The sequence below is a fragment of the Shewanella sp. SR1 genome, assembly GCF_020447145.1.
Lineage (GTDB): Bacteria > Pseudomonadota > Gammaproteobacteria > Enterobacterales > Shewanellaceae > Shewanella > Shewanella baltica.
Genome location: NZ_JAJAEF010000018.1, coordinates 57,672 through 104,854 on the forward strand (window position 1 = coordinate 57,672; position 47,183 = coordinate 104,854).

A 47,183-nucleotide genomic window follows, 5' to 3' on the forward strand; every position below is an offset into this window, starting at 1 on the left:
GGGGGATATCGTCACTCATAGTTTTCTCATTAGCTTTTGATAGGGATTATCTTAGCTAACTATTGTTCCTTATATGGGTCAGTAAAGCCTAAGCCTTCAATGAGTTGGGTCTCTAACGACTCCATCTCTTCAGCTTCTTCATCTTCGATGTGATCATACCCTAGCAGATGCAAGCAACCATGTACAACCATGTGTGCCCAGTGCGCTTCTAAGGTTTTTTGTTGCTCACGGGCTTCATTTTCAACGACTGCCGCGCAAATGACAAGATCTCCTAGTAAAGGAAGTTCAATTTCTGGCGGTGCCTCAAAGGGAAATGACAACACATTGGTCGGTTTGTCTTTGCCGCGGTAGGTGCTATTGAGCATCTGACTCTCGCGGCTGTCGACTATACGTATAGTTAATTCAGCTTCATCCATGCTATTGCCAATCGCGGTTGTGACCCAAAGGGCGAATTGCTCGTCCGTTGGCAACCAGTCGCAGGTGGTGGCATGTTGAATATCTAAGGCTAAATCAAGACTCATGTGCTGCGGCTTCCTGTTGTTTCAGGTATTGGCTTTCTTTCTTGACCTTTAAGGTTTGCTCTTTTAAATCAAAGGCCTCATAGGCTTCGACGATGCGAGCAACCACAGGATGGCGCACGACGTCTTGGGAGACGAAAAAGTTAAAGCTGATTTCTTCTACTTGGCTTAACACTTCAATCGCGTGGCGTAGGCCGGACTTTTGATGTTTAGGCAAGTCGGTTTGGGTGATGTCGCCGGTGATCACGGCGCGGGAATTAAAGCCGATACGGGTAAGGAACATCTTCATTTGCTCGATTGTGGTGTTTTGGCTTTCATCGAGAATAATAAAGGCATCGTTCAAGGTGCGACCGCGCATATAGGCAAGCGGCGCCACTTCGATGACGTTTTTCTCAATTAGGCGTTCCACTTTTTCAAAGCCGAGCATTTCGAATAGTGCGTCATAAAGTGGACGTAAATAAGGATCGACCTTTTGACTCAAATCACCGGGTAAGAAACCGAGTTTTTCACCCGCTTCTACCGCTGGACGAGTCAGCAAAATACGGCGCACTTCTTGGCGTTCTAACGCATCTACTGCCGCTGCTACCGCAAGATAGGTTTTGCCGGTTCCCGCAGGACCAATACCAAAGGTAATGTCGTGGCGCACAATATTGGCCACATATAGGCTTTGGTTTGGATTGCGTGGCTTAATGACGCCGCGGCGGGTTTTGATATTAATGCTGCTGTCGTCGCTCGCGTCTTCTTGCTCTAGGGCGATGGCTTCTTGAATGGCGATATGGACTTGTTCAGGTTCAAGATCGGGCGTGCTGCCTTTGACCGTTTGGGTCTCGATATAGAGTTCTTTGAGTAAGTTGTTGGCGCTTAAACAATTGCGTGGCAGTCCGGTGATCTGGAAATGATTGTTTTTACGAACGATTTCAACGCCAACGCGACGTTCTATCTGCTTGATATTGTCATCGAATGGACCGCACAGTGAAGCCAAACGGCGTGTTTCTGCGGGTTCGAGATACAGATTCATGGTAGTTAATTTACTGGACAAATAGCACTCCCAATAGCGAATAAGAAAGCAAGGTACGAGGTTGGTTAACCATCGCAAGATAATTTTAGTTTACGAGCCATGGCCGATAATTGCTAACGGAAAATAGCAATTGCCTCGGTAGACTTAAACAAAAGTGCGTGAAAGCAAAAGGGCGACTAAGTCGCCCTTCTTTATATGTGTACTGATATGGGTACTGTTTAAGCCGATTTAAAGCTTATGGCTTAAATTGAGTCACACCCAGCTCATCATCTTGCTTGCGCTTGGCCAAAATTTCAGCTGGACGCAGGTTACGACGTAGATCCATTTCATCTTCGCCGCGGATAAAGACACCGCGCAGTGAGTTAGTGTAAACGTCGACGATTTCGACATCCACGAAAGTACCAATGTGTTTTGGCTGACCTTCGAAGTTCACCACTCGGTTGTTCTCAGTACGGCCGCGCAGTTCCATTGGATTTTTCACCGATGGACCTTCAACCAGAATACGTTGCACTGTGCCCATCATGTGGCGGCTGTAGCGCATGGCTTGCTGGGTGATGCGGTCTTGCAGAATCGCGAGACGTTGCTTTTTCTCTTCCATATCGACGTTATCGGGTAAATCCGCCGCTGGCGTGCCCGGACGTGCGCTATAGATAAAGCTAAAGCTGTGGTCGAAACCTATGTCTTCAATTAATTTCATGGTATCGGCAAAGTCTTCTTTGGTTTCGCCTGGGAAGCCAATGATAAAGTCTGAGCTGATTTGAATGCCTTCACGGGCTTTACGCAGGCGGCGGATGATTGACTTATATTCAATCGCCATGTGGCCACGCTTCATCGCCGTGAGAATACGGTCAGATCCCGATTGTACTGGCAAGTGTAAGAAGCTCACTAGCTCTGGGGTATCTTCGTAAACGTCGATAATATCTTGTGTAAATTCAATCGGGTGACTGGTCGTAAAGCGAATACGGTCAATACCGTCGATGGCTGCCACGAAACGCAGTAACTCAGCAAAGGTACAGATAGCGCCATCGTGAGTTGCGCCGCGATAGGCATTCACGTTTTGACCTAGCAGGTTGACTTCGCGCACACCTTGCTCCGCCAATTGGGCGATTTCAAGGATGATGTCGTCCGATGGACGGCTGACTTCTTCACCGCGAGTATAAGGTACCACACAGAACGAGCAGTACTTGCTGCAACCTTCCATGATAGATACAAACGCGGTTGGACCTTCGGCGCGGGGCTCTGGCAGACGGTCGAATTTTTCGATTTCAGGGAAGCTGATATCGATAACCGCTTTGTCACCACGGCGCACTTGCTCGATCATCTCGGGCAGACGGTGCAACGTTTGTGGGCCAAAAATAATGTCGACACATTGGGCTCTGTCTTTAATCGCTTTGCCTTCTTGTGAAGCAACGCAGCCGCCCACGCCAATAATCAAATTGGGATTTTTATCTTTAAGCGTCTTCCAGCGTCCTAGCTGATGGAACACTTTTTCCTGCGCTTTTTCACGGATTGAACAAGTGTTCAGCAGGAGAATGTCTGCCTCAGACGCTTCTTCAGTCAAGGTATAACCTTGGTATTCGCCTAACAGATCAGCCATCTTGGATGAGTCATACTCATTCATTTGACAGCCCCAAGTCTTGATATGGAGTTTCTTACTCATCAGTTGTGTCGCCCTAAGATGACCAATAAAAATAGCGCGACATTTTACCTGCTGTTATGGCTGCTGACCAGCTTTGTCCTCACTTTTACCTGTTGGCTTTTGCCGAGGGCGATACCCATACAAATGCTAGGTTTTTATTACTGGCTTGTACTTGGGTGAGGTTAAGACGGTTAACATGCTGAGCTTTGGCCATTTCCATCAAGCTATTGTGTGCTTGAATGCCTATGTCTTCACGAATTTCGAGTCGAAATGCGCTCAACATTTCCGTGGTATGTAGATATAAGGCATAATCGAGCGGGTCGCGATAGGTCACTGTGATGGTTTCAATGTTTGGGCTCGCGACTGAGTTAGCCGCTGAGCCAGCGGCGATGGCTTGACCTAGCGGTGCAATGCCTAATGTGAGTGCAGTGCCCAATGTAAATGCTGTGCCTTGTGTAAGTGCGCTGCAAATTAATAAGCGACTGGCTATGGGTAAAAGAGTCAGTGTTTTCATGACATCCTCGCTAATTTATACGGTGGATTCACTTATTAACTCGTCCAATACGGCTTAGGGCTGGGTGCTAGTTAAGTGAGAGTGTTCAGCACGGATAACGCTAGCCAAATCACAAAATCTCGATTAAGTGATATTGGCTATGATGCCTGTGCCACTTGAGTTTAGTCAGTGTTGAAACGGGTAAATCTTGTCTTTGTAAGCAACTGTGAGCAGACGGGGTGATAGCAACATTTGCTCACGTTTGAGTGCTAGGAGACATACTTTTGATACAAAGTTCGTGGCTTTCTCGTGCATCAGGTTTAGTCAATGCAGTCTGAGTAAAATAGCTGGCGCATAGACTTGCGCATAGATAGTGTAAAGACGTCGCTTGGGTCGCAATAAACAAGGCAATAAAGGTGGTAACTAAGGTGGTAAGTAAGATGAGCCAAATTGATGAAACAAGTGCACCGATGACATCCGATACAACACATTCTGACGTGACTCATGTTAAAGGCACTCATGTTGAAAGCTCTGAGTTCGATGTCATTCTCGTCGGCGGCGGTATGGTCGGTGCGGCGACAGCAATTGGATTAGCCCAGCAGGGCTTGCAAGTGGCGGTGATTGAATCATTTGCGCCAGAGGCTTATCAAGCCGAGCAGCCGTTAGATGTTCGAGTCTCGGCCATCAGTGTGGCCTCTGAAACGCTGCTTGAACGTCTTGGCGCCTTAGATTCACTGCTGAAGATGCGCAATGTGCCTTATCTTGGCTTAGAAACTTGGGAGCTCGATGGCTGCATCACCCAATTCCACAGCTCGCAAATTGGCGCCAGTCATTTAGGTCATATAGTTGAAAACCGTTTAATCCAACTTGCCCTGTGGCAACAAATGACGCAATTGACTGGCATCACTTTATATTGCCCCGATAAAGTGGTGGCATTTGCCCGTGATAGTGATGGCGTCAGTGTGCACTTACAATCGAATAGTAAACTTAACGCTAAGCTATTGGTCGGTGCCGATGGTGCACACTCGCAGGTACGCCAATGGGCGGGGATTGGTATTTCCGGTTGGGATTACGCTCAATCGGCGATGTTGATCAATATCAACACCGCACAGGGCCAGCAAGATGTCACTTGGCAACAGTTTACGCCTAAAGGACCGCGTTCATTATTACCTCTGCCCGGCAACAACGCGTCGCTGGTGTGGTACGACGATGCCAACCGAATAAAACAGTTAATGCAGCTTAACAACAAACAGTTGGCCGAACAGATACGTTTGCATTTCCCTGCGCGCTTAGATGCCGATTTCACCGTTGAGAATAAAGGCAGTTTTGGCCTCACTCGTCGCCATGCCCAGCGTTACTATAGTCAGAACGTGGTGATTTTAGGGGATGCCGCCCACACTATTAATCCGCTCGCTGGCCAAGGGGTGAACCTTGGGTTTAAGGATGTTGAAGCGTTTTTGGCGGTTATCAAGGATGCATTAGCCCAAGATAATATCTGGTGGTCGAGTGAAGTGCTGGCCCAATATCAGCGCAAGCGCTATCGCGATAACCAACTGATGATGACGGCGATGGATTTGTTTTATGCAGGTTTTAGTAACGATATCCTGCCGCTTAAGCTGCTGCGTAATGGCGCGTTAAAGTTGGCAAACATCAATTCTCCGATCAAAAAGACCGTTCTTAAATATGCAATGGGGCTTAATTAATCCTGTGTTGTTCTGCGTTCTGACTCAGTGCGATGACGTGGCATTTGTTGACTTGGGCTTTGAGTGCTAAAATGCCGCGTTTTTAGCAGCTATGGTCAGTTCAGTCGGCGCTCTGCGCGGCTGCCATCGACGAAATAACGATATTGAGTGTCATGAGCGAAATAAAATTAATAGTTGGTCTGGCTAACCCAGGTGCTGAATATGCGCACACTCGCCATAATGCGGGGGCTTGGTACGTATTAGAGTTGGCTCGAATTTGCGGCGTGACTTTAGTGGCTGACAGTAAGTATTTTGGCTTGACCGCCAGAGCCGTATTGCACGGTAAAGATGTCCGCTTATTGATCCCGACGACTTATATGAATTTAAGTGGTAAAGCCGTGGGTGCTTTGGCGAACTTTTTTCGTATCACACCGGAAGAGATACTGGTCGCTCACGATGAACTCGATTTGCCGCCCGGCGTGGCTAAGTTCAAGCTCGGTGGCGGCCATGGCGGCCACAATGGTTTGAAAGATATTATTGCTAAACTAGCTAACGATAAAAACTTCTACCGTTTACGCTTAGGTATCGGTCATCCCGGTGATAAAAACCAAGTGAGTGGTTACGTACTGGGAAAAGCACCTGCTAAAGAGCAAGAGCTTATCGATGCGGCGATAGATGAAGCCGTGCGTTCTACCGAGATTTTGTTCAAGCAAGACATGGTGAAAGCCATGAACAGATTACACTCCTTTAAAGCGGAGTAGGTTTTGCCTGTGGCGAGACTCAAGTTAATTAACTAATTAATTCAGTAATGTGCTGCCATAGGGCAGGACGACTAAACCTCGCTGATGAGTGTGACTTGTCAGCCAATAATCGAGAGAAAGGTAAGCATATGGGTTTTAAATGCGGCATTGTTGGTCTTCCTAACGTAGGTAAATCAACGCTTTTTAATGCGTTAACTAAGGCTGGCATCGAAGCGGCTAACTTCCCGTTTTGTACCATTGAACCTAACACAGGTGTTGTACCTGTGCCGGATCCACGTCTGGATGCGTTAGCTGCGATTGTGAATCCACAACGTGTGTTACCGACCACCATGGAATTCGTAGATATCGCAGGTCTCGTAGCTGGCGCATCTAAAGGTGAAGGCTTAGGTAACAAGTTCTTAGCTAACATCCGTGAGACCGATGCCATTGGTCACGTAGTGCGTTGTTTTGATGATGACAACATTGTTCACGTTGCTAACAAGGTTGATCCTGCTGGCGATATCGAAGTCATCAACACTGAATTAGCCTTAGCTGACTTAGACAGCTTAGAGCGAGCGGTTCAACGCCAGCAGAAACGTGCTAAAGGCGGCGATAAAGACGCTAAGTTTGAAGTGGAAGTATTAGAAAAAATGCGTCCAATTCTAGACGAAGCGAAAATGCTGCGCTCAATGGAATTATCTAAAGAAGAACTGGAAGCTGTTGCTTACCTTAACTTCTTAACCTTAAAACCGACCATGTATATTGCTAACGTGGCGGAAGATGGTTTTGAGAACAACCCACACTTAGACGCTGTTCGCGCTATTGCAGCCACAGAAAACGCTATCGTTGTTGCTGTGTGTGCTGCGATTGAATCTGAACTGGCTGAGATGGAAATCTCCGATCGCGATGAGTTTATGGCAGATCTGGGTATCGAAGAGCCAGGTTTAGATCGCGTTATTCGTGCTGGTTACCAATTACTGAATCTACAAACTTATTTCACCGCAGGCGTGAAAGAAGTGCGTGCTTGGACTGTGCCAGTAGGTGCAAGTGCTCCACAAGCGGCGGGTGTTATCCATACCGATTTTGAACGCGGCTTTATTCGTGCACAAGTCATGTCCTATGAAGATTTTATTGCCCACAAAGGTGAAGCTGGCGCGAAAGAAGCCGGTAAGTTACGTGTGGAAGGTAAAACCTATATCGTTAAAGATGGCGATGTGATGCATTTCTTGTTTAACGTATAACAAGGATTATCCAAGTAGTCAGTCTCGATAAATTAAGCTAAGTACGAGCAATAGTGTGTTATTTAGCACATCTGTTGCTCACTTTGGTGAAGTAATAGCCGAACAGCTTGGCCCAAGGGAAATAGCGAAAAAAAGCTGTTGACCTAGATACCTCGAATAAGCATAATACGCCCCGTTCCTCGCTGAGAGGGGCGCGTAATATTGAAGTGGCAATGTAGCTCAGCTGGTTAGAGCACAGCACTCATAATGCTGGGGTCGCAGGTTCAAGTCCCGCCATTGCTACCATTTTATTTAAGAAGCATATTCTTATATAAAATAGACGTCGACTTTACTCTAGCATTGATTGCTAGCATCTGTTCAAGATGTAAACATGAAGCAGTGCGGGAATGGTGAAATTGGTAGACACGCCAGATTTAGGTTCTGGTGCCGCAAGGTGTGAGAGTTCAAGTCTCTCTTCCCGTACCATTATTTTAGGTATATAAATTTAGAAGCATCGGCGATAGCGGATGTTTGAAACAGAGTTAGTTGGGGTATCGCCAAGTGGTAAGGCACCGGGTTTTGATCTCGGCATTCCAAGGTTCGAATCCTTGTACCCCAGCCATTTTTTCTCAGTTTCCAAGTTGATTGGGGTATCGCCAAGTGGTAAGGCACCGGGTTTTGATCTCGGCATTCCAAGGTTCGAATCCTTGTACCCCAGCCATGGCAATGTAGCTCAGCTGGTTAGAGCACAGCACTCATAATGCTGGGGTCGCAGGTTCAAGTCCCGCCATTGCTACCATATTTAACTCTGTTAAAGTGATTTTTCAGAGAAAAATCCAAAGCTGTTGAATAGACAATTTTGGTACATTTTGATGCGGGAATGGTGAAATTGGTAGACACGCCAGATTTAGGTTCTGGTGCCGCGAGGTGTGAGAGTTCAAGTCTCTCTTCCCGTACCATCAAAATGCAATCTTCGATAGAAGATTAAACAAGTTTATTGGGGTATCGCCAAGTGGTAAGGCACTGGGTTTTGATCTCAGCATTCCAAGGTTCGAATCCTTGTACCCCAGCCAAAAGTTAAAAAGCCTGTCTTCGGACAGGCTTTTTGCTTTCTAGCTTTTCACTATATCCTTACTATTCATTCTCACTCTCTATCTGCTTTCGCATTATTCGCAGTTTGGTTTCTTTCGTTTTCTTCGTTTAGCATTTCCCTTTTCTATCAATGTCCTTGCTATAGCTGGCTTGAATTTCTGTCGTTTGTTTTTATCTAGCCGTTTATAGGTTGGGTAACTCAATAATGATGTATTGGATTTTAAGTCGTCAGCGAGCTGAATAAGCCTTATCCGTTTAATTCTGGGATGCAGAGTGTGGAGTGAGGCTTAGAGTTAGCAGGCACAACTAGTCTATGAGTGAGCATAATAGCCAACATAAGCACCAGCATAATAGCAGGCATAAGAAGCTGGGCTTGAATCAGGATATCGAGGAAGGGGAGTTGGCATTGTTATATAACGACAGTGAATACCACAGTGCCAGTTGATTAGGCACTGTGGTGAGCTGTGTTATTGCTTTTTGACTTCTGGCACGACAGGCAGCGATTTTATTTCCGCTGGAACTGCTGGCATGGCTACTTTTGCTGCCGCATCAGTGATCCTTGCTGGCAATACTGCATGCTCAGTGACTGCACTTTGAACCGCGTTAACCTCACCCGTGGCAACCGCTTTGACGGCATTAGGCACTGCTAACTGTTGCTGCACTTGGTTCGCGCCCGCATCTAAGGCTTTTTGTTGTAACTTCTGTGGATCGGTATAGTCGGCTAATTCCTTCGGCCAACTTGGCACCCGTTTTTCTGTCTGATTACTGAATTGCTCAGAGATCACTAAGGGCGCGCCGCCTTTCATTAGCATGACTGCCATTTGGTTGGTGTCTGAGTTCCAAACTAGACCCGCTTTTTCTGCCATCTCAGGTACAGGAGTATAAGTTGACACTAAATAAATAAGTGGACCTTCCTGCTGGATCTTATCGGCCGTTTTGAGCAGCGACAGAGTGGTATCGTAATTTTTACCCAGCAATTCCTGCATACGGTTTTTGATGAGTGGCTGTTCGAATAAGCCGACATCATTTGGATCTAAACCGACCAGGGGTTTGAGCAGGGCCCACATTAGTTGACCTTGGGGTGACATTAATAAGAGTGGAGCAACACAGGCGTTGAGCATTAACGCGAGCCACAGAATATGCAGGCAGCGCATTTTTTTGAGCAGAGATGTACTCAAGATGATATTTCCTTGGGAGTACCAGCAAGTCGCCGGCGGCGGATTGTAGCCGATTGTAATGAGGTAAACGAGAGGGTGCGTAAAGTAAATTTTATGCCAAAAAGTTAGCGTGAATGTTGGATTTTATCCCTATGAACCCAATGAGTATTTACAGATGATACCGTAAATGACTTGCTGCTAATTTAATCAAAGATAATGGCTTTTGAGTGTTAAATGCAGATTTGTCTGTAAGCGGTTTATTTTTCAGTCTTATTCTTCAATCCTATATTTCAGCTTCTTTTGCAGTATTGAATATGTAAAGTTTGTAAACTTTGTTCTATTTGATAATCGATCTCATTTAATCTCGCACATTAAATTAGTTTAATGCAGCTCATTTCAGTCTTAGGCTGCATAGGGAAAGCCGATTCTTGAGGCATTTCTCTTCGGGTTGCTTTTGAGAGTGCACCATTGAAATTAAGAGTCAGTAAGTCGTCTTTGTCCTTTGCTCGAATTATCCATGTTTATGTGTCTATGGCGTTGTTGCTGCTGATGCTGTTTTTTGCGGTGACAGGCATAACGTTAAATCACCCTAATTGGTTTTCTCAAGCGGATCAGGAACCTAAACGGGAGCAAGTGCCCATCCCTGCCTATTTATTACCCGTCGATACACAAGATGCCCAGTGGCGCTTGGCAACGGGCCATTGGCTGAAAAGTGAATGGGCTATGGATATGGCCACTGCCGATATAGATGAAGACGAAATTAGCTTAGTCAGCAAAGGGCCCGGCACTTACCGCAGCCTGACGTTGGACTTACTCGACGGCCAAGCCTATGTCGAAACCTTAGAGTACGGTGTTGTTGCTGTAGTGAATGATTTGCATAAGGGCCGCAACACAGGCACTGCATGGGCTTGGATACTCGATCTTAGCGCCGTGCTGATTATTTTATTTTCGCTTACTGGGGCTTACTTATTATTGCCTCAAACTAAGCGCCTCAAAAAGTCATTGTTATACATGGTACTTGTCAGCGGTAGTTGCGGACTTGTGTATGTTTATTTCGTTCCATAAGGAGTGTAGACCGAGTATGCGTCATCTTATTCGTACCATTGCGGTGAGTGCTTTGTTTGTGAGTTCTGCTGCGTTTGCGGCGCCGCAAATGACTGTTGATTTAACTTTACCTGAAATTACCGAAGGCCAATATCACAGACCCTATGTGGCCGTGTGGGTTGAAAATACCCAAGGGCAACCGGTAAAAACCTTAAGCCTTTGGGTTTGGGATGAAGGCCATAAATGGCTTAAAGACATCCGTCGTTGGTGGCGTAAAGCGGGTCGTGACGATATGAGTTTTGTCGATGGTATTGCATCTGCCACACGTCCTGCGGGTCATTACAAAATCGATTGGGATTTAAAAGATGAGGCTGGCAAAGCACTCGAGCCTGCTCGTTACACTGTGTTTATAGAAGTGGTGCGTGAGCATGGCGGTCGCGATCTCGTGCGACAAAACATCGATTTAGCCGCGGGGGACTTCTCAGTGCAGTTACCCGCCACCACTGAAACCGGCGTTATCGACATACGCTTAAGCGGCATGGCTCGCTGAGCCTGCTATTGAATATATTGCCCGTACATTACTCGTTAAACTTAAGGAAAAGGCATGAAATTACGTCTTATTGCATTACTTAGCACACTTTGTATTAGCCCGTTGGCAAGCAGCCACGACAGATGGATTTTACCTAGCCACTTTAACGTTTCGGCCGAAAGCCAAGAAGCTGTGTGGATAACCTCTGATGTGTCTGCCAGCAATCAAGTGTTTATGATGGATAAACCTTTCAGCGCCAGTGACGTACGTGTGTTACTGCCTAATGGCGACTTAAGTTCTCCAAGCTCAAGTTATACCGGCGGCCGTAAATCGGTATTTGATGTGCAGTTAATGCAAGATGGCACCTATAAGTTCGAGAAAGAAGTCACGCCGCGTTATTTCTCCCGCTATAAAGTGAAAGGCAAAGAAGGCTTTGTCCGCAGTCGTTTAGATAAAAAAGCGACCGCCGCTGTCATGCCAAAGGAGGCCTCTGAATTAGAAGGTTCTTTAAATGTGTCGCGGGTGGAAACCTACGTAACCCGAAATAAGCCGACGGATAAGGTTTTGGCTCCTAAGGGCGAGTACTTGGAACTAGTCCCTGTTACCCATCCTGCTGATATCGTTGAAAATGAACCTGTAACACTGCAGTTTGTTTATGATGGTAAACCCGTTGCAGGTGTGAGTGTTGCGATTATGAAAGACGGTAGCCTATACCGAAACAAGCCAGAAGAAATTGCTTTAACCTCAGATAAAGACGGTAACGTGGCCATGACCTTGCCTGCGGCGGGACGTTATCTTTTACATGCATCTATTGAGCGTCCGAATGCAGACACATCCCTTGCCGATAAAACCGTCAGTGAGATTTTCCTTACGTTTGAAGCTGGACTTGAATAGGATTCAGTCTTCCGCTCAAGTGAGTAAGCGTTATAAGTGACTCGTTATAAATGATTTAGCGTTATAAATGACGTAACGTTCACCGTTAAATGCCCACAACCTCTACGGCGAGTGGGCATTTTTATATTCAAAACCCTTTATCTATACGGCTATTAATCAATGCAGCCACTATGATTCTATTTGGCTCGCGGATTTAGATTTCATTGCTGGTAACTCTGCTTAAGGTTGGGTAAGCTGCGTCAATGCATTGTTCTTGATGCATCAAAGGCGCATAACGATTAGAATAGCGCAATTCCACCCTCATTTGACTGTGTTGACCTTAGCGTTGGCACGGGTTGCTTTTGTTTTAAAGGAGACGAAAGAAGTTATGACTAAGGTTCCTATGACAGTTGTCGGTGCAGAACAGCTGCGTAAAGAGTTAGATATTCTCAAGTTTGACCGTCGCCCTAAGATCACTGAAGCGATTGCCTCTGCGAGAGAGCTAGGCGACCTGAAAGAAAACGCGGAATACCATGCGGCTCGTGAAGACCAAGGTATTTGTGAAGCACGTATCCGTGATATTGAAGGTAAGTTATCTAACGCGCAAATTATCGACGTCACTAAGATGGTGAACAACGGTCGTATTATTTTTGGCGCCACTGTGACTATTTTAAATCTCGATACTGACGTTGAAGTGACTTATCGCATAGTCGGCGATGATGAAGCGAATATTAAAGAAAACCTGATTTCAGTGAACTCACCGATAGCCCGTGGCTTAGTGGGTAAAAATGAAGGTGATGAAGTGTCGATTACCACGCCAGGTGGCATGACAGATTACGAAATCATCTCAGTACAGTATTTATAATCAGCGAATCGATTTAGCTATCGAGTCTGCTAAATCGTACCGAGAGTGTGATTCTCGCTCGTTCTAAAACCGCCCTAGGGCGGTTTTTTGTTATCTGCTCATTGAGTTTGTATGCGTGTTTAGGGTTGCACTTTGCGTTCGAATTTAAGGTTTAGCCAAGGATGGAGAAGGCGCTTCAGGGTTGAACTTGAAAGATGGATAAAGATTAATTTGTCTCTTGGTGCACTTTTACTTAAGCTGCAACTCTAGAGCTTCATCAGAAAGTTTTATCAGAATTAACTCAGTATTGTGTAATTGATTTAGCGCGAGTTTCGCTTTATAAACCCACAGTTATGTAGCAAAAACTAAGTATGACTGGGTTTATCTTTCGTTTTATAAGAGGGAACGCTTTGGTAAAACATTGGCGTACAGGATTGATGTTAGTTTGCGTGGCGATCATGTTGATCGCGCACTCGGCTAGCTATACGCCAAAAACCTCAGTTCAACGCAGTGATGCCGCTCGTCATTATGTTCAGAAACACACAGCTCTGAAGCAAACGGCTCAGATGAACACTGTGAGTCTTGATAGCTCGACTCACCATGCAATGCTAAGCGCTGAGCCTCAAAGCTTGTCCGATGCCGACGCTATCACCCAAGACAATGCACAGCTCAATGCCCAATCTAATGTACAGTCTGATGCGCAAACCGTTGAACGTTGCGGCTCATTGCATAGTCATGATGCCAATCGTGTCAATTCAGACTCAGCATCCCAGCCAATACCTTGTCCAAGCTCTGATTACGTGAGTCATTCGGACGACTTAAATTTTGCCCCAATAAATTCGCCGCGCTTTATCAGTCTTGCCCAGCACGATGTGCGTGAGGTGAAACCGGTATATCTACTCGCGATAGACTTTACTGCCGAACCGACACCCAATGTCGTTGAACCGACCGATCTGGATATCGCATCAGATTGGACGCTTTCAGCTGTATCTTCCCCCGCCCGAATTTCGGGTTGGAAAGTCTCAAATCTTCAATATCGATTTAGCCAACAAGCCGCTTAACCCACCTATTTAGGTGTGCTATCGACAGGAGTCCACTCCCGTAGAACTTGCATGCCATTGCATTTTTGTTCTCACCGAAACCATTTCTATCGCGGCTACATTCGCTGTGATGACTTGAGTCTAACAGGCTAGATTTGCTGGTGCTCAATGATAGGTTTCGGAGTGATATCAATATGTTCGCTTAGCTTTTGACTTAAAAGTTAGGTGATAAATAGCGAGTTAATCCCATGGAAAGAAAACCCAATAAACGGCTGCTAAATCACTATTCAGCTTGGAAATATATAGTTCTTATCGTCACCATCATAGTGATGTTATTCAGTGCCTTGCCGACATTTTATGGTGAGGATGCCGCGGTGCAAGTGGGCGCTAAGGCTGGGTTAACACTCACGCCCGTAGCCCTTAGAGATAAGCTGCAAGCTGAAGGCGTGGCGGTAAAACGCATCGACCAAAAGAATGGCGAAACCCTGATTGTCCTCGATGCGGATAACCAACAAACCTTAGTCAAAACCTTGGTTTCGTCTATGGTGACAGAGCCCAAAGAGTTGACCTTATCCCTTGCCAGTGCCGCGCCGAGTTGGTTGCAAAACTTAGGTTTTCAGCCGATTAAACTAGGGCTCGACTTACGTGGTGGGGTGCAGTTTCTACTCGATGTGGATGTTGACCCTGTGTATCAAATTCAGGGTGAGGCGTTAGTTGATTCGCTACGTCAATTCATCCGTGAGCAAAAGATCCGTGGCGCCAGCGTCTATTTGGATCAAACTAACCAGTTAAACCTGACGCTGCCCGATAATGACGCCCGCGCCGCCGTGCGTCAGATGATGAAACAGTCCTATCCAAATTGGCAATTATCCAATACCAATGGCGCGGGTTTACAGATTAAGTTGAGCCAAGAGGAACAAACTAAACTGCGTAATTTGACTGTGCAGCAAAACTTGCAAGTGATGCGCAGTCGTATTGAAGAACTTGGCATAACAGAAGCCTTAGTACAGCGCCAAGGCGATCATCGTATTCGGATTGAGTTGCCTGGCGTGCAAGATCCTGCAGCCGCGAAAAACGTCATTGGTGCTACAGCGAGTCTGGCTTTTTTCGAGGTGAAAGAGTCAGGCTCTGTGAATGCCATGGTGCTTAACGACAAGTCGGGTAAGCCTATTTATGTGAGCCGCACGCCTGTGCTGGGTGGCGATCACATTGTCGATGCCAGAGCGAGTTTAGGTGAGATGGGCATGGCCGAGGTGAACATTAACCTCGACCGTGTCGGCGGGCAGAAAATGTCTGAGTTTTCCCGTACCAATATTGGCAAACCTATGGCGACGTCTTACAGCGAATACAGCCGTGATGAACAAGGCAAGGCTAAGCAAACTCAAGAGATTATCAGCGTCGCGACCATTCAATCCCAGCTTGGAGACCGCTTCCGCATCACTGGCGCTGGCACCTATCAAGAAGCGCAGCAATTAGCCCTGTTACTAAGAGCGGGTTCTATGACGGCGCCAGTGACGATTGTGGAAGAGCGCACTATTGGCCCGACGTTAGGCGCTGAAAACATTGAAAACGGTTTTGCTGCGCTTGGTCTAGGTATGGGGATTACCTTGTTGTTTATGGCGCTTTGGTATCGCCGTCTCGGTTGGGTGGCGAATATCGCGCTGATCTCTAACATGGTGATCTTGTTTGGCCTACTGGCGCTTATCCCTGGTGCTGTGCTGACCTTACCCGGTATTGCTGGCCTAGTGTTAACCGTGGGTATGGCTGTCGATACCAACGTGCTGATTTTTGAGCGAATAAAAGACAAGTTAAAAGAAGGTCGCAGTTTTGCGCTGGCAATTGATACAGGGTTTGATAGTGCGTTTTCGACCATTTTCGACGCTAACTTCACCACTATGATCACGGCTGTCGTGCTGTATTCCATCGGTAATGGCCCAATTCAAGGTTTCGCCTTGACCTTAGGTCTAGGTCTGTTGACCAGCATGTTTACCGGTATCTTTGCTTCAAGAGCCTTGATTAACTTAGTTTACGGACGTGATGCTAGTCGTCATGTGAGGGTATAACCATGAAAAATATTAATCTAACAAAATGGCGTTATGTCTCCAGTGCTATCTCAATTTTATTGATGATAACGTCATTAGCCATCATAGGTGTAAAGGGTTTTAACTGGGGATTAGACTTTACCGGTGGTGTGGTGACTGAGGTTCAGCTCGATAGAAAAATCACCAGCAGTGAGTTACAACCTTTGCTTAACGCTGCCTATCAGCAGGAAGTCTCTGTGATCTCGGCCAGTGAGCCGGGCCGTTGGGTATTACGCTATGGTGATATAAAGAGTGCTGATACTGAGCAAAGCAATGTCGATATTCAGCAGGCATTAGCGCCACTTAACTCTGAAGTGCAAGTCCTTAACAGCAGCGTTGTTGGGCCGCAGATTGGTCAAGAACTGGCGGAGCAGGGCGGGTTAGCGCTGTTAGTCGCTATGCTGTGTATTTTAGGCTATTTAAGTTATCGCTTCGAGTGGCGACTCGCATCGGGTGCTTTGTTTGCGCTAGTGCACGACGTCGTCTTCGTACTGGCGTTTTTTGCGCTGACGCAGATGGAGTTTAATTTAACGGTACTGGCGGCTGTGCTGGCGATTTTAGGCTATTCGTTAAATGACTCGATTATCATTGCTGACCGTATCCGTGAATTATTGATTGCTAAACCAAAGCTTGCGATTCAAGAAATTAATAACCAAGCGATTGTGGCGACATTCTCCCGTACTATGGTGACATCAGGGACAACCTTAATGACGGTCGGTGCGCTGTGGATCATGGGCGGTGGGCCGCTGGAAGGATTCTCGATTGCGATGTTTATCGGTATTTTAACTGGGACATTCTCATCGATTTCTGTTGGCACCTCATTGCCTGAGTTATTAGGTTTAACGCCTGAGCATTATAAGGAACAAGTGATTTCTGATACGCCTTAGTGCTTTATTTTAATCTGTAGTAAAAACAAAGAGGCCACTCAATTGAGTGGCCTCTTTGTTAACACAATAAAAATCAAGAAAAATTACTTTGCCTTTGGCAAAGCAATCTTCATTTCTGGTGATTGACGATAAATCACCAGAATATGACCAATAAGTTGCACTTTTGCGGATTGAGTTTCACGTACTATGGCATCAACGATGGCATTTTTTAGCTCTCTGTCGGCAGAGGCTACTTTCACTTTAATCAATTCATGATAAGCGAGTGCGCTTTCAATTTCAGCGAGTACACCTTCAGTCAATCCATTGGCACCAAGCAGCACCACTGGCTTTAGCGGATGCGCTAGACCTTTTAAATGCTGTTTTTGTTTGGTTGTTAAGTTCATTTCTACCAACTTTTGCTGAGTTACTGTTGAAAAACGGCTATTCTACCCTTATATAGCCTTTGTGTAACTCTCAATTGTTGCGGATTTTAAATGTCAGGTATAAAACGTACGGCCAGTTCTAATCGCTGGATGCTAGAACACTTTGATGATCACTATGTCAAACTCGCCCAAAAAATGGGCTTGCGATCTCGCGCTGCGTTTAAGCTTGAGGAGATCCAGCAAAAGGATCAACTGATTCGCCCAGGCATGACTGTGGTTGATCTCGGTGCTGCTCCGGGAGGTTGGTCTCAAGTGGCAGTTAAATTAGCGGGAGATAGAGGTAAAGTCATCGCCTGTGACATTTTGCCTATGGATCCCATCGTCGGGGTAGACTTTCTGCAAGGGGATTTTCGTGAAGATAAAGTCCTTCAAGCATTACTTACTCGCGTCGGTGATGCTAAGGTTGACGTTGTGTTGTCTGATATGGCGCCCAACATGAGTGGTTCAGATAGTGTTGATCAACCCCGTGCCATGTATTTAGTGGAGTTGGCGTTAGATATGTGCCATCAAGTATTGGCTCCTAATGGCTGTTTTGCGGTAAAAGTCTTTCAGGGGGAGGGCTTTGACGAATACATGAAAGCGGTAAAAGCAGTGTTTAAAGTCGTTAAAACACGTAAACCAGACTCTTCACGGGCGCGTTCCCGTGAAGTCTATCTTGTGGCGACTGGGTACAAGTTGTAGTAACCTAGCGTTAATAATCGCAAGACTTAATGAGGTCTAGTAATTTGAGTGACATGGCAAAAAATCTAATACTCTGGGTTGTCATCGCCGTTGTGCTGATGTCAGTGTTTCAGGGTTACTCCCCCTCTTCTTCGTCATCGCAGAAGATGGATTATTCTACCTTCTTAGATAATGTCCGTGATGGGCAGGTCGCTACTGTTGAAGTTAAAAGCGACCAACGTACTATTGAAGGTGCTAAGCGAACGGGTGAAAAGTTCACAACTATCATGCCGTTATATGACCAAGATTTAATTAATGATCTTGATCGTAAAGGCATCACCATGAAGGGCCAAGAAGCCGAAGAATCTGGGTTCCTAACCCAAATCTTCATCTCTTGGTTCCCTATGTTATTGCTTATCGGGGTATGGATTTTCTTCATGCGCCAGATGCAAGGCGGCGGTGGCAAAGGCGCGATGTCCTTTGGTAAGAGCAAAGCCAAGCTGATGAGCGAGGATCAGATTAAAACGACGTTTGCCGATGTTGCTGGTTGTGACGAAGCAAAAGAAGAAGTGAAAGAGTTAGTTGATTATCTGCGTGACCCAACTAAATTCCAAAAATTGGGCGGCCGTATTCCAACGGGCGTGCTGATGGTGGGTCCTCCAGGTACAGGTAAAACCTTGCTGGCGAAAGCCATTGCGGGAGAATCTAAAGTACCTTTCTTCACTATCTCGGGTTCTGATTTCGTTGAAATGTTTGTTGGTGTTGGTGCATCCCGTGTGCGTGACATGTTCGAACAGGCGAAAAAATCTGCACCTTGTATCATCTTTATCGATGAAATCGATGCGGTCGGTCGTCAACGCGGCGCGGGTTTAGGTGGTGGTCATGATGAACGTGAGCAAACACTGAACCAAATGCTGGTTGAAATGGACGGCTTCGAAGGTAATGAAGGCGTTATCGTTATCGCGGCAACTAACCGTCCAGACGTACTCGATTCTGCACTGCTGCGTCCAGGTCGTTTTGACCGTCAAGTGGTCGTTGGCTTACCAGACGTGCGTGGTCGTGAGCAGATTTTGAAAGTGCATATGCGTAAAGTGCCGCTTTCTGAAGATGTGAAGGCGAGTGTAATTGCCCGTGGTACCCCTGGTTTCTCTGGTGCTGACTTAGCTAACTTAGTGAACGAAGCGGCTCTGTTTGCGGCTCGTGGAAATCGCCGAGTTGTGGGCATGGAAGAATTTGAGCGTGCTAAAGATAAAATCATGATGGGTGCTGAGCGCCGTTCTATGGTGATGTCTGAAGCTGAAAAAGAAATGACGGCATACCACGAAGCAGGTCATGCGATTGTGGGTTGTTTAGTACCAGAGCACGATCCTGTGCACAAGGTCACTATCATTCCTCGCGGCCGTGCGTTGGGTGTCACTTTCTTCTTACCCGAAGCTGACTCAGTGAGTCAGAGCCGTCGTAAGTTAGAAAGCCAAATTTCAGTCGCATACGGCGGTCGTTTAGCTGAAGAGCTTATCTACGGTACAGAAAAAGTGTCGACTGGCGCATCACAGGACATCAAATACGCGACCTCTATTGCGCGTAACATGGTGACTCAGTGGGGCTTCTCGGACAAGCTAGGTCCATTATTGTATGCCGAAGAAGACGGTGAAGTGTTCTTAGGTCGCAGCATGGGTAAAGCCAAAGCCATGTCCGATGAAACTGCAACTATCATCGACGCGGAAGTGAAAGTCTTTATCGACAAGAACTACGCGAGAGCGAGACAGATATTGACGGATAACCTCGATATTCTGCACTCGATGAAAGAAGCCTTAATGAAGTATGAAACCATTGATTCACTTCAAATTGACGATTTAATGAAGCGTCGTGAAGTGCGTCAACCTGCCGATTGGCAAGTGGATGACCATGGTTCTAACGACAAAGGCAGCGGTCATGGTGAGCCAGCTGAAAAAGCTGAAGATACTGTGACTACAGCATCTGCTGAACCAGACTTGAAAGAGCCTGATGAATCACCTGCTAAGTAATTTGTTGTGAGATAAAAGAAAACCCCGTAAAGGGGTTTTCTTGTTTTACCTTGTTAGCAATTTGACTGCGCTGTCATTCATCAACTTTGCCATTACTGAAATTTCGCCTCTGACATCAGTCACCTCAGATAGAAAGTGAAGGCTAAAACTAATGACGCAAGTCATGCCTATAGGTAAAATCGTAAGTGTTCGTATTATTGGAGTAAATGCGTGTTTGAACTGATTGCTGGCACTAAACGCCTCGCGTTATCTTCGCCCATAGTGATGGGCATTCTGAATGTCACTCCCGATTCCTTTTCCGACGGTGGTCAATATTCTTCCTATGAACTTGCCTGTCAGCATGCCGATGACATGGTGGCTCAAGGCGCGGGGATGATTGATATTGGTGGGGAGTCGACAAGGCCCGGCGCCGCCGAGGTGAGCCTAGCCGATGAACTTGCGCGGGTGATCCCGTTAGTAAAATATGTGGCGACGCACCATGATGTGTGGATTTCGGTCGATACCAGTAAAGCTGAAGTGATGCGTCAAGCTGTCGCTGCGGGTGCACACCTGATTAATGATGTGCGTGCCTTGATGGAACCCGGTGCGCTCGAAGCTGCCGCAGAGTTGCACGTCCCGATATGTCTAATGCATATGCAGGGCGAGCCGAAGAGCATGCAGTCTTCGCCGACTTATTATGATGTTATTGAAGAAGTTTCTGGCTTTTTAACCGAGCGGATTGACGCTTGCATACAAGCTGGGATCCCCTGTGAATTACTCATACTCGATCCGGGATTTGGCTTTGGTAAAAGCTTAGAACATAACTATGAATTACTGGCAAAGCTCGACTCTTTTACCAAGTTTGATTTACCCGTATTGATAGGATTGTCTCGTAAGAGCATGATAGGGAACCTCTTAGCAAAACCGACCTCAGAGCGTCTTGCTGGGAGCCTTGCTGGCGCTATGATAGCGGCCCAAAAGGGAGCTCATATCATTCGCGTACATGACGTTGCTGAAACTGTGGATATGCTCAAGGTGTTACAAGCGACACAAGCGTATTTTTAAGCATCGTTATGCTCTCGTTAAGCATTTAATTAATATTATGATCCCAAATCATTGGGACACATTTGAGTTTGTGGGGCGATATGAAAGAACGTAAATTTTTTGGAACTGACGGTATTCGGGGAAAGGTCGGTTCAGGTCAAATGACGCCTGAGCTTGCACTGAAATTAGGTTGGGCAGCGGGTCGCGTATTATCCCGCAGTGGTACCAAAAAGGTGATCATAGGTAAAGATACCCGTATTTCGGGTTATATGTTTGAGTCGGCATTGGAAGCGGGTCTTTCTGCCGCAGGTCTTAATGTGATGTTAATGGGGCCTATGCCCACGCCCGCAGTCGCCTATTTGACGCGTACGTTTCGCGCCGAAGCTGGGGTGGTGATCAGCGCATCACACAATCCTTATTACGATAACGGCATTAAATTTTTCTCGACCGACGGCAGTAAGTTAGACGATAACTTAGAGCTAGAAATTGAAGCCGAACTTGAAAAGCCCCTCGTTTGCGTTGAATCGCATCTGTTAGGCAAAGTGTCGCGCATTGAAGATGCCCGTGGCCGTTATATCGAGTATTGCAAAGGAAATTTCCCTGCAGAACACACGTTAACTGGGCTAAAAATTGTGGTCGATTGTGCCCATGGCGCAACTTATCATATAGCGCCTGCCGTGTTCCGTGAGTTAGGCGCTGAGGTGATTGCCATTGGTGATAAACCCAACGGGATGAACATTAATGACAAAGTGGGCGCAACGTCCATGGGTAAGATTTGCGAAACAGTTATTGCCGAAAGTGCCGATTTAGGTATCGCGCTCGACGGCGATGGCGACCGTATTATGATGGTCAACAGTAAAGGCGAAGTTATCGACGGCGATCAGATTTTATATATTCTGGCCTGTGATGCGAAATCTCGCGGCGTATTGCGCGGCGGTGTGGTCGGCACCTTGATGTCGAATCTTGGGCTTGATTTAGCCTTGCAAGCATTAGATATTCCTTTTGCACGTTCAAAAGTGGGCGACCGCTATGTGATGGAATTACTGAAAGAACTCGATTGGCGCATCGGTGGCGAGAATTCAGGGCATATCCTTAATCTTGACCACGGCACAACCGGTGATGGTATTGTCGCGGGGATTTTAGTGTTAGCGGCCATGCGTCGCCAAAATGCCACACTAGAAGAACTGACTTCTGCGATGGAAATGTTGCCACAGGTGTTAGTCAATGTGCGCTTTGAGGGCGAGCATGACCCACTTAAGTCTGATAAAGTAAAAGCGGCGCAGGCACAGGTTGAATCTGAGCTTGGCGTACGTGGTCGAGTACTATTACGTAAGTCAGGTACTGAACCTTTGATCCGCGTCATGGTAGAAGGTGACGATCATAGTGCAGTATTGGCGCACGCAAATTTGATTGCGGATGCCGTAAAATCGGCAAGCTAATATTTGCCTATTTTGTAATGAGTGCGGCTGATACCAATTTAAAATTAAGGTGTTAGCTGCACAAATGAACAGAAATCAGCTTTGGCGTGTAAAAAATAAGCATTCCAACCTGATATCTGAAAAAATTCGAATTTAGCTATTGTAACTTAATAAGTGGTTCGCTATTATTCACGCCGCTTTCAGAGGAGACAGTGATGGCACTCAGACGTCCTATGGTAGCTGGCAATTGGAAGATGAACGGCAGTGCGGCATTAGCCCAAGAGTTGTTCAAAAAATTTGCCTCTAAGCTCCAAAATGATTCAGCTGAAGTGGTTTTATGCCCGCCTTCTATCTATCTAGAGAGCGTTAGGCAACTGCTAGAAGCAAACAAGGAAGCGTTAGACGGTTCACTTGTTAGGATGGGCGCACAAAACCTGAGTCAACACGACTTTGGCGCTTATACCGGAGAAGTTTCAGGTCAGATGCTCAAAGATTCAGGATGTCGATATGTGATTATCGGGCATTCAGAACGTCGCCGTATGTACGGAGAGACGAGTAATATCGTAGCGGAGAAATTCGCCGCTGCACAAAAGCATGGCTTAACTCCCATTTTATGTGTGGGTGAGTCAGGTCCAGCACGTGAAGCAAGACGCACCTTTGAGGTGATTGCGGAAGAGTTGGATATAGTGATCCAGAAAAACGGCACTATGGCTTTTGATAACGCCATTATCGCCTACGAGCCACTTTGGGCTGTAGGGACAGGTAAAAGCGCTACACCAGAGCAGGCACAAGAAGTTCATGCGTTTATTCGCAAACGCCTCTCTGAAGTGTCTCCGTTTATCGGAGAAAATATCAGGATTCTCTACGGTGGTAGTGTAACACCGAGTAATGCTGCAGATTTATTTGCCCAACCTGATGTTGATGGTGGACTGATTGGCGGTGCTAGCTTAAACTCTAGCGAGTTTTTAAGTCTGTGTACCATAGCGATGAGCGCATAATATGTATGAAGTTCTAGTAGTTATTTACTTGTTGGTTGCATTAGGTCTGATCGGCCTAGTATTAATTCAGCAAGGTAAGGGAGCTGACATGGGGGCCTCTTTTGGCGCCGGTGCATCAGGTACTCTGTTTGGTTCAAGCGGTTCAGGTAACTTCCTGACACGCACTACGGCGATTCTTGCCATTGCGTTTTTTACTTTAAGTCTGCTGATTGGCAACTTAAGTGCAAACCACGCAAAAAACGAAGATTCATGGAAAAATTTAGGTTCAGACACTGAACAGGTAACACAACCTGTTGAGCAAGGAACCCAAAAGTCAGAAACGAAAATTCCTGACTAGTAAAAGGTGTCGCCGAGGTGGCGAAATTGGTAGACGCGCAGCCTTGAGGTGGCTGTGACCTAACGGTCGTGCGGGTTCAAGTCCCGCTCTCGGCACCAAATATAACTAAGATAGACGATATAAGTTCTCTCTTAGTTATTGCAAGAAATGACGATAGTCAATATACTTGCACACAGTTGACGCGGGGTGGAGCAGCATGGTAGCTCGTCGGGCTCATAACCCGAAGGTCGTCGGTTCAAATCCGGCCCCCGCAACCAGCTCCTAGTAACGAATAGTGTTTGAATTCGTTATGGTTTACAGGTTCTTGAAATTAATGACCTCGTGATTACGGGGTTTTTTGTTATCTGGGACTTTTAAATTTGTCGCATGCTTCGTATGTGGCGTTGTACTAGGGCTATTAAGCCCTTTTTTGTTTTTTCGGGGGTCAATCTTGGCAACGTTAGAATTCAGACTGGCAGAAATGCTCAAAGTACCTGTGGAAGCATTAGGCTTTCAGCTATGGGGCATTGAATATGTTCAAGCGGGTAAGCATTCCACACTGCGAGTGTTCATTGATGGTGAGAATGGTATCAATATTGAAGATTGTGCCAATGCAAGTCGCCAAGTCAGTGCTGTACTCGATGTTGAAGATCCTATTTCTACAGAATATACCCTAGAGGTTTCTTCGCCAGGCGTTGATAGACCCTTATTTACTGCTGAGCAGTATGCGGGCTATGTGGGCGAGGATGTAAAGCTTCAATTGACTATGCCGGTTGACGGCAGTCGTAATTTAAAAGGCGCCATCACTGCGGTCGACGGGCAAATGCTCTCACTGAAAGTGAATGGTAAAGAGTTAGTTGTCGCATTGGATAATATCCGCAAAGGCAACTTAATCGCTAAGTTTTGATGGTTTCAAGGTGAACGAGGCAAGACGAGATGAATAAAGAGATTCTGCTAGTCGCTGAGGCGGTTTCAAATGAAAAGGCCGTTCCACGCGAGAAAATTTTTGAAGCGCTAGAGATTGCTCTGGCCACAGCAACCAAGAAAAAATACGAAGGTGATATTGACGTTCGTGTTGCTATCGACCGTAAAACCGGTGGTTATGATACTTTCCGTCGTTGGATGGTGGTTGATGATCACGGTGAAGCGTTAGAAAATCCTTACCGCGAAATCACGTTAGAAGCGGCACGATACGAAAATCCAGACATCCAACCTGGCGAGTTTATCGAAGACGATATCGAGTCCGTGGTGTTTGACCGTATTACCACTCAAACCGCTAAGCAAGTGATCGTACAGAAAGTACGTGAAGCTGAACGTGCTCAAGTGGTTGAACAGTTCCAAGATCAAGAAGGTGAGTTAATCACTGGTATAGTCAAAAAAGCAACTCGCGAAAGCGTAGTGGTTGACTTAGGTAATAACGCTGACGGCGTGTTGTTCCGTGAAGATTTAATTTCACGCGAATCTTTCCGTCCAGGCGACCGCGTACGTGCATTATTGTACTCAGTACGCCCAGAAGCTCGCGGCGCGCAGTTATTCTTAAGCCGTACTAAACCTGAAATGCTGATCGAGCTTTTCCGTGTTGAAGTACCTGAAATTGCTGACGAACTGATTGAAATCATGGGCGCAGCTCGTGATCCAGGCGCGCGCGCTAAAATCGCCGTTAAGTCGAATGACCGTCGTATCGATCCAATCGGTGCGTGTGTGGGTATGCGTGGTGCACGTGTACAAGCCGTGTCGAATGAACTGGGTGGCGAACGTGTTGATATCGTGTTGTGGGATGATAATCCAGCACAATACGTGATCAATGCCATGGCGCCAGCCGATGTTGCCTCTATCATAGTTGACGAAGATAACCATTCTATGGATATCGCCGTTGAAGCCGATAGTTTGGCACAAGCCATTGGACGTAATGGCCAGAACGTACGTTTAGCGACACAACTGACAGGTTGGGTTCTGAACGTTATGACAGTGGAAGATATGAATAAGAAACATCAGGCAGAAAGTGCCAAGGTGGTTGAATTATTCGTTAACTCACTGGATGTCGATGAAGATTTTGCACAAGTACTGGCGGACGAGGGCTTTACGTCGCTCGAAGAAGTTGCCTATGTACCTGTGTCTGAACTATTGGCGATTGACGGTTTTGACGAAGATCTCGTTGAAGCCTTACGTGAACGTGCAAAAGCGGCGATCTCAACTCGAGCTCTCGCTACTGAAGAAGCACTGGATGGTGTGGAGCCAAGTGAAGAGTTACTAGCACTTGAAGGTGTTGATAGACACTTAGCCTATGTTTTCGCTAGCAAAGGTATTGTGACTCTAGAAGACTTGGCTGAACAAGGCATTGATGATTTGATCGAAATTGAAGAATTGACAGAAGAAAAAGCAGGTGAGCTCATCATGGCAGCCCGCAATATCTGTTGGTTTGGCGAAGAAGCATAAGTCGATCAACAGGGGGATTTAACTGATGGCAGATACTACCGTAGAGAAATTGGCCACGGAAGTGGGTAAAAGTGTTGAACGTCTGATTGAGCAATTCTCTCAGGCTGGAATTAAGAAAGGCCAAGCTGATAACGTGACTGAAGCTGAAAAGCAGCAGTTACTGGATTATCTGAAAAAGCAGCACGGTGGCGAAAATGCGCCAACGAAAATGACGCTGCAGCGTAAAACCGTATCGACCCTGAGTGTGGCCGGTAATGGTGGTCAATCTAAAGATGTTAAAGTTGAAGTTCGTAAAACACGAACTTTCGTCAAGCGTGATGCTAATGAGGCTACTCTGAAGGCTGAAGAAGAAGCGAAAGTCGAAGCAGAAGCTTTGGCAAAAGCAAAGGCCGAAGCAGAAGCTGCTGCGGCAGTAAAAGCGAAAGCTGAAGCAGATGCGAAAGCAAAAGCGGATGCAGAAGCCAAGGCGAAAGCCAAAGCAGCAGCCGAAGTAAAAGTGGTTAAAGATATGTCACCTGAAGCAGAAGCGGCTCGTCTAGAAGCAGAACGTTTAAAAGCAGCACAAGAAGCGGCGACAAAACGTAAGCAAGACGAAGAAGCGGCTAAAGCGGCAGAAACTGCTCGCCTATTGGCTGAAGAACATTCTAAGCGTTGGGCCGAAGAAGAGCGCCAACGTCTAGAAGCCGAGAAAAACGGTGATCACCACATCACGACTTCTAAAGTGGCTCGTGCTGCTGAAGATACTTCTGATCTAGATGAAGAAAAACGCGGACGTCGTGCTCGTAACAAGAGCAACGCCAAAAAACGTGGCGGCAAAGATGCCCGTGACGGCCGTGAAAAACACATGCGTAACCGCAGTACAGCACCTGAGTCTATGGCGCACGGCTTCAACAAGCCAGTTGCAGCGGTAAGCCGTGATGTGCGTATCGGTGAAACTGTTACTGTTTCTGAACTTGCGCATTTAATGGCAGTTAAAGCGACTGAAATCATCAAACAGATGATGAAAATGGGTTCTATGGTCACGATCAACCAAGTGTTGGATCAAGAGACTGCCCAAATGGTTGCTGAAGAAATGGGCCACAAAGTTGTGCTTATCCGTGAAAACGAACTTGAGCACCAAGTGCTTAAAGATCGTGACGATGAAGATGGCATCAAGCAAGAGTCTCGTGCTCCTGTTGTGACTATCATGGGTCACGTTGACCACGGTAAAACGTCATTACTCGACTATATTCGCCGCGCTAAAGTGGCTGCTGGCGAAGCCGGTGGTATTACTCAGCATATCGGTGCATACCATGTTGAAACTGAAAACGGCATGATCACTTTCCTTGATACTCCTGGTCACGCCGCGTTTACCGCAATGCGTGCCCGTGGTGCCAAGGCAACGGATATCGTTGTGTTAGTTGTTGCTGCCGATGACGGTGTAATGCCGCAAACTATCGAAGCAATTCAACATGCTAAAGCCGGTAACGTGCCATTAATCGTGGCTGTGAACAAGATGGATAAGCCGGAAGCGGATATCGATCGCGTTAAGAGCGAATTGTCACAACACGGTGTTATGTCTGAAGATTGGGGTGGAGACAACATGTTTGCCTTCGTTTCAGCTAAGACAGGTGAAGGCGTTGACGAACTGTTAGAAGGTATCTTACTGCAGGCTGAAGTTCTCGAACTGAAAGCGGTACGTGATGGTATGGCTGCCGGTGTGGTCATTGAATCACAATTGGACAAAGGTCGCGGCCCAGTTGCTACGATTCTGGTTCAAGAAGGTACGTTACGCCAAGGTGATATCGTTCTGTGTGGTCTTGAGTACGGTAAAATCCGTGCAATGAAAGACGAGAACGGTCGTTCAATCACTGAAGCGGGTCCATCTATTCCTGTTGAAATTCTGGGTCTGTCAGGCGTTCCGTCTGCAGGTGATGAAGCAACAGTAGTACGTGATGAGCGTAAAGCGCGTGAAGTTGCCCTGTATCGTCAAGGTAAATTCCGTGATGTGAAACTGGCACGTCAGCAAAAATCTAAGCTAGAAAACATGTTCGCGAACATGACTGAAGGCGAAGTGAAAGAACTGAACATTGTTCTTAAAGCAGACGTACAAGGTTCACTCGAAGCGATTACTGACTCGTTAACAGGTCTGTCTACCGACGAAGTTAAAGTGAACATTATCGCTCGCGGTGTGGGTGCTCTTACTGAAACGGATGCAACCTTAGCGGCAGCGTCTAACGCTATCCTGGTTGGCTTTAACGTGCGTGCCGATGCACAAGCGCGTAAGACAATCGACAGCGAAAGTGTTGATTTACGTTACTACAGCGTTATCTATAATTTGATTGATGAAGTTCGTGCAGCGATGACAGGTATGCTGTCTCCTGAATTCAAACAACAAATTATCGGTCTGGCTGAAGTTCGTGACGTGTTCAAATCACCTAAGCTGGGTGCAATTGCTGGCTGTATGGTTACCGAAGGTACCATCAAGCGTAGCGCACCAATTCGCGTACTACGTGATAACGTTGTTATCTACGAAGGTGAACTTGAATCTCTACGTCGCTTTAAAGACGACGTTGCTGAAGTTCGCAATGGTATGGAATGTGGTATTGGCGTTAAGAACTACAACGATGTTCGCGTAGGCGACCAAATCGAAGTATTCGAAACCGTCGAGATTGCTCGTACTCTGTAACGATAATAAGGGCGGCTTTAGCCGCCCTTATCAATTTAAGCTATGGTAAGAAATATTATGGCAAAAGAATTCAGTCGTACTCGTCGAATCGCTCAGCAGCTTCAGCAAGAACTTGCTCAAGTGCTACAGCGCGACATGAAAGATCCTCGTATTGGCTTTGTAACCGTGAATGACGTCGATGTCTCACGTGACCTTAGCTATGCCAAAGTCTTCGTGACTTTTTTTGAGGAAGACAAAGCCGTTGTTCAAGAAAAGCTAAACGCTTTGATCAGCGCCGCTCCTTATATCCGCACTTTAGTGGCGGGCCGTATGAAGCTGCGTGTGATGCCTGAACTGCGTTTTATCTATGATAGCTCGCTCGTTGAAGGTATGCGCATGTCTAACTTAGTTAGCCAAGTGATCAACCAAGACAAAGCGAAGCAGCAGCAATTTGGCAGCGAAGACGCATCAGTTGAAGATGAAGTCTTAGGTGATGATGTTGCCGATGAAGCAGATGAAACGGAAGGTAAAGATTAATGGCTCGTCGTCCAAAAGGTCGTTTTATTGATGGGATAGTGCTGCTGGATAAATCCACTGGCATGAGTTCTAACTTTGCATTGCAAAGGGTAAAGCGCTTTTTTAATGCGAACAAAGCAGGGCATACGGGCGCACTCGATCCGTTAGCGACAGGTATGTTACCTGTGTGCTTAGGCGAAGGGACTAAGTTTTCCCAGCATCTGTTAGATGCCGATAAACGCTATTTAGTTACCGCAAAGCTGGGCGAGCGAACGGATACCAGTGATTCCGATGGCGAAGTGGTGCAAACCCGCGCCATTGATTTTACTGAGGCGCAGTTATTAACCGCGCTTGATTTCTTCCGTGGTGAGACTCAGCAAGTGCCTTCTATGTATTCCGCGCTTAAATATCAGGGCCAGCCCCTGTATAAATATGCCCGTGAAGGTATTGAAGTGCCGCGCGAATCTCGCCCTATTACGGTATTTGAGCTTAATTTCATCGGTCTTGAAGGCGATGAGCTGACCTTAGACATTCATTGTTCTAAGGGCACTTATATTCGCACTATCATAGACGACCTCGGTGAAATGCTCGGTTGTGGCGCCCATGTCATCATGTTGCGTCGCACTCAAGTTGCACAATATCCCTATGCAAGAATGGTTTCCTTAGAACAACTTGAAGCGCTTGTTGCTCAAGCACATGAACAACAGATAGATCCGAGTGTCTTACTTGATCCGCTGTTATTACCTATGGATACGGCTGTGGCCGATTTCCCTGAGGTGAATGTGCCAGATGCAATCGCCCCTTACTTAATGCAAGGTCAGGCTGTTCGGGTCCCCGTTAATGCAGACTTGAAAACCGATGAACTGGTGCGTATCACTTTAGGTGACATTCGCCGATTTGTGGGGATTGGCACCATGAACGAAGACGGCCTACTCGCGCCAAAACGACTCATAGTGATCCATGACGAGCCTGCAGAAACTGATTAGCCCGCTATCCATGAACAAATTAATAAATTAGTTCATGGATTAGTCTCCACCTTTTATTGCGCTAGGGTGGGTTTCTGGGTAGAATAGCGCGCCCTCTGGCTGAGTTAGTGATCGGCTAGAGATTCATATTATTTATTTGGAGATATACATGTCACTAAGTACTGAAGTAAAAGCAAAAATTTTGGCTGATTTTGGCCGTTGTGAAAACGACACTGGTTCAACTGAAGTTCAAGTTGCTTTATTAACTGCGCAAATCAACCATTTGCAAGCTCACTTCAAAGAGCACATTCACGATCATCACTCACGTCGTGGTCTGTTACGTATGGTTAGCTCACGTCGTAAGTTAACTGCTTACCTGAAACGTACTGACGTAGCACGTTACACTGCACTGATCCAAAAGTTAGGTCTACGTCGTTAATTTCACGTCGACTAACGCAAAAAAGGAGGCTTAAGCCTCCTTTTTTATTGCCTAAAATTCAGTAGATGATCGCGTAAGCTATGTAGAATTTAGGCCTGAGCATGTCGATAGTAATATGCCTAGGCCTTAACTCCGCCTAAACCTTGGCTCTGATTAAAGCAACCTAAGCTCCACGTAAGCCATCAAGACTGCTTATCGTTGCTGTCTGTGTTGCTATATACAGGGCTTCAAATTCCGCTTGGGGCAGGGGTTGGCTAAAATAGAAACCTTGGCCAACTTGGCACTGATTCTCCTTCAACCAATCCAATTGCTGCTCGTTTTCAATCCCTTCGGCCACAATGGTCAAATTAAGCTGCTTACCTAACATCAAAATGGTCGATGCGATTGCGCTATCCCCTGGTAAATCGGACACGAAACAGCGGTCGATTTTCATGGTGGTAATGGGCAAATGGCGCAGGTATGAGAGTGATGAATATCCGGTGCCGAAGTCATCGACGGCAATACCAAACCCTGCTGATTTAAGTTGTTCAAGCTTAGCAATGGCGAGCTCAATGTCGTTCATCAGCGAGGTTTCAGTGATTTCAATTTCTAGCAATTCGGGCTGAATTTGATAACGCAGAGCCATCTGTTTGATATCGGGTACTAAACTCGCGTCGGCGAATTGCTGTGAGGCGACATTAATCGCAATCGGGATGGCATAGTTATATTTTTTTTGCCACTCCCTTAAGACTTTGCAGCTTTGTTCTATCACCCAGCGGCCAATCGGAATGATGATCCCCGTTTCTTCGGCGACGGGGATAAAAGAAACCGGACTGATGAGTCGGCCGTCTTTTTGCCAGCGGATCAGGGCTTCACAGGCAATCACTTTGCCCGTTTGCAGATCGAGTTTAGGTTGGAAATACAGCAAAAATTCGTTGTTTTTTAACGCATCATGCAAGGATGCTTCGGTGCGTAAACGCACAGCGGCGCGCTCTGTCATCTGCTGTTTAAAGAAGGCCCATTGATTCGAACCTGCAGCTTTGGCGCTGTACATGGCAATATCGGCATGACGTATCAAATCTTCGGCGCTGTTACCGTCTTCGGGATAAATGGATATCCCAATTGAGGCCGCAGGATGAATCGCATGTTCATTTAATTGGATAGGGACATTAAGCTGGGTAAGTAGCTTATCAACAAAGTCAGCGGCTTGGTCAGGGGTGTGTACTGTGTCGGCTAAAATTACAAACTCATCGCCACCTAAGCGAGACACTGTGCCTTTATCGCCAACGAAGCGTTCGAGAATACGGGCGATACGGGCGAGGAATTGATCGCCAAATGCGTGGCCAAGGGAATCGTTAATATTCTTAAATCGATCTAAGTCGATAAACATCAAGGCAAAGCTGCGTTTGTGCACGCGCGAACGTTGGATAGTGACTGCGATGGTTTCGAGCAATAATGTGCGGTTCGGTAAACCCGTTAGCGGATCTCGGGTCGCCATTTTGCGCAGTTTGGATTGGGTTTGGCTAAATTGGATAAGAATTTGGTTGAATTTCGAGGTCACTAGGCCGAGTTCATCATCCTTATGCGCATTGGACATAGGTAAGAGGTTTTCGTCCGGTGAGTCGGGTTCAATCTTATCTATGGCCTCACTAATACGCGCGATAGGTTGAGTCAAGAAACGATGGAAAACCACTGAAAGCACTAAGGTGAGTAAGAGTGCGCGGGCAAGTGTGGCGAAAAAACTAAATCTTAACTGTGAGAAAAGGGTGTTTGTCAGCTCTTGGGTATCGTAGAAAACCGTTAATGTGCCAATGAGTTGCTGTTGTTGGGTGCCTTCGAAATAAAAAGGTCGGTACAGCGGGCGAGAGATTTCTTTAAGATCATCAAATAATTTGTTACTTAAGCTGATAAAAGTCTGCGAGTTATTCTTTTTATTACTGCTGACTGATACAAACATGGAACCATCGTCCAGCTCAATCACTGCTGAGCCGACATGCTCAACCTTAATGGCACCTTCTAAGGTTTGACGGGCTAAATTATCATCTAATGCCCAGACGGCATTTGCTGCAGGTTGTTCAACTGAATCAAGGAGTTCTTGCTGTGTAGTCGTGAGTTGTTGTTTGGTTGATACAACGACTAAAGCGATTTCAACAATAAAAATAGCAATGGCAAAAAATAGGGCAGTAAATACGACTAGGTTAGTTTGTTTCCACGTCAGTGACTTAAAACGGCCTGTCATCGGGCGCATCCTTTATGATAATTATTCACCATCTGCGAGAATTTCCGTATCAATGTAAACCGCAACTCTTTGTTGATTTAACCACTTTAGTGAAAAGTTACGTATTTGTCATCATTATCTGCTCTTTATCTATTGATCCGATTTGCAGTATACTTACGCGCGTAATTCAAGGTCATTAATTAAGGAATGGGTCACGTGAATCCTATTGTAAAGAGTTTTGAGTATGGTCAACATACAGTCACCCTGGAAACAGGTGTTATAGCGCGTCAAGCAGATGCAGCCGTTTTAGCGAGTATGGGTGACACGACTGTGTTGGTCACTGTTGTCGGTAAAAAAGAAGCAGATGCTGGTCGTGACTTTTTCCCTCTGACTGTTAACTATCAAGAAAAAACCTACGCAGCAGGTAAAATTCCTGGTGGTTTCTTTAAGCGTGAAGGCCGTCCTTCAGAAGATGAGACATTAATCGCTCGTCTGATCGACCGTCCAATTCGCCCTCTTTTCCCTAATGGTTTCAAAAACGAAGTTCAAGTTATCATTACTGTAGTATCTGTCGATCCACAAATCGAGCCAGATATCATCTCTATGATCGGTACTTCTGCGGCACTGGCTATTTCTGGTATTCCATTCAGCGGTCCTTTAGGTGCTGCACGTGTGGGTTACATTGATGGCGAATACGTGTTGAACCCAAGTGTTGCGCAACTTGCAACCAGCCAACTGAACTTAGTGGTTGCTGGTACAGCTGGTGCAGTATTAATGGTGGAATCAGAAGCCCAAGCATTACCAGAAGAAGTGATGTTAGGTTCTGTTGTTTACGGTCACGATCAACAACAAGTGGTTATCAAAGCGATTGCTGAATTTAAAGCAGAAGCTGGTAAACCAACTTGGGATTGGACTGCACCAACGCAAGATGCCGATTTAGTTGCCCAAATCAAAGAGCTTGCTGAAGCTGGTTTAGGTGATGCGTATAAAATCCAAGTTAAACAAGATCGTTATGCTCAAGTTTCTGTTGTTAAAGCAGCAACAAAAGAAGCTTTGTTAGCCAGCAATCCAAGCATTGATTTACGTGAAGTAGACAACTTGCTGGGTAGCTTAGAGAAGAAAGTGGTTCGTGGTCGTATCATCCGTGGTGAGCCACGTATCGATGGTCGTGAACCCGACATGATCCGTGCATTAAGCGTGTTAGCGGGCGTATTGCCACGTACTCACGGTAGCGCATTGTTCACTCGTGGCGAAACTCAAGCGTTAGTCACTTGTACTTTAGGTACTGAACGTGATGCACAGAAGATTGACAGCATCATGGGCGAGCGCACTAACCGTTTCATGCTGCACTATAACTTCCCTCCATACTCTGTTGGTGAAACAGGCATGGTGGGTTCACCTAAGCGCCGCGAAATCGGTCATGGTAAGTTAGCATGGCGCGGTATTAATGCTGTTATGCCTTCAGCTGCTGAATTCCCATACAGCGTGCGCGTTGTATCTGAAATCACTGAATCTAACGGTTCAAGCTCTATGGCGTCAGTATGTGGTACTTCATTAGCACTGATGGATGCTGGTGTGCCTATCAAAACTTCTGTAGCGGGTATAGCTATGGGTCTAGTGAAAGAAGGCGATGATTTCGTTGTTCTTTCTGACATCTTAGGTGATGAAGATCATTTAGGTGACATGGACTTTAAAGTTGCGGGTACGCGTGATGGTATTACTGCACTGCAGATGGATATCAAGATCGAAGGTATCACTAAAGAAATCATGGATATCGCACTGCAACAAGCTTATGGCGCACGTGTACATATCCTGAACGTGATGGATCAAGCGATTGGTTCACACCGTGACGATATTTCTGATCACGCTCCACGTATCACTGTTATCAAGATCAACCCAGAAAAAATCCGTGACGTTATCGGTAAAGGCGGCGCAGTTATCCGCGCTCTGACCGAAGAAACCGGCACTACGATTGAACTGGAAGATGACGGTACTGTGAAGATCGCTTCTTCAAACGGCGAAGCAACCAAAGAAGCTATCCGTCGTATCGAAGAAATCACTTCAGAAGTTGAAGTGGGTCGTATCTACAACGGTAAAGTTATCCGTATCGTTGATTTCGGTGCGTTCGTGAACATTCTGCCGGGCAAAGACGGTTTAGTACACATTTCACAAATCAGTGATGAGCGTGTTGCTAACGTGTCTGATCACCTTGAACTGAACCAAGAAGTTGCTGTTAAAGTAATGGAAGTGGATCGTCAAGGCCGCGTACGTCTGTCAATTAAAGAAGCACAAACTAAAGAAACTGCCGCTGCTGAATAATGAGTCTTTGACTTATTATTGGCACACACTTTCTAAGTGATTGCATCAAAAGGAGATCAAATGATCTCCTTTTTTGTTTTTGGCATTAAGAAAGTCAGTATTAATCTTAATTCCCCAATAGCAGTCCTGAGGTGGGATTGCTATCATGAAGATTCTTCTGCGTATGTTGGGAATCTAAAAAGGTAGAAATGGATGAGTCTTAAAATTAGAACCGCTGTCGTTGCTGTGCTGGCGGGCGCCAGTCTGTTGTTAGCCGGATGCGCTACCACCCAGTCTCCTTTAGATAACCATAATGATGTTGAAGGTAAATTGGTTATCGCACCTGTCATGCCCGATTATAAAGTGGAAGTGACGTTAGCGAAGCTCAACGAGATTTTGGCTACGGTCGAATTAACCAATGAGCAGAGAGCCAGATTTCATTACGATCGCGGTGTGATTTACGACAGTGTGGGCTTAAGACTGCTCGCGCGCATCGATTTTATGCAAGCGCTGAAGCTGCAACCCGATCTCGCCGATGCTTATAATTTTCTTGGGATTTATTACACCCAAGAAGGCGAATACGCTAGTGCCTATGAAGCGTTCGATGGCGTGTTAGAACTCGCTCCTAACTACGATTACGCCTATTTGAATCGCGGTATTGCCTTGTACTATGGCGACCGTAACGATTTAGCCACTAAAGATATGCAGGCATTTTATGCTGGTGATAATAAAGATGGTTATCGCGCATTGTGGCTGTATTTGATTGATTTTAAAGATGATGCAGTTGAAGCTAAAAAACAGTTAGCTGAAAACCGTAAGAATTTAGATAATGATGCTTGGGCGACCGTTATCGTTGATTATTATTTAGGTACAAAAAGCCATGATGAGGTGTTTGCTGCTGCGAAAGTCGGCTTAACTCATCCAAAAGAATATGCCGAACGTTTATGTGAGGCTTATTTTTACCTGGCGAAAATGGCAATAGAAAACAAGCAATATCAAGATGCTGCTAACTATTTCCGCCTCGCACTGGCGACCAATATTTATGATTTTGTCGAACATAGATATGCGCGTATTGAGCTCGCTAAAGTCAAAGGTTTGCTCGAAGCCACAAAATAACCCCCATCTGCCCGAGCTCATCTCGGGCTTTGCCTAGCCAAGCTCGAACTGAGGCGCTATAATTTGCGCCTTTTTAGCGATACTAGTGCATAGGTTAACATGTCAGGCAATAAAGTAGAGGTCGATAAACGTCGCACCTTCGCGATCATATCGCACCCCGACGCGGGTAAAACAACCATTACCGAAAAAGTGCTGTTATTCGGAAACGCTTTGCAAAAAGCGGGAACGGTTAAAGGCAAAAAATCGGGTCAGCATGCTAAGTCTGACTGGATGGAAATGGAGAAGGACCGTGGTATTTCGATTACTACGTCTGTGATGCAGTTCCCCTATGGTGGCGCCCTCGTTAACCTACTCGACACGCCTGGTCACGAAGACTTCTCTGAAGATACCTATCGTACACTGACCGCTGTTGACTCTTGTCTGATGGTCATCGACTCTGCTAAAGGTGTTGAAGAGCGTACTATTAAGTTGATGGAAGTGACACGTCTGCGCGATACGCCGATCGTGACTTTCATGAACAAACTCGACCGTGATATCCGTGATCCTATCGATCTGATGGATGAAGTCGAAAGCGTGCTGAATATTGCCTGCGCACCTATTACTTGGCCTATTGGCAGCGGTAAAGAATTCAAAGGTATTTACCATATACTGCGTGATGAAGTTGTCTTGTATCAAGGCGGTATGGGACACACTATTCAAGAGCGTCGTGTAATTAAAGGCATTAATAATCCTGATCTTGAGAAAGCGATTGGCAGTTACGCTGCTGATTTGCGCGATGAGATGGAATTAGTGCGCGGCGCGTCGCATGAATTTGACCATGCAGCTTTCTTGAAAGGCGAGTTGACGCCAGTGTTCTTCGGTACAGCGTTAGGTAACTTTGGTGTGGACCATATTCTTGACGGCATCGTCGAGTGGGCGCCTAAGCCATTACCGCGCGAAAGCGATACACGCGTTATCATGCCTGATGAAGAAAAATTCACCGGTTTCGTGTTCAAGATCCAAGCAAACATGGATCCCAAACACCGTGACCGTGTCGCCTTTATGCGTGTGTGTTCAGGCCGTTACGAGCAAGGCATGAAAATGCACCATGTGCGTATTGGTAAAGATGTTAACGTTAGCGATGCATTAACCTTTATGGCGGGCGATCGTGAGCGTGCTGAAGAAGCTTACCCAGGCGATATCATCGGTTTACATAACCATGGCACTATCCGTATTGGCGATACTTTTACCCAAGGCGAAAAATTCCGTTTCACTGGTGTGCCTAACTTCGCCCCTGAAATGTTCCGCCGTATTCGTCTGCGCGATCCGCTTAAGCAAAAGCAGCTGTTAAAAGGCTTAGTACAGTTGTCTGAAGAAGGCGCAGTGCAAGTATTCCGCCCAATCGATACTAACGATTTAATTGTTGGCGCCGTGGGTGTGCTGCAGTTTGAAGTGGTTGTTGGTCGTCTTAAGAGCGAATATAACGTTGAAGCCATTTACGAAGGTATTAGTGTTTCGACCGCTCGCTGGGTTTATTGTAAGGATGAGCGTAAGCTTGAAGAGTTCCGCCGCAAGTGTAGCCAAAACTTAGCACTCGATGGTGGTGACAACTTAACCTATATTGCGCCAACTATGGTCAACCTGAATCTTTCGATGGAAAGGTATCCTGATATTGAGTTTGCGAAAACCCGCGAGCATTAATTAGGTTGGGTTTAGAATAGTTGTTGAAATGGCGGTGAATTCACCGCCATTTTTGTATCTAATGAAATCTAAAAACGGTTCTGGATGTGAATGATGGCGAATTGGATCACAAAAACATGGCAGGTTTATATTCAGTGGTGCGACCGCATGGGGCTGACACCTGAAAATCGTCGTTGTTGTATGCCACGCCTTGAAGATCCGCCATTAGCGGTAAAATGCGCTAAAGCGACTACGGCTGACGAAACTGCATTGCCGCCCGAAGCGCATTCAAACGGCAAATCGACCACAGAGTGAGGTATTTGCAGTGATTGATACCCACGCACATCTAGATTTTGCCGAGTTTGATCTTGACCGCGATGCTGTGGTGCAGCGAATGCGCAGTGTTGGGGTTAATAATCTGATTATTCCTGGCGTGTCCCCGCAGCACTGGCACAAACAGCTCGCTGTTGCCGAACAATATCAAACCTATTTTGCCCTTGGCATCCATCCTTGGTTTTGCCCAGAGGATGTTGATGCAGCGATCTTAGCATTAACATCTAAAGTTGCCGCGTTGCTCGAATGTCCTCGTTTTGTTGCTATTGGTGAATGTGGCTTAGATAAGCTTTATTCCTCAACATGGCCACAGCAGTTAGCGTTTTTTGAGGCGCAACTGACGTTAGCTAAATCCGTTAATCTGCCGGTGATTATTCATAGTGTGAAGGCACATCCCGAGGTTTTGGCCTGTTTAAAAAAGTATCAATTGCCTAGAGGCGGTGTGATACATGCTTTTTCTGGCAGTGTTGAGATTGCACAGGAATATATCAAGTTAGGTTTTAAGCTGGGAATTGGTGGTTTGATTATGAATCCAAATGCCAAAAAATTACTCAAAACTGTCACTGAACTCCCGCTCGAACACCTCATACTTGAGACTGATTCTCCGGCTATGACGCCGATAAATGTTGCTGAAAAACGTAACCAACCCGCTAACCTTGTTCTTTTTATAGACAAAATTGCCGCTTTGCAAAAAAAATCAAGTGTTCTAATATCAGAACACTTGATGTCGAATGCTACGCAACTATTTGACCTTTAGCTGTTTTTGTATAAACAGGTGTAGGTCGCACTAGCATTCCGCACTAAGCGATTGAAATTAAACTCCAAAAATATGATCAAAACGACGATTTTCGACTTGGGCTCGGGTATAATCTGACTCGGAAATAGGTTGATTAACAACATAATTAAAAAGTGTTAACAATAGGGTGATGGTTAATGGATATATTAATGAGTTTAGTAGGGGTGGTCACCCTACTTGCGATAGGTTTCCTCCTATCGAATAACAAAAAAGCAATTAATTTACGTACAGTGGGTGGCGCTTTAGCTATCCAGGCCGCTTTCGGTGGTTTTGTACTGTACGTTCCTGTTGGTAAAGACATTCTTAAAGGTATGTCTGATGCCGTTTCTAGCGTTATTGGTTACGCACAAAACGGTATCGGTTTCCTGTTCGGTGACTTAGCTAACTTCAAACTTGGCTTCATCTTCGCAGTAAACGTGTTACCCGTTATTGTGTTTTTCTCTTCTTTGATCGCGGTTCTATATTACTTAGGCATTATGCAGTGGGTCATCCGTATCATCGGTGGTGGTTTACAAAAAGCATTGGGCACAAGTCGTACTGAATCTATGTCAGCAACAGCTAACATCTTCGTTGGTCAAACTGAAGCCCCATTAGTGGTTCGTCCATTCATTCCAACTATGACGCAGTCTGAACTGTTTGCGATCATGGTAGGTGGTTTGGCATCAATCGCGGGTTCAGTATTGGCTGGTTACGCGCAGATGGGTGTACCTATCGAGTATTTAGTTGCCGCATCATTCATGGCAGCACCAGGCGGTCTATTAATGGCTAAACTGATGCACCCTGAAACAGAAGTTGCTAAGAATGATATGAGCGATTTGCCAGAAGATCCTGACAAACCAGCTAACGCATTAGACGCAGCTGCAGCAGGTGCTTCATCTGGTATGCACTTAGCGCTGAACGTAGGTGCTATGTTGTTAGCCTTCGTTGGTTTGATCGCTATGGTCAACGGTATTATTGGTGGTGTAGGTGGTTGGTTTGGTCTTGAAGGTTTAACACTTGAACTCATTCTTGGCTATGTGTTCATGCCTTTAGCTTTCCTAATCGGTGTACCTTGGAACGAAGCTTTGGTAGCAGGTTCATTCATTGGTCAAAAGATCGTTATTAACGAATTTGTTGCTTACTTGAACTTCGCACCTTACTTAAAAGACATTGCTGATGGCGGTTTAGTGGTAGCAGAAACTGGTTTAGCTATGTCAGGTAAAACGAAAGCGATTATTTCGTTTGCTCTGTGTGGTTTCGCTAACTTGTCTTCAATTGCGATTCTGCTTGGTGGTCTAGGTGCTATGGCTCCTAATCGTCGTCATGATTTAGCTACAATGGGTATTCGTGCGGTTATCGCCGGTTCTTTAGCTAACTTAATGAGTGCAACACTTGCTGGCTTGTTCTATGTCGGCTAAGTAGTTGCGCACGGGGGAAACCCCACTAACTGGGTCCTGACCATGCAGGGCGGGACCTAAGTTAATTCAACCATTTTCCAGTAGTGATTCCTGTAGTGAATAGTTTCTCCAATTGAAAAACACAGAATGCAACTGAGATGTAGCTGTCATTCTGTCTTAAATGTCGTAGTTCCACGGTTAAGTTAATTAATCGTAATGCAGAAGTCGCGACTTTGTTCACAATTAAGAATTTTGTGTTTGTAATTTTATGCTAGATTATTGAGATTTTTTTTAATCTAGGTAGAATGCGAGCGCCACAAAAAGAACGCTACCCTTGATGGTAGTAAACAAGATAAATGGGGTTGATGATGAAAAACGTTAAAACTTTAGCTTTAGCCGCTACTGCTGTAGCTGCAATCTCTGGCAACGCATTTGCCGCTGATCGTACTGATCTTCACGGTACTGATTACAAGTGGATGCAGTTCAACGCTATGTACTCTATCGGTGAAAAGCCAGATAACCCAGCAACAGGCGATCAACACAACTATTTAGAAATGGAATTCGGCGGTCGTTCTGGCGTATTCGATCTATACGGTTATGTTGACGTATTCAACTTAGCAAACCAATCAAGCAGCAACGGCGACAAGAACCCAGGTTCTGACACAAGCAAAATTTTCATGAAGTTTGCTCCACGTGTATCTATCGATGCCTTGACTGGTAAAGACCTGTCTTTCGGTCCAATCCAAGAAGTTTACTTCTCTACTCTGTTCAACTGGGATGGTCTTAACGGCAATGGCGTTAACTCTTCATTCTGGGGTGTTGGTGCTGACGTAAACGTGCCTTGGTTAGGTAAAACTGGCATGAACTTGTACGGTTTCTATGACCTGAACGCTAAAGAATGGAACGGCTACCAGTTCTCTGCTAACTGGTTTAAACCTTTCTATTTCTTTGATAACAAGAGCTTCCTGTCATTCCAAGGTTACATCGATTACCAATTTGGTGCTGATGCGACTAATGACATTTATGTGCCTAAAACCTCTAACGGCGGTAACATCTTCTTCGGCCTATACTGGCACTCAGATCGTTATGCTCTGGGCTATGGCTTGAAAGGCTTCAAAGACGTTTATCTGCTTGAAGATAAAGGCGGTATTGTTGGTTTAGAATCAACAGGTTGGTCACACTACCTGTCAGCTACTTACAAGTTCTAATTTCTTGTAATACTAGTTGCTTGTTGGAGCCGCATTATGCGGCTCCATCTTTGTTTTACCATGAGTCTTTATCTAAGCCTATTAGGCTAACAAGTAGGTTTATATAAAGGTTTGTGTTTTTCTCGCGCTAAAATGGATTTTTCGCGGAAAAGTAGGAGCAAGATTTTATTCGTATCCTCTCTTCCGGTCTTCAAGGATTCAAGTCGTGGTCACTTATAAGTTATTTTAAGTGTCAGGATGCCTATTGCTCTTTATGACTTAGGCAAGATTGAATACCTACAACAAGGTAGTTTGTATAAGCAAATTACTCGGCACCGCCTGAAGGCCCGGCCATAAAAATAATCAAAATAATGCCACCTCTTAAGCGTTGCTTTTATGCGACTGATTTCTATTCATTTAATTTTTATTTTGGAGAGCTATTATGACTGATTTAAAAAAAGCAGCACAACGCGCAATCGAGTTAATGGACTTAACGACTTTGAATGATGACGACACAGATCAAAAAGTGATCGACCTGTGCCACAAAGCGAAAACGGCTGCGGGCAATACTGCCGCTATCTGCATTTACCCACGTTTCATCCCAATTGCACGTAAGACACTCGATGAAATCGGTGCTGAAGATATCCAAATCGCCACTGTGACTAACTTCCCCCATGGCAACGATGACATTGCCATTGCTGTACTCGAAACCCGCGCTGCCGTTGCCTATGGTGCCGACGAAGTTGACGTGGTATTCCCATACCGTGCGCTGATGGAAGGCAATGAAACGATTGGTTTTGAATTAGTTAAAGCCTGTAAAGAAGCCTGTGGTGAAGTCTTGTTAAAAGTCATCATCGAATCTGGCGTGTTAGCTGATCCTGCGCTTATCCGCCGTGCATCTGAGCTTTCAATCGATGCGGGTGCTGACTTTATCAAAACTTCTACGGGTAAAGTGCCTGTAAACGCCACACTCGAAGCGGCTGAGATCATGTTAACTGTGATCAGCGAAAAGAATACCCAAGTAGGCTTCAAGCCTGCCGGTGGTGTGCGTGATGCTGCCCAAGCGGCTGAGTTCCTCGGTGTTGCAGAGCGTATTTTAGGGGCTGACTGGGTTTCACCGCGTACCTTTAGATTTGGTGCTTCAAGCTTATTAAACAGCTTGCTGCACACACTAGAACTGGCTGATGCGCCTAAGCCAACTCAAGGCTATTAATCGCAAACTATCGCTGATTAATACTATCAGCGTATAGCGAGCCTAATTAAGTGTGACCTAAATCTATTTGGCAAACTCAAAACTTCGATAGTATTAACTTGTAATATTGCTACAGTTTTGATGTTTCATTGCAAAGATAGACACTAGCGACAGGGTCGTTAGTGTCTATCTTGGAGGCAGTATCATGTTTCTAGCTCAAGAGATTATTCGTAAAAAACGTAATGGTTTAGCGCTAAGTTCCGAAGAAATACAGTTCTTTGTTCAAGGTATCACCACCAACTCCGTATCTGAAGGTCAGATCGCCGCATTAGGCATGGCGGTGTATTTTAATGACATGAATATGGATGAAAGAATCGCTTTAACGACAGCGATGCGAGATTCAGGCACTGTGCTTAATTGGCAATCATTGGGACTCAACGGTCCTGTCATCGACAAACACAGCACTGGTGGTGTCGGCGATGTGATTAGTCTCATGCTTGGCCCTATGGCTGCGGCTTGTGGCGGTTATGTGCCTATGATTTCTGGGCGCGGCCTAGGTCATACTGGCGGTACACTCGATAAGTTTGATGCCATTCCGGGTTACCAAACTGAGCCTTCAAGTGAATTGTTCCGCAAAGTGGTTAAAGAAGTCGGGGTGGCGATTATTGGCCAAACGGGCGATCTCGTTCCTGCCGATAAACGCTTCTATTCTATTCGCGATAATACCGCCACCGTTGAATCCATTTCCCTTATCACAGCATCGATCCTGTCTAAGAAATTAGCCTGTAATTTAGATGCGTTGGCGATGGACGTGAAAGTCGGTAGCGGCGCTTTTATGCCAACCTATGAGGCATCGGAAGAATTAGCTCGCAGTATTGCAGCTGTTGCTAATGGCGCTGGTACTAAAACGACGGCTTTACTTACCGATATGAATCAAGTGCTTGCATCTTGTGCAGGTAACGCGGTTGAAGTGAAAGAAGCCATCGACTTTTTAACGGGTGCTTACCGTAACCCGCGTTTATATGAAGTCACTATGGGTCTTTGTGCTGAGATGCTGCTTCTGGGCGGTCTTGCAAGCAATGAAGCCGATGCTCGCGCTAAACTGAATCGTGTACTCGACAATGGTCGCGCTGCAGAACTCTTTGGCAAGATGGTGTCGGGTCTTGGTGGTCCGGTTGATTTTGTTGAAAACTACAGTAAATACCTGCCGCAGTCACAAATTATTCGCCCAGTTTTTGCCGATATGCAAGGTTATGCCTATAGCATGGATACCCGTGAGTTAGGTTTAGCGGTTGTGACCTTAGGTGGCGGCCGCCGTAAGCCTGGCGATGCACTAGACTATAGTGTTGGCTTAACCCAAGTGTGTGCCCTAGGCGATAAAGTGGATTCATCGACGCCGATTGCCGTTATCCATGCACAATCTGAAGCCGCCTTCGCGGAAGCGGAACTCGCGGTGAAAAAAGCGATTCACATTGGTGAAACCGCTCCAGAAAAAACACCTGAGATCTATGCCTATATTCGTGCATCGGATCTTTAAGGAAGAATTATGAAACGTACCATTATTATGATGTTGGACTCCTTTGGAGTCGGTGCTTCTGCTGATGCAGCAAGCTTTGGTGATGTTGGTTCCGATACCTTTGGTCATATTGCTAAAGCATGTGCTGAAGGCAAAGCCGATATTGGCCGTGAAGGCCCACTTAAATTACCTAACCTAGCGCGCTTAGGTTTAGGCCATGCGGCGATGGAAAGTACTGGCGCCTTTGCCCCAGGTTTTGGTGACAATGTTGAGCTGATTGGTGCTTATGGTCATGCCCAAGAGTTAAGTTCGGGTAAAGATACCCCGAGCGGTCACTGGGAAATGGCGGGCGTGCCCGTACTATTCGAATGGGGTTATTTCAGCGAGCACCAAAATTCTTTCCCTAAAGAACTGACGGATAAGATTTTAGCCCGTGCGGGTCTGGATGGTTTTTTAGGTAATTGTCATGCTTCTGGCACAACTATTTTAGAAGAGTTAGGCGAAGAGCATATGCGCTCTGGCATGCCTATTTTCTATACCTCAGCCGATTCTGTGTTTCAAATCGCCTGCCATGAGGAAACCTTCGGTTTAGACAATCTTTATCGTCTTTGCGAAATAACCCGTGAAGAGTTAGAACCTTACAATATAGGTCGCGTTATTGCCCGTCCATTTGATGGTACTGGCCCAAGTGACTTTGCCCGTACTGGCAATCGTAAGGATTATTCGCTCGCGCCACCTGCAAAAACCGTATTAGATAAGCTGAATGAAGCGGGCGGTGAAGTGGTGAGTGTGGGCAAGATTGCCGACATTTATGCTTACTGCGGTATCACTAAAAAAGTGAAGGCGAACGGCTTAGAAGCGCTTTTCGATGCGACCTTAGCCGAAGTGAAATCTGCGGGTGATAACACTATAGTGTTTACTAACTTCGTGGATTTTGACTCTCACTATGGTCATCGCCGTGATGTGGCTGGTTACGCTAAAGGGTTGGAATATTTCGATGCCCGTTTGCCTGAAATGCTCGCATTATTGGGTGAAGACGATCTGCTGATTTTAACGGCGGATCACGGTTGCGATCCAACATGGCAAGGCACGGATCATACCCGTGAATATGTGCCAGTATTAGCCTTTGGCGCTGGATTGAAAGCAGGTTCTCTGGGTCGTCGTAAGAGCTTTGCCGATATCGGTCAATCTATTGCGAGCCACTTTAAGCTTGAACCTATGGCCTATGGTGAATCTTTCCTTTAGGCAAATTAGCATTTATTTCGATTTGGCGGCTGACATTTGCCGCCAGTAAACAAAGACTTAAGTCTTAATAAAATAAACAGGGGTTATTTCGATGGCAACACCACACATTAATGCTGTAGAGGGCGCATTCGCTGAGACAATGCTGTTTCCAGGCGATCCATTACGTGCAAAATATATTGCTGAAACATTCTTAGAAAATGTTGAGCAAGTGACTGATGTTCGAAACATGCTAGGTTTTACCGGTACTTACAAAGGTAAGCGTATTTCAGTTATGGGTTCTGGCATGGGTATTCCTTCATGCTCTATCTATGCAACTGAATTAATTCGTGATTACGGCGTTAAAAACCTGATCCGTGTGGGTACTTGTGGTGCGATCAGCACTGACGTTAAAGTGCGTGACGTGATCATCGGTATGGGTGCATGTACTGACTCAGCGGTTAACCGTTTACGTTTTAAAGGCCAAGATTTTGCTGCTATCGCTAACTATGAGCTGATGAATGCGGTTATCGAATCTGCGAAAGTTCGTGGCACTAAAGTTCGCGTAGGTAACATTTTCTCTGCGGACCTGTTCTACACTCCTGATCCACAAATGTTCGACGTGATGGAGAAGATGGGCGTGTTAGGCGTTGAAATGGAAGCGGCTGGTCTGTACGGTGTTGCCCATGAGTTTGGTGCACGTGCCCTGTGTGTTGTGACTGTATCTGATCACATCCGCACCGGTGAAAAGACTTCTGCAGAAGAACGTCAAACCACATTCAATGACATGATCATCATGACATTAGAAGCAGCGATTACACTGTAACTGTGTAAGAGTGTGTGTCCCGTCCTAAGATAGGTTGACAGTTTCTAGGCCAGCTCCAGTAGCTGGCCTTTTCTTTTATGCACCTGATTGGGTGTTTCCATATCCAAACTCAGATGCGGTCTCATTTCGTTGTATATCGCTATCGATTCTCTAACAAGTCTTTTCAGCTCTTCCAACGTTTTACATCGGTAGAGTAAAAACTCCTGCTTCAGGATCCCGTTTACTCGTTCTGCTAACGCATTTTGATAGCAATCATAACCGTCTGTCATCGACGGCTGAATATGGTTGGCCTGCAGTTCATCTTGATAAACAGCTGAGCAGTATTGCGAACCTCGGTCTGAGTGATGGACCGCATTAGCGCTATAGCGCTTATCTTTGACCGCCATTTTCAGTGCTTTCACTACGCTTTCTGCTTTCATGTCCGAACTCAAGTGATGACCGACTATCTTACGTGACGCGGTATCGGTCACCAGTGACAAATAGTGCACGCCTTGGTCTGATTCGAGATAGGTAATATCGCTGACCAGTACATGCTCGGCATCGTGTAGTCCTTCTTCCTTCAGCAGGTTGGGATGCTTCTTCATCCAATGCTTGCTGAATGTCGTTTTTGTGAAGCTTCTCTTGGGCTTAACTAGCAAGCCTTCACTTCTCAAGTAGGTAAAGAACCCGTCTCGCCCGAGTTTGATATCATGTTCAACCAGCTTTGGCTGTATCAAGGTATAGAGCTTACGCGTCCCCAATCGTG

The 47,183-nt window shown here is 45.9% G+C and carries 42 protein-coding genes and 9 tRNA genes (1 of these 51 only partly in view); 42 read left to right on the forward strand and 9 right to left on the reverse strand.

Annotation, left to right across the window (positions count from 1 at the left end; all coding sequences use genetic code 11):
* The 5 genes from corC to KV201_RS16190 all read right to left on the reverse strand — a co-directional run.
* A protein-coding gene (gene corC, locus KV201_RS16170; protein ID WP_006082742.1) for a CNNM family magnesium/cobalt transport protein CorC crosses the window boundary here: on the reverse strand, nucleotides 1-19 show its 5' end (the start). It extends 857 nt beyond the left edge of the window; the window shows 19 of its 876 coding nt (coding positions 1-19); it begins with the start codon at nucleotides 17-19; its stop codon lies beyond the left edge, outside the window.
* A gap of 40 nt (nucleotides 20-59) precedes the next feature.
* Entirely contained in the window at nucleotides 60-521 is a 462-nt protein-coding gene (ybeY, locus tag KV201_RS16175; RefSeq protein WP_107948754.1) for an rRNA maturation RNase YbeY, read from the reverse strand.
* The gene (locus KV201_RS16180; RefSeq protein WP_226059919.1) at nucleotides 511-1,557 is read right to left on the reverse strand and encodes a PhoH family protein; all 1,047 of its coding nucleotides are present in this window, start codon (nucleotides 1,555-1,557) and stop codon (nucleotides 511-513) included. Before KV201_RS16180 ends, ybeY begins: the two co-directional genes overlap by 11 nt.
* Nucleotides 1,558-1,771: 214 nt before the next feature.
* Complete coding sequence (gene miaB / locus KV201_RS16185; RefSeq protein WP_131523234.1) at nucleotides 1,772-3,196, reverse strand: tRNA (N6-isopentenyl adenosine(37)-C2)-methylthiotransferase MiaB; 1,425 nt, start codon at nucleotides 3,194-3,196, stop codon at nucleotides 1,772-1,774.
* An 85-nt stretch (nucleotides 3,197-3,281) separates the two neighbouring features.
* The gene (locus KV201_RS16190) at nucleotides 3,282-3,689 is read right to left on the reverse strand and encodes a hypothetical protein (protein WP_226059920.1); all 408 of its coding nucleotides are present in this window, start codon (nucleotides 3,687-3,689) and stop codon (nucleotides 3,282-3,284) included.
* A 419-nt stretch (nucleotides 3,690-4,108) separates the two neighbouring features.
* Between KV201_RS16190 and KV201_RS16195 the strand changes: the two genes are divergently transcribed.
* The 10 genes from KV201_RS16195 (at nucleotide 4,109) to KV201_RS16240 (ending at nucleotide 8,383) form a co-directional block, all read left to right on the forward strand.
* On the forward strand, nucleotides 4,109-5,371 hold the full coding sequence (locus KV201_RS16195; protein WP_226059921.1) for an FAD-dependent monooxygenase: 1,263 nt from the start codon (nucleotides 4,109-4,111) through the stop codon (nucleotides 5,369-5,371).
* A gap of 152 nt (nucleotides 5,372-5,523) precedes the next feature.
* Nucleotides 5,524-6,111, forward strand: coding sequence for an aminoacyl-tRNA hydrolase (gene pth, locus KV201_RS16200; protein ID WP_006082736.1), 588 nt, complete (start codon nucleotides 5,524-5,526; stop codon nucleotides 6,109-6,111).
* 128 nt (nucleotides 6,112-6,239) lie between these two features.
* Nucleotides 6,240-7,331 (forward strand): redox-regulated ATPase YchF, encoded by a 1,092-nt coding sequence (gene ychF, locus KV201_RS16205; RefSeq protein WP_006082735.1) that lies wholly within the window; start codon nucleotides 6,240-6,242, stop codon nucleotides 7,329-7,331.
* A 208-nt stretch (nucleotides 7,332-7,539) separates the two neighbouring features.
* Nucleotides 7,540-7,616 (forward strand) — tRNA-Met (locus KV201_RS16210).
* 95 nt (nucleotides 7,617-7,711) lie between these two features.
* Nucleotides 7,712-7,796 (forward strand) — tRNA-Leu (locus KV201_RS16215).
* A gap of 61 nt (nucleotides 7,797-7,857) precedes the next feature.
* Nucleotides 7,858-7,932, forward strand: a tRNA-Gln gene (locus KV201_RS16220).
* Between the two features lie 24 nt (nucleotides 7,933-7,956).
* A tRNA-Gln gene (locus tag KV201_RS16225) sits at nucleotides 7,957-8,031 on the forward strand.
* Nucleotide 8,032: 1 nt separating this feature from the next.
* Nucleotides 8,033-8,109 (forward strand) — tRNA-Met (locus KV201_RS16230).
* A gap of 75 nt (nucleotides 8,110-8,184) precedes the next feature.
* Nucleotides 8,185-8,269, forward strand: a tRNA-Leu gene (locus tag KV201_RS16235).
* A gap of 39 nt (nucleotides 8,270-8,308) precedes the next feature.
* A tRNA-Gln gene (locus KV201_RS16240) sits at nucleotides 8,309-8,383 on the forward strand.
* 486 nt (nucleotides 8,384-8,869) lie between these two features.
* Here the strand turns inward: KV201_RS16240 and KV201_RS16245 are convergent.
* The gene (locus KV201_RS16245) at nucleotides 8,870-9,556 is read right to left on the reverse strand and encodes a hypothetical protein (RefSeq protein ID WP_226059932.1); all 687 of its coding nucleotides are present in this window, start codon (nucleotides 9,554-9,556) and stop codon (nucleotides 8,870-8,872) included.
* Nucleotides 9,557-10,027: 471 nt separating this feature from the next.
* Between KV201_RS16245 and KV201_RS16250 the strand changes: the two genes are divergently transcribed.
* From KV201_RS16250 to secF, 7 genes are all read left to right on the forward strand, one after another.
* Nucleotides 10,028-10,624: a PepSY-associated TM helix domain-containing protein gene (locus KV201_RS16250; protein WP_006086949.1), complete on the forward strand. Its 597-nt coding sequence runs from the start codon at nucleotides 10,028-10,030 to the stop codon at nucleotides 10,622-10,624.
* 16 nt (nucleotides 10,625-10,640) lie between these two features.
* The gene (locus KV201_RS16255; protein ID WP_006086948.1) at nucleotides 10,641-11,153 is read left to right on the forward strand and encodes a DUF2271 domain-containing protein; all 513 of its coding nucleotides are present in this window, start codon (nucleotides 10,641-10,643) and stop codon (nucleotides 11,151-11,153) included.
* 54 nt (nucleotides 11,154-11,207) lie between these two features.
* Nucleotides 11,208-12,026 (forward strand): DUF4198 domain-containing protein, encoded by an 819-nt coding sequence (locus tag KV201_RS16260; RefSeq protein ID WP_226059922.1) that lies wholly within the window; start codon nucleotides 11,208-11,210, stop codon nucleotides 12,024-12,026.
* A 367-nt stretch (nucleotides 12,027-12,393) separates the two neighbouring features.
* On the forward strand, nucleotides 12,394-12,870 hold the full coding sequence (gene greA, locus KV201_RS16265; RefSeq protein WP_006082729.1) for a transcription elongation factor GreA: 477 nt from the start codon (nucleotides 12,394-12,396) through the stop codon (nucleotides 12,868-12,870).
* A gap of 416 nt (nucleotides 12,871-13,286) precedes the next feature.
* Nucleotides 13,287-13,910, forward strand: a complete 624-nt coding sequence (locus KV201_RS16270) for a hypothetical protein (protein ID WP_226059933.1) — start codon at nucleotides 13,287-13,289, stop codon at nucleotides 13,908-13,910.
* Nucleotides 13,911-14,137: 227 nt separating this feature from the next.
* Nucleotides 14,138-15,952 carry a protein translocase subunit SecD gene (secD, locus tag KV201_RS16275; protein WP_226059923.1) on the forward strand — a complete coding sequence of 605 codons (1,815 nt, stop codon included), beginning with the start codon at nucleotides 14,138-14,140 and terminating at the stop codon, nucleotides 15,950-15,952.
* 2 nt (nucleotides 15,953-15,954) lie between these two features.
* On the forward strand, nucleotides 15,955-16,857 hold the full coding sequence (gene secF / locus KV201_RS16280) for a protein translocase subunit SecF (protein WP_006082726.1): 903 nt from the start codon (nucleotides 15,955-15,957) through the stop codon (nucleotides 16,855-16,857).
* Between the two features lie 83 nt (nucleotides 16,858-16,940).
* Here the strand turns inward: secF and yhbY are convergent, their stop codons facing one another.
* Nucleotides 16,941-17,240 carry a ribosome assembly RNA-binding protein YhbY gene (yhbY, locus tag KV201_RS16285; RefSeq protein ID WP_006082725.1) on the reverse strand — a complete coding sequence of 100 codons (300 nt, stop codon included), beginning with the start codon at nucleotides 17,238-17,240 and terminating at the stop codon, nucleotides 16,941-16,943.
* Nucleotides 17,241-17,330: 90 nt separating this feature from the next.
* On the opposite strand from yhbY, the gene rlmE reads away from it, so the two are divergent.
* The 14 genes from rlmE to rpsO all read left to right on the forward strand — a co-directional run bounded on the left by rlmE (nucleotide 17,331) and on the right by rpsO (nucleotide 30,721).
* Nucleotides 17,331-17,960: a 23S rRNA (uridine(2552)-2'-O)-methyltransferase RlmE gene (gene rlmE, locus KV201_RS16290; protein WP_006082724.1), complete on the forward strand. Its 630-nt coding sequence runs from the start codon at nucleotides 17,331-17,333 to the stop codon at nucleotides 17,958-17,960.
* Nucleotides 17,961-17,989: 29 nt separating this feature from the next.
* Nucleotides 17,990-19,963, forward strand: a complete 1,974-nt coding sequence (gene ftsH, locus KV201_RS16295; RefSeq protein ID WP_011847519.1) for an ATP-dependent zinc metalloprotease FtsH — start codon at nucleotides 17,990-17,992, stop codon at nucleotides 19,961-19,963.
* Nucleotides 19,964-20,173: 210 nt separating this feature from the next.
* Nucleotides 20,174-21,007, forward strand: a complete 834-nt coding sequence (folP, locus tag KV201_RS16300; protein ID WP_226059924.1) for a dihydropteroate synthase — start codon at nucleotides 20,174-20,176, stop codon at nucleotides 21,005-21,007.
* Nucleotides 21,008-21,087: 80 nt separating this feature from the next.
* Nucleotides 21,088-22,425, forward strand: a complete 1,338-nt coding sequence (glmM, locus tag KV201_RS16305) for a phosphoglucosamine mutase (protein WP_011847518.1) — start codon at nucleotides 21,088-21,090, stop codon at nucleotides 22,423-22,425.
* A gap of 194 nt (nucleotides 22,426-22,619) precedes the next feature.
* Entirely contained in the window at nucleotides 22,620-23,402 is a 783-nt protein-coding gene (gene tpiA / locus KV201_RS16310; RefSeq protein ID WP_006082720.1) for a triose-phosphate isomerase, read from the forward strand.
* A 1-nt stretch (nucleotide 23,403) separates the two neighbouring features.
* Nucleotides 23,404-23,739 carry a preprotein translocase subunit SecG gene (secG, locus tag KV201_RS16315; RefSeq protein ID WP_006082719.1) on the forward strand — a complete coding sequence of 112 codons (336 nt, stop codon included), beginning with the start codon at nucleotides 23,404-23,406 and terminating at the stop codon, nucleotides 23,737-23,739.
* 11 nt (nucleotides 23,740-23,750) lie between these two features.
* Nucleotides 23,751-23,837, forward strand: a tRNA-Leu gene (locus tag KV201_RS16320).
* Between the two features lie 82 nt (nucleotides 23,838-23,919).
* Nucleotides 23,920-23,996: transfer RNA gene (locus tag KV201_RS16325), tRNA-Met, on the forward strand.
* Between the two features lie 173 nt (nucleotides 23,997-24,169).
* Nucleotides 24,170-24,625 carry a ribosome maturation factor RimP gene (gene rimP, locus KV201_RS16330; protein ID WP_006082718.1) on the forward strand — a complete coding sequence of 152 codons (456 nt, stop codon included), beginning with the start codon at nucleotides 24,170-24,172 and terminating at the stop codon, nucleotides 24,623-24,625.
* A 29-nt stretch (nucleotides 24,626-24,654) separates the two neighbouring features.
* Entirely contained in the window at nucleotides 24,655-26,154 is a 1,500-nt protein-coding gene (gene nusA / locus KV201_RS16335; RefSeq protein WP_006082717.1) for a transcription termination factor NusA, read from the forward strand.
* Nucleotides 26,155-26,179: 25 nt separating this feature from the next.
* Nucleotides 26,180-28,822: a translation initiation factor IF-2 gene (infB, locus tag KV201_RS16340; protein ID WP_006082716.1), complete on the forward strand. Its 2,643-nt coding sequence runs from the start codon at nucleotides 26,180-26,182 to the stop codon at nucleotides 28,820-28,822.
* A 57-nt stretch (nucleotides 28,823-28,879) separates the two neighbouring features.
* Entirely contained in the window at nucleotides 28,880-29,338 is a 459-nt protein-coding gene (gene rbfA, locus KV201_RS16345; RefSeq protein WP_226059925.1) for a 30S ribosome-binding factor RbfA, read from the forward strand.
* Nucleotides 29,338-30,303 carry a tRNA pseudouridine(55) synthase TruB gene (truB, locus tag KV201_RS16350; RefSeq protein WP_006086939.1) on the forward strand — a complete coding sequence of 322 codons (966 nt, stop codon included), beginning with the start codon at nucleotides 29,338-29,340 and terminating at the stop codon, nucleotides 30,301-30,303. Before rbfA ends, truB begins: the two co-directional genes overlap by 1 nt.
* Before the next feature lie 148 nt (nucleotides 30,304-30,451).
* Nucleotides 30,452-30,721, forward strand: coding sequence for a 30S ribosomal protein S15 (gene rpsO, locus KV201_RS16355; protein WP_006082713.1), 270 nt, complete (start codon nucleotides 30,452-30,454; stop codon nucleotides 30,719-30,721).
* A 163-nt stretch (nucleotides 30,722-30,884) separates the two neighbouring features.
* Here rpsO and KV201_RS16360 read toward each other — a convergent pair whose 3' ends face one another.
* Nucleotides 30,885-32,939, reverse strand: a complete 2,055-nt coding sequence (locus tag KV201_RS16360; protein WP_226059926.1) for a bifunctional diguanylate cyclase/phosphodiesterase — start codon at nucleotides 32,937-32,939, stop codon at nucleotides 30,885-30,887.
* Between the two features lie 195 nt (nucleotides 32,940-33,134).
* Between KV201_RS16360 and pnp the strand changes: the two genes are divergently transcribed.
* The 11 genes from pnp (at nucleotide 33,135) to deoD (ending at nucleotide 46,438) form a co-directional block, all read left to right on the forward strand.
* A complete protein-coding gene (pnp, locus tag KV201_RS16365) occupies nucleotides 33,135-35,237 on the forward strand; it encodes a polyribonucleotide nucleotidyltransferase (RefSeq protein ID WP_006082711.1) in 2,103 nt (700 codons plus the stop codon).
* A 192-nt stretch (nucleotides 35,238-35,429) separates the two neighbouring features.
* The gene (gene nlpI / locus KV201_RS16370; protein ID WP_006086937.1) at nucleotides 35,430-36,332 is read left to right on the forward strand and encodes a lipoprotein NlpI; all 903 of its coding nucleotides are present in this window, start codon (nucleotides 35,430-35,432) and stop codon (nucleotides 36,330-36,332) included.
* A 99-nt stretch (nucleotides 36,333-36,431) separates the two neighbouring features.
* The gene (gene prfC, locus KV201_RS16375) at nucleotides 36,432-38,012 is read left to right on the forward strand and encodes a peptide chain release factor 3 (RefSeq protein ID WP_006082709.1); all 1,581 of its coding nucleotides are present in this window, start codon (nucleotides 36,432-36,434) and stop codon (nucleotides 38,010-38,012) included.
* A 90-nt stretch (nucleotides 38,013-38,102) separates the two neighbouring features.
* A complete protein-coding gene (locus tag KV201_RS16380) occupies nucleotides 38,103-38,306 on the forward strand; it encodes a hypothetical protein (RefSeq protein WP_310796059.1) in 204 nt (67 codons plus the stop codon).
* 10 nt (nucleotides 38,307-38,316) lie between these two features.
* Nucleotides 38,317-39,081 (forward strand): TatD family hydrolase, encoded by a 765-nt coding sequence (locus KV201_RS16385; protein ID WP_226059928.1) that lies wholly within the window; start codon nucleotides 38,317-38,319, stop codon nucleotides 39,079-39,081.
* Between the two features lie 176 nt (nucleotides 39,082-39,257).
* Nucleotides 39,258-40,517: a NupC/NupG family nucleoside CNT transporter gene (locus tag KV201_RS16390; RefSeq protein WP_226059929.1), complete on the forward strand. Its 1,260-nt coding sequence runs from the start codon at nucleotides 39,258-39,260 to the stop codon at nucleotides 40,515-40,517.
* 347 nt (nucleotides 40,518-40,864) lie between these two features.
* Nucleotides 40,865-41,704, forward strand: coding sequence for an outer membrane protein OmpK (locus tag KV201_RS16395; RefSeq protein WP_226059930.1), 840 nt, complete (start codon nucleotides 40,865-40,867; stop codon nucleotides 41,702-41,704).
* A gap of 421 nt (nucleotides 41,705-42,125) precedes the next feature.
* Nucleotides 42,126-42,896, forward strand: coding sequence for a deoxyribose-phosphate aldolase (gene deoC, locus KV201_RS16400; RefSeq protein ID WP_006086931.1), 771 nt, complete (start codon nucleotides 42,126-42,128; stop codon nucleotides 42,894-42,896).
* 184 nt (nucleotides 42,897-43,080) lie between these two features.
* The gene (gene deoA / locus KV201_RS16405) at nucleotides 43,081-44,412 is read left to right on the forward strand and encodes a thymidine phosphorylase (RefSeq protein ID WP_006082703.1); all 1,332 of its coding nucleotides are present in this window, start codon (nucleotides 43,081-43,083) and stop codon (nucleotides 44,410-44,412) included.
* Between the two features lie 9 nt (nucleotides 44,413-44,421).
* Nucleotides 44,422-45,636: a phosphopentomutase gene (locus tag KV201_RS16410; protein WP_006082702.1), complete on the forward strand. Its 1,215-nt coding sequence runs from the start codon at nucleotides 44,422-44,424 to the stop codon at nucleotides 45,634-45,636.
* A 91-nt stretch (nucleotides 45,637-45,727) separates the two neighbouring features.
* The gene (deoD, locus tag KV201_RS16415) at nucleotides 45,728-46,438 is read left to right on the forward strand and encodes a purine-nucleoside phosphorylase (RefSeq protein WP_006086929.1); all 711 of its coding nucleotides are present in this window, start codon (nucleotides 45,728-45,730) and stop codon (nucleotides 46,436-46,438) included.
* 44 nt (nucleotides 46,439-46,482) lie between these two features.
* Here the strand turns inward: deoD and KV201_RS16420 are convergent.
* Nucleotides 46,483-47,183, reverse strand: a 701-nt coding sequence (locus KV201_RS16420; protein ID WP_226059931.1) for an IS3 family transposase, incomplete at its 5' end; no start/stop codon positions are given.

Coding starts and splice junctions, on each gene's coding strand:
- ybeY (WP_107948754.1), bottom strand. CDS start 521: ATGAGTCTTGATTTAGCCTTAGATATTCAACATGCCACCACCTGCGAC.
- miaB (WP_131523234.1), bottom strand. CDS start 3,196: ATGAGTAAGAAACTCCATATCAAGACTTGGGGCTGTCAAATGAATGAG.
- KV201_RS16190 (WP_226059920.1), bottom strand. CDS start 3,689: ATGAAAACACTGACTCTTTTACCCATAGCCAGTCGCTTATTAATTTGC.
- KV201_RS16195 (WP_226059921.1), top strand. CDS start 4,109: ATGAGCCAAATTGATGAAACAAGTGCACCGATGACATCCGATACAACA.
- pth (WP_006082736.1), top strand. CDS start 5,524: ATGAGCGAAATAAAATTAATAGTTGGTCTGGCTAACCCAGGTGCTGAA.
- ychF (WP_006082735.1), top strand. CDS start 6,240: ATGGGTTTTAAATGCGGCATTGTTGGTCTTCCTAACGTAGGTAAATCA.
- KV201_RS16245 (WP_226059932.1), bottom strand. CDS start 9,556: ATGCGCTGCCTGCATATTCTGTGGCTCGCGTTAATGCTCAACGCCTGT.
- KV201_RS16255 (WP_006086948.1), top strand. CDS start 10,641: ATGCGTCATCTTATTCGTACCATTGCGGTGAGTGCTTTGTTTGTGAGT.
- KV201_RS16260 (WP_226059922.1), top strand. CDS start 11,208: ATGAAATTACGTCTTATTGCATTACTTAGCACACTTTGTATTAGCCCG.
- greA (WP_006082729.1), top strand. CDS start 12,394: ATGACTAAGGTTCCTATGACAGTTGTCGGTGCAGAACAGCTGCGTAAA.
- KV201_RS16270 (WP_226059933.1), top strand. CDS start 13,287: ATGTTAGTTTGCGTGGCGATCATGTTGATCGCGCACTCGGCTAGCTAT.
- secD (WP_226059923.1), top strand. CDS start 14,138: ATGGAAAGAAAACCCAATAAACGGCTGCTAAATCACTATTCAGCTTGG.
- secF (WP_006082726.1), top strand. CDS start 15,955: ATGAAAAATATTAATCTAACAAAATGGCGTTATGTCTCCAGTGCTATC.
- yhbY (WP_006082725.1), bottom strand. CDS start 17,240: ATGAACTTAACAACCAAACAAAAACAGCATTTAAAAGGTCTAGCGCAT.
- rlmE (WP_006082724.1), top strand. CDS start 17,331: ATGTCAGGTATAAAACGTACGGCCAGTTCTAATCGCTGGATGCTAGAA.
- ftsH (WP_011847519.1), top strand. CDS start 17,990: ATGAGGTCTAGTAATTTGAGTGACATGGCAAAAAATCTAATACTCTGG.
- glmM (WP_011847518.1), top strand. CDS start 21,088: ATGAAAGAACGTAAATTTTTTGGAACTGACGGTATTCGGGGAAAGGTC.
- tpiA (WP_006082720.1), top strand. CDS start 22,620: ATGGCACTCAGACGTCCTATGGTAGCTGGCAATTGGAAGATGAACGGC.
- secG (WP_006082719.1), top strand. CDS start 23,404: ATGTATGAAGTTCTAGTAGTTATTTACTTGTTGGTTGCATTAGGTCTG.
- nusA (WP_006082717.1), top strand. CDS start 24,655: ATGAATAAAGAGATTCTGCTAGTCGCTGAGGCGGTTTCAAATGAAAAG.
- infB (WP_006082716.1), top strand. CDS start 26,180: ATGGCAGATACTACCGTAGAGAAATTGGCCACGGAAGTGGGTAAAAGT.
- rbfA (WP_226059925.1), top strand. CDS start 28,880: ATGGCAAAAGAATTCAGTCGTACTCGTCGAATCGCTCAGCAGCTTCAG.
- truB (WP_006086939.1), top strand. CDS start 29,338: ATGGCTCGTCGTCCAAAAGGTCGTTTTATTGATGGGATAGTGCTGCTG.
- rpsO (WP_006082713.1), top strand. CDS start 30,452: ATGTCACTAAGTACTGAAGTAAAAGCAAAAATTTTGGCTGATTTTGGC.
- KV201_RS16360 (WP_226059926.1), bottom strand. CDS start 32,939: ATGACAGGCCGTTTTAAGTCACTGACGTGGAAACAAACTAACCTAGTC.
- nlpI (WP_006086937.1), top strand. CDS start 35,430: ATGAGTCTTAAAATTAGAACCGCTGTCGTTGCTGTGCTGGCGGGCGCC.
- prfC (WP_006082709.1), top strand. CDS start 36,432: ATGTCAGGCAATAAAGTAGAGGTCGATAAACGTCGCACCTTCGCGATC.
- KV201_RS16380 (WP_310796059.1), top strand. CDS start 38,103: ATGATGGCGAATTGGATCACAAAAACATGGCAGGTTTATATTCAGTGG.
- KV201_RS16390 (WP_226059929.1), top strand. CDS start 39,258: ATGGATATATTAATGAGTTTAGTAGGGGTGGTCACCCTACTTGCGATA.
- KV201_RS16395 (WP_226059930.1), top strand. CDS start 40,865: ATGAAAAACGTTAAAACTTTAGCTTTAGCCGCTACTGCTGTAGCTGCA.
- deoC (WP_006086931.1), top strand. CDS start 42,126: ATGACTGATTTAAAAAAAGCAGCACAACGCGCAATCGAGTTAATGGAC.
- deoA (WP_006082703.1), top strand. CDS start 43,081: ATGTTTCTAGCTCAAGAGATTATTCGTAAAAAACGTAATGGTTTAGCG.
- KV201_RS16410 (WP_006082702.1), top strand. CDS start 44,422: ATGAAACGTACCATTATTATGATGTTGGACTCCTTTGGAGTCGGTGCT.
- deoD (WP_006086929.1), top strand. CDS start 45,728: ATGGCAACACCACACATTAATGCTGTAGAGGGCGCATTCGCTGAGACA.